Source organism: Roseibium denhamense (assembly GCF_009711415.1).
Classification (GTDB): Bacteria; Pseudomonadota; Alphaproteobacteria; order Rhizobiales; family Stappiaceae; genus Roseibium; species Roseibium denhamense.
Genome location: NZ_SMLZ01000108.1, coordinates 1892 through 59562 on the forward strand (window position 1 = coordinate 1892; position 57671 = coordinate 59562).

Here is a 57671-nt window from a genome sequence, read left to right on the forward strand (position 1 = left end):
CAGCCGCTTTACCGTCGACGAAAACGGTGTGGTGACTGTTGCGGACGGCGCGTCATTCGATGCGGAGACCGAAGGCTCCATCGCCATCACCGTCACCGGCAACCTCGACAGACGGGTCCACATCCACCGAGACCTTCACCATTGCGGTCTCCGACGTGGATGAAGCCGATGTCTCGGCTGTTTCCGACAGCGATACATCCGCCAACACCATCGCTGAAGACCGCTCCGGCACCCAGGTCGGTGTCACCGCGCTGGCAACAGACAGCGACATCACCGACAGCGTTTCCTATGCGGTCGACGATGCCCGCTTTACCGTCGATGAAAATGGTGTGGTGACTGTTGCAGACGGCGCGTCATTCGATGCGGAGACCGAAGGCTCCATCGCCATCACCGTCACCGGCAACCTCGACAGACGGGTCCACATGCACCGAGACCTTCACCATTGCGGTTAGCGATGTCGATGAAGCCGATGTCTCGGCTGTTTCCGACAGCGATACGTCCGCCAACACCATCGCCGAGGACGCGGCCACCGGCACCCAGGTCGGCATCACCGCACTCGCAACCGACAGCGATGTCACCGCCAGCGTTTCCTATGCGGTCGACGATGCCCGCTTTACCGTCGATGAAAACGGCGTGGTGACTGTGGCCGATAGCGCCTCGTTCGATGCGGAGACCGAAGCCTCCATCGACATCACCGTCACGGCTACCTCGACAGACGGCTCCACTTCTACAGAGACCTTTACTATTCAAGTCTCGGACGTGGATGAAGCCGATGTCTCCGCCGTTTCCGACAGCGATACTTCGGCCAATACCATCGCAGAAGACGCCGCTTCCGGCACCCAGGTCGGTGTCACCGCACTCGCCACCGACAGCGATGTCACCGCCAGCGTTTCCTATGCGGTCGACGATGCCCGCTTTACCGTCGATGAAAACGGCGTGGTGACTGTGGCCGATAGCGCCTCGTTCGATGCGGAGACCGAAGCCTCCATCGACATCACCGTCACGGCTACCTCGACAGACGGCTCCACTTCTACAGAGACCTTTACTATTCAAGTCTCGGACGTGGATGAAGCCGACGTCTCAGCTGTTTCCGACAGCGATACATCCGCCAACACCATCGCTGAAGACCTCTGCCGGAACTCAGGTCGGTATCACCGCGCTCGCAACCGACAGCGATGTGAACGACAGCGTCTCCTATGCGGTTGATGATGCCCGCTTTACCGTCGATGAAAACGGCGTGGTGACTGTGGCCGATAGCGCCTCGTTCGATGCGGAGACCGAAGCCTCCATCGACATCACCGTCACGGCTACCTCGACAGACGGCTCCACTTCTTCCGAGACCTTCACCATTGCGGTCTCCGACGTGGATGAAGCCGATGTCTCGGCTGTTTCCGACAGCGATACATCCGCCAACACCATCGCTGAAGACCTCGGCCGGAACACAAGTCGGTGTCACCGCGCTGGCAACCGACAGCGACATCACCGACAGCGTTTCCTATGCCGTTGACGATGCCCGCTTCACCGTCGATGAGAACGGTGTGGTCACCGTTGCCGATGGGGCATATTTTGACGCGGAAACCGAAGGCTCCATCGAAATCACCGTCACAGCGACCTCGACAGACGGATCCACGTCTACAGAAACCTTCACCATTGCGGTTAGCGACGTAGATGAAGCCGACGTCTCAGCTGTTTCCGACAGCGATACATCCGCCAACACCATCGCTGAGGACGCGGCCACCGGCACCCAGGTCGGTGTCACTGCACTGGCAACCGACAGCGATGTGACCGACAGCGTCTCTTACGCAGTCGATGACAGCCGCTTTACCGTCGATGAGAACGGTGTGGTCACCGTGGCCGACGGCGTAAGCTTTGACTACGAAAGCGAGCCGAGCATATCCTTGACAATCACAGCCACTTCGACAGACGGGTCGACTGCCACTGAGACCTTCACGCTGGATGTCGCGGATGTGGCGGAGCATATCCAACTCGCTGAAGGTGGCGTTACATTCGTCGATAGCGGTGTTGCGGAACATTCCATTACCGGCGGCTCGGGGAATGATCACATAACCGCCCACCAGGACGGCGGCGTGCTTGATGGCGGGGACGGAACGGATACCCTTGTCGGCGGCGCCGGTGACGACATTCTTGACGGCGGCGCTGGCGTCGACAACGACACGTTGATCGGCGGCGAAGGCAGTGACACCTATCTGCTGCGTGGTGACGGCCGTGCCGACGCGATCTCCGATACCGGCTCGACCGGAAGTGACACCATTGTCTTGAGCTCTGGCACCGGTACTGAATTCGAACTTGAAAATACCTTCAATGCGCAAACGCAAGGTATCGAGGTCATCGACGGAAGCAATGTTTCCGGGGAAACTTTGCGGGCCCAAACGGCCAACTCTGAACTTGACTGGGACTTCACCGGGATCACTTTGAACGGTGTCGATCAACTGGAAGGCCGGGACGGCAATGATTCCATCACCGGATCGTCCGGTAATGACACCATCATTGGCGGCGCCGGGAACGACACCTTGTCCGGAGCCGAGGGCATCGACACGTTGCGCGGCGGCGAAGGTGATGATGTTCTTTACGCAGGATCCGGCGGAGAAACCACGAGCGGCGCAACGGGAACCGTTGGATCAACCTACAATCTGATCCATCTGACCACCACTGCGGATATCGATACCGATGAGTCCAATGGAAGCAGTGAAAACGCCTCCACACTTCTTGGAAGTTATGGTGGTTCAAACGCACCGCTTCACAAGGAAATTGTCTCTGCAACCGCGAATGACGCGGACGGAAGCAATGTCTTGGCCGACAATGATTTCAACGGGACAGCTGAAACCTTCACGATAGGCAGCGGGACCTATGCTCTGGATTCGCTTCAGGTATATGATGCAACCGTTACCTTCACCGACGGCACTACCGGAACGTTTTCTGCGGTGGTGATCCAGCTTGAAAACGGCGAAGTCTACCTCGCTCCCGAATATGCCTCCAATGCGGACGCTGTCTTGCTGACAAGCAAACCAATCCAGGGCATCAGCCTCGATAGTGTGTCCATCGACAACGCGAGCATGTATGCCAATCGCCTGGACACGGACTATCTCACCACCACCGGGGATACTCTCGAAGGCGGCAGCGGCAACGACACCCTTCACGGCGGATCTGATGACGACACCCTGGAAGGTGGGGCTAACAATGATTGGATCGATGGCGCTGCAGGAACGGATACGGCCATCTACTCCGGAAACTATGCCGATTACGACATAACGGAAAACGACGACGGAAGCTTCACAATCACCGATCTGCGCGACGGGTCGCCAGACGGGATCGACACGGTCCTGAATGTCGAAAACTTCCGGTTCGCCGACGGCGATGTGGCATCAACCAACCTGGTTGAAGGCGGCGTAACCTCTGTCACCGACACGAATGCGGCGGCCAACACGATCAACGAAACGGATGGCGCCGGGACCCAGGTCGGCGTCACCGCTTTCGCCGATGACCCGAACGGAGACGCCGTCACCTACACCTTGAGCGACGACCGGTTTGAGATCGACGCCGATGGTGTCGTGACGATTGCCGATCATGCCTTTTTCGACAGTCAAGTCGAAAGCGAGATCGGCGTGACTGTGACTGCAACAAGCGCGGATGGCTCGACGGCGGACGAAACTTTCTCAATCTCTGTCACCGGCAACTACGACAGTCAGTTTACCGGCGGCACTGATAGCGGAACCTTCAGCGGAACGGACCAGTCCTACTATGTGGACGGCGTTGGCGGCAGCGACAATATTTCGACCGGTGACTACAACGACCGGATCGAAGGCGGCAGTCAAGACGACGGCAGCGACAACATCTCCGGCGGAGGCGGCCGCGATCTTCTCTTTGGTGAAGGCGGTGCTGACAACATCTCGGGCGGTGCTGGCGATGATGTCATCATTGGCGGCACCGGCAACGACAATCTCACCGGCGGCGATGGTCGGACCTGTTCATGTACGGCCTGGGGGATGGCAGCGACAACATCTCTGGCGGTGCCGGCGTGGCCTGGACCGATGTCATTGATCTTGGCGGTGGCCCAGGGATAACAGCTGCTGGCGAATACGGGACTGACTGGACCGTGACAATCAGTGAGGGCTCCATCGAGAACTACGATGCCGACAGCAAGACGCTCGAATTGTCCGACGATGCGCACGGCTCGATCGAGTTCACCGACGGGACGAAGATCGACTTTTCCGATATCGAGGAAATCAGGTGGTAGCTGACGGAACCCGGCAGCGGTAACTGATCAAAAGCCCGCCGGAAACGGCGGGCTTTTTGCTGTAACTGCGCTGCGACTTATCAAGTCAGCGTTCGCTGAGCGGGTCGCCGATTGCGCGGGTAACCGGTTTCAACATGTACTGAAGCACCGACTTCGAGCCGGTCACGATTTTTGCATCGACCACCATTCCGGGCGAAATCGTCTCGGCCCGCGCTCCCTCTCCAATCTGATTGGAACTGAGCGGAATAACCGCCTTGAAGTAGTAGTTGCCGTATTCATCACGGAAACTGGACGCCGAGATCACGGACACCTCGCCCTCCAATGTCCCTTGAATGTTGGGATCGAAGGTGGTTATCGCGATCTCTGCCTTGTCCCCCACCTCAACATGGCCGATGTCGCGCGGCAGGATACGAACCTCCGCAACGAGATCGCTGTTGCTCGGAACAACTTCGGCAACGATGTCGCCCGGAGCCAAAACGCCGCCCGGTCCCTTCAATGCCAGAGCCTTGATGTGACCCGCCACAGGCGCTCTCACAAACAGCCGGTCAAAGCGATCCTGCTGCTTTTCAGCCTCAAAAGCGAGTTCATTCCGTTCCTGGATGACCCGGTTCCGCTCTTCTGCGAGCTCTTCCTGCGCCTTGGCAATCGAGCGTTCCAGACCCGCCTTGGCCTCGGCAAGTTGAGCGTCGGTCCGGCCCCGAAAACCGTTTAACTCGCTCAGTTGGCTTTGCGCATCTTGCAGGGAGGACTTGGAGTCCAGAAAGCGGCGTTTCGACGTGTAGCCCTGGTCATAGAGCGATTCTTGAATTGCGAATTTTTCGCGCTCAATCTCGACCCGGGTTTCCTGAAGGCCGATGCGTTCGATCACACTTTGGAGTTCAGCTTCTTTTTCTGCAATGCGCGCCTTTAGCGCCTGCTGCTCCTGTTCGAAGCCGCGCTGTTGAGCTTCGAGAGCTGCCTGCTGTGCTTCGGAAAAATCAGCCGCGTTCAGCCGGAGACCTTCAGAAACAATATCAGCCTCTGGCGAGGCCAGCCGCTGCTCTTCCCTTGCCAGAAACTGCAGCCGGGTCTGAACCCTCTCCAAATCGCTCGAAGCCGCAGTTTCGCGAAGCCGGACAATCGGTGCGCCTTCTTCGACTAGCTGCCCTTCCTCGACAAGAACTTCGGCAACAATGCCCCCTTCGAGGTGGCCAACCGATTGCACCTTGCCTGCAGGGACGATTTCCCCCACCGCCTTTGCGACTTCCCGGACCTGTCCGATTGCCGCCCAGGCAAGGAATGCGGCCGCACCGACCGACAGGATTTGAAGCAGCCGTTTATAGGCGATTGGCGGCGGCCCTTCCTCAAGCTCCAAAGGGAGCTCAAGTGACTGATTTTCAAAAGTGTACTGACGATTGAACATGTTTGCCCGTTACGCGCGGCGATCCTTTGATCCAGACCTTGCCTGATTAAAGTAAATGCGGACTGAACAGCCTTGCAGAATACCGGTCAAATCCGTTCAAATGGCCGCTGAATATGTCTTTGACCGGATTGCCTGACTGTGCCTTAATGTCACACAGATAAAGAAAATTGCATCCAGTTCGTGATGCTTGGGAGGAATGATGGCGGACATCGACCCGGTTCTGACGGCGGTTCGCAAGGGCGTCTTGACGGTCACACTCAACCGGCCGGAAAAACTCAACGCGTTCACTGAAGGCCTCCATCTTGCCCTGCGCTCCGCGTTCGAAGCAGCTACAACAGAAGATGAGATCCGGGCAGTCTTGTTGACAGGGGCCGGCCGCGCCTTTTCAGCCGGACAGGATCTGTCCGAACGGGATATGCGGAACGGCGGCCATGCGCCGGATCTGGGCCATACGCTTGAAACCCTTTACAATCCCTTGGTGCGGCAAATCCGGGACCTTCCCAAACCGGTCGTCTGCGCCGTGAACGGGGTCGCGGCCGGGGCTGGTGCCAATATTGCGATCGCCTGCGACATTGTTCTGGCGGGCCAATCAGCCCGCTTCATCCAGGTTTTTTCCAAAATCGGTCTCGTCCCCGATTCCGGCGGAACGTGGCTATTGCCGAGACTGATTGGGGAAGCGCGGGCAAAGGCCCTTACCATGACGGGTATGCCGCTCCCGGCCGAAACCGCTGCGGACTGGGGGATGATCTGGAAATGTGTTCCTGATGACACCCTCCTAGCCGAGGCGACAGACCTGGCCGAAAGCCTCGCTTCTGGCCCAACCTATGGACTTTCTTTGACGAAAGGCCTGATCCAAGATGCGGCCGACCAGACACTCGACGCCCAACTCGATGCCGAGCGGGATCTCCAGCGCCGTGCCGGGCAAAGCCGGGATTATAAGGAAGGCGTTTCGGCGTTTCTTGAAAAACGCCCGCCAGAATTCACCGGTACATGAGGTCCTCATCATGGCGCGTTATGCAAAAGAGATTGCTCAAGCCTGCGCAGACCGGATGTGGTCTCAGGATACCGCCTCGCAAAATCTTGGCATGAAACTGACCCAAACCGGCCCCGGCACAGCGGTAATCGAGATGACCGTTACCCAGATCATGACGAATGGACACGGCATCTGTCATGGCGGTTATATCTTCACCCTGGCCGACAGCGCGTTCGCCTTTGCCTGCAACAGCTACAATCAGATTACGGTCGCGCAACACTGCGAGGTCACATTCCTAAAGCCCGCGCATATGGGCGACCACCTGACAGCATCCGCAATTGAACGCTCAAAGAGCGGGCGATCCGGTCTTTACGATGTTTCCATCGCCAATCAGAACGGCGATACCATCGCGGAATTCCGCGGATTATCGAGAACGACAAAAGGCACCATTTTGCCGGAATGATACGGCCGGTCTGCCGATTGGAGAGAGAACGAGATGCAGGACCTGACACCGAAACCCGGCGACCTGGACCCCATTGAAACAGGCAGCCGTGATGAACTGCAGGCCCTTCAGCTTTCCCGTCTGAAACACTCTCTCAAACACGCTTATGACAATGTCGCGTTTTTCCGCAACAACTGCGAGAAAAAGAACGTCCACCCGGACGATCTGATCAGCCTCGCCGATCTTTCGAAATTTCCCTTCACCACAAAGCAGGATCTGCGGGACCACTACCCTTTCGGCCTCTTTGCGGTTCCCAGAGACAAGATCGTCCGCATTCATGCCTCCTCGGGAACGACCGGAAAACCGACTGTGGTCGGATACACGAAATCCGATATCGAAATGTGGGCTGATCTTGTCGCACGCTCCATCCGCGCGGCAGGTGGGCGGTCCGGCGACATCGTTCATATCTCCTATGGATATGGCTTGTTTACCGGCGGCCTCGGCGCCCATTACGGCGCAGAGAAAATGGGCTGCACAGTGGTTCCGGTATCTGGCGGCATGACAGAGCGTCAGGTCATGCTGATTGAGGACTTCAAACCCCGAATCATCATGGTGACCCCGTCCTATCTGCTGTCGATCCTTGACGAGTTCCGCCGCCAGGGCCGCGACCCGCGCGAGACGTCTCTTGTGTCAGGCATATTTGGCGCAGAGCCCTGGACCAACGCCATGCGGGAAGAGATCGAGCAGGCGTTCGATATGCATGCTGTTGATATTTATGGTCTTTCAGAAATCCTCGGCCCGGGCGTTGCCAATGAATGCGTCGAAACCAAGGACGGGCTGCACATCTGGGAAGATCATTTTTATCCGGAAATCATCGATCCGGAGACGGGCGACGTTCTTGCCGATGGGGAACTTGGCGAGCTCGTGTTCACGACGCTGACCAAGGAAGGCCTGCCGATGGTGCGCTACCGGACACGGGATCTGACACGCTTGTTGCCCGGAACAGCACGGACCATGCGGCGCATGGAAAAAGTAACCGGCCGGTCCGACGACATGATAATCCTGCGCGGTGTCAATGTGTTTCCAACCCAGATCGAAGAGCAGATCCTCAAGTGCAAAGGGCTGTCGCCGCACTTTCAGATCGAACTCACAAAATCGGACAGGATGGACGAGATGACCGTCCACGTTGAAGCCTCGCCGTCAGCGGCTAGCAGTGACCAGCGTTCAGCATCCGCAGCCGAACTTGGCCATCATATCAAGAGCATCGTTGGTGTGTCCGCCCGGATCGATGTTACGGCTCCAGGCAACGTGGAGCGTTCCGCAGGCAAAGCCAAACGGGTCGTCGACAACCGCTGACACCGGCTGTGAGAATACAAAACTAGAACCGCACACCGCGATCTACTGCAAATCGCATTCGATCGGATTCGTCTTTCGCTTCCTGAAATTGATGATTTCAACGCAAAAAACGAAACACTGTGCATTCGAATGACAGCAACACGCCTTAAACGGCCGCAGAAGAACCGGCCGGCCACTCCTTGGCAACAAGCGTGAGAACATCATATTGCGCAACCGGATCCCCATTCTGGTTGCTGACAAGGCAATCCCAGCAGACTTCTCCATAGTCGGCGGTAATCCGCGGTGAAATCTCCTTTGCGGTCAACGCGACCTGCAGCGTGTCACCGGCGTTGACCGGTGTCAGGAAACGAAGATTGTCGACACCGTAGTTGGCAAGGACCGGTCCCTCATCCGGGTCAACAAACAGTCCTGCCGCAAACGAGACGATCAGATACCCATGAGCAACGCGGCCGCCAAAAAACGGGTTCCGGCTTGCGGCATCCGCGTCCATGTGGGCGTAAAAAGTGTCACCGGTGAATGTGGCGAAATGCTCGATATCTTCGAGCGTGACAGTTCTTGACCCTGTCTTCCACCGGTCTCCTATCTTCAGATCGGCCAAGGATTTCCGGAATGGGTGTTTGGTGTCTTCCAGACCGGGCGCCCCGTCGACCCACCGGTCTGTGACTGCACCCAGCAAGTGCGGCGTCCCTTGTACGGCTGTGCGCTGCATATAGTGTTTTACGGATCTGAGGCCGCCAAGCTCTTCTCCTCCGCCCGCCCGGCCCGGCCCGCCATGCACCAGCATGGGGAGCGGTGATCCGTGGCCGGTAGAGGTCTTGGCGCTGGCGCGGTTGCCAATCATGATGCGGCCGTGGAAGGGCGCCATTCCAAGGACGGCTTCTTCGGCGACATTCGGATCGTTCGTGAAAACCGAGGCCACCAATGATCCTTTGCCGCGATGGGTCAGGTCGATTGCCGCGCCGATGTCATCATAGGGCATGAGCGTGGCCACCGGGCCAAAGGCTTCGACCGAATGCACGGCCTCGGACGCAGCCGGCTTATCGCAATAAAGAAGTGTCGGCTGCAGAAACGCGCCAGCACTCGCCTGACCGTCCAAACCATCCGCCTCCCCGCCTCCGGCGACAATTTCGGCGCCCGAGGTGAGCTCGGCGATACGCTCCAGCACTTCCGCCTTCTGCGCGCCCGACGCAAGAGCCCCCATCGTAACGGCCTCGTCGCGCGGATCTCCGACGACTGTTTTTTTAAGACGCAAGGCCAGCGCTTCCTGAACCGGTCCAACAAGACCGCGCGGCACGATGATCCGGCGGACAGCAGTGCATTTTTGACCGGCCTTGACCGTTATTTCCCGTCCGACTTCCTTGACAAACAGATCGAATTCCGGCGTGTCAGGCGTTGCGTCCGGCCCGAGGACCGCCGCATTCAGGCTGTCTGCCTCCATCGTAAAGCGGATGGAATTTTCGACGATGACGGGATGCCGCCGCAGCATCTGCCCCGTGGCCGCCGATCCGGTAAAGGTCACGGCATCTTGCCCGGTCAAATGGTCCATCAAGTCGCCGGCGGAGCCGCACAGGAGCTGCAATGCCCCCTCCGGAACAAGCCCGCTTGCCTGGATATGGCGAACCACCAGTTCAGTCAGGTAGGCCGTCTGGCTGGCTGGTTTGACGAGACAGGGCATTCCCGCGATCAACGCAGGTGCGATCTTCTCAAGCATCCCCCAGACGGGAAAATTGAACGCATTGATATGAACGGCAATCCCGGTCAAAGCGGTGAGCACGTGTTGCGCGGAGAAGGTCTTGTCCCGCGACAAGGGCTCAACAGGACCTTCCACAAAAACACGCGTATTCGGCATTTCCCGGCGGGCTTTTGAGGAATAGGCAAAAAGGGTCCCGATCCCCCCCTCAATGTCGATCCAGCTGTCCTTGCGTGTTGCACCGGTCTTGAAGCTTTCCGGATAAAAGACTTCCTTCTTCTCCATCAGGTGCTGCGCGAGCGACTTCAGCATCAAGGCGCGCTCGTGGTAGGTCATCTTCCTGAGCGCGGCACCGCCAGTTGCGCGCCCGTAGGCAAGAGCTTCACCGAGATCGATCCCAGATGCATCGATGACGGCGACCGGGTCTCCGTTGGATGGGTCCGCCAGGAGCTTGCCCTCTGCCTTGCCAGGCTGCCAGCGTCCGGCGAGATAGCTTTCAAGAACGCGGGCGTTTTGCGAAACGACTGTCATGGAGATGTCTCTGTTCGGGTTGGAAGCGGCTGGAAAAAGGCAGTTCAAGCGTCATAGGTGACAGTCAGCTTGCCACTGACCGCACGGGATTGGCATGTCAGCACATAGCCGTCCCGGAGTTCGTCATCTTCAAGAGCATGATTGGCCGCCATGTCCACTTCGCCGTCCAGCACTCGCCCCCGGCATGTGGAGCAAACGCCTGCGCAGCAGGAATAAGGCGCATCAATGTCGTGGCGATGGGCTGCCTCAAGAACTGTTTCACCGGGCAACATCCGCAGCTGGCGCGTTGTTCCATCAAGGGTGAGGAGGAGTTCGGCTCCATCTGCGGCAGCAGCGGCGTCCGCAGCAACCGGTTTGACCGGAAGCCTGCCCGGCTGGTCACTCTTGAACAGTTCTTGAGTGATGTGGTCCGGTGGAACGCCATGGTCTGCAAGGGCCGCGCGGACCGTTTCCATCATTCCATGCGGACCGCACAGATAGGCCTGGGAAATCTCAGAGGGGTCGATCAGGGTGCGCAACAACTCATCCACCTTCTCGCGGTCCACGCGGCCGCTCAACAGGTCGCTGTCGAGCGCATCCCTTTTCAGGATGTGAATCAAGTGCAAGCGCCCAAGGTACTTGTTCTTGAGGTCCTCCAGTTCCTCCCGGAACATGATCGAGGAGACTTCCCGGTTGGCATATACCAGTGTGAAGCGTGACTGCGGCTCGCGCGCGAGGACCGTTTTCAGGATGGACAGGACCGGCGTAATGCCCGATCCGCCGGCAAAGCCGACATGATGCCGCTCGCTGGCTTCATCAATCGGCTTGTAGAAACTCCCGGCCGGCGGCATGGCCTCGAGCGTTTGGCCAACCGCGAGCTCATCATTCGCCCAGCAGGAAAAAGCGCCGCCTTCCACCTTCTTGATCCCAACCTGAAGCCGCTGGTCCTCGGTACCGCTGCAGATGGAATAGCACCGCCGGACTTCCTGCCCTGCGAAATCCTTGCGGAATGTCAGGTACTGGCCCTGGGTAAACCGGAACAAATCTTCCTGTCCGGCCTGCGGCTGAAGCGTAACCACAACTGAATCGCGCGTTTCATGGGCGATGTTGGTCACGGTCAGACTGTGAAAGCGGGGCATACTTTCCTCCGGCAGGCGCTCAATGGCATTTGAAATAGTCGAAGGGCTCAAGACAGGCCTTGCAGCGATACGCCGCCTTGCAGGGCGTGGACCCGAACTGGCTGATTCGTTCGGTGTTCGAGGACCCACATCTTGGGCAGTCGACCGGAACGGCGCGCGGCGCAAGCAGCCTGTTCGCACGTTTCGCGTTTGCGGTATCGGCGCCGTTTTCTTCCGCAGGCGGCGCGATCCCGTATTGGCGAAGCTTTTCGCGCCCTTCGGCGCTGAGCCAATCCGTGGTCCAGGCAGGTGACAGCTTTTGTTCAAGCCGCAGTTTGGAAATCCCCTCAGAGCGCAGTTTGGTCTCAATATCCAGATTGATGACAGATGTGGCCGGGCAGCCGCTATAGGTCTGCGTCACCGTTACGACGAGGGTGTCCTGATCCCAACGCACATCGCGGATAACCCCGAGATCCGGCAGCGAAAGAACCGGTATTTCGGGATCCGGCACCTCCGAAAGCCAACGCCAGACAGTCTCGACCGGGATCTGCATGTTACCAGGCCGCCCCCGGATATGCCCGTTGGAGGAACTGCATGTCCGCCAGCAGATGACCCAAATGCTCGCTATGACGGCCCGTCGTCCCGCCGGTGCGCGCAAATCCGGTTTTCGGAACGATGAGCGTTGCCGCGTCAAGCACGCTGCCGACCATTTCTGACCAGTCTTCTTTCAACGTCTCGGGAAGAACGGCAAGACCGGCCTCCGCCATGGCCCTATCCGTTTCATCGGTTTCGAAAAACTCTGAGGTGTAAGGCCATAGGCTCTCCAGCGCGGCTTGCATGCGCTGATGGCTCTCCTGTGTCCCGTCGCCAAGACGGACAACAAGGTCGGCAGAACGCTCCGCGTGATACCGCACTTCCTTCAGGGTCTTTTCGGAGATTTCGCAGATCCGCTCGTCCCGGGAGCTCAGAAGCTTCTCCAGGAGAAGAACCTGATGGGCATCGTACAGGAAATGCCGCATCAGGGTTTTGCCAAAGTCTCCATTGGGCTGTTCGGCCAAAAGCAAGTTCCTGAAGTCCCACGCATCCCGCAAAAAAGCGAGATCGTCCTCGCCGCGTCCCCTGCCCTCGACCGCGCCGGCATAGGACAGCCAAAGCCGCGCCTGGCCGATCAAGTCGAGCGCGATATTTGCAAGCGCGATATCTTCTTCCAGCACCGGGGCGTGCCCGCACCATTCGGACATCCGGTGCCCCATGATCAAAGCGCTGTCGCCGCGCCGGAGCAGCCACTCAAATAAATAATCGCGCGCGATAGGATCGTTCTGCATCACATCTTCCCGACTTCATCCGGTATCTTGAAGAAGCTCGGATGCCGGTAGACCTTGTCCACGGACGGCTCGAAAAGGCTGTCCTTGTCTCCCGGATCGGACGCCGATATCTGGGCCGACGGGACAACCCAGATGGAGACGCCCTCCTTGCGCCGTGTGTACACATCACGAGCGTTTTTGAGCGCCATTTCCGCATCCGGTGCATGCAGACTGCCGACGTGCCTGTGGTTCAATCCGTGCTGACCACGGATGAACACTTCCCAAAGCGGCCACTCCTTGCTCATGAAATCTATCTCCCTCAGCGCCCGGCAAATTGATGGGCGGTAGTGGTTGGATGGCTAGGCAGTTCAATCGCCGGACTGCCTATTCCGCAGCGACCTTGGCCACCGACCGCTTGTCAGCATGAGCCATCAAGCCCTCCCGCACCCAGGCACCGTCCTCCCAGGCCTTCACACGGGCCCCGAGCCGTTCCTCGTTGCAGGGCCCGTTGCCTTTGAGAACCTCAAAGAATTCATTCCAGTCGGGCTCGGAGAAATCGTAGCCGCCTTTGTCCTCGTTCCATTTCAGGTCCGGATCCGGAACTGTAAGCCCCAGATACTCGGCCTGCGGAACGGTCTGATCGACGAACTTCTGGCGCAGCTCATCATTGGTATTGATCTTTATCTTCCACGCCATGGACTGGGCCGAATGGACAGAGTCTTTGTCGGAGGGCCCGAACATCATCAAGGACGGGTACCAGAAGCGGTCAAGCGCATCCTGCGCCATCCGCTTTTGGGCTTCAGAGCCGCCCGCCATCTTCATCATGATGTCGAATCCCTGGCGCTGGTGGAAACTCTCTTCCTTGCAGATCCGGATCATCGCGCGGGAATAGGGTCCATAGGAGGTGCGCTGCAGTGGCACCTGGTTCATGATGGCCGCGCCATCGACCAGCCAGCCGACCGCTCCGATATCGGCCCATGTCAGGGTCGGATAATTGAAAATCGAGGAGTACTTCATCTTGCCGGCATGAAGCAGTTCGATGAGTTCATCCCGGCTCACACCAAGCGTTTCTGCCGCGCAATAAAGATAAAGGCCGTGCCCTGCTTCGTCCTGAACCTTGGCGAGCAGAATGGCCTTGCGCTCCAAAGTTGGTGCGCGCGTGATCCAATTGCCTTCGGGCAGCTGGCCAACAATCTCTGAGTGAGCATGCTGTCCGATCTGGCGGATCAGGGTCTTCCGATACCCCTCGGGCATCCAATCCGTCGGCTCGATCTTTTCGCCGCGGTCTATGCGCTCCTGAAACGCGCGCTCTTCTGCGGACATTTCGCTGAGATCGCGCACTTTGGCCGCATCTGTCTTGATCATCTGAGCATACATGACGCCTCCTCCCGTCATGTTGATTTCAGGCATCTTACCGCACAATACATCACAGATAAAGGAATTTTGATGGTTGTGGTGTGATCCTTTTAAACAGAAGGTACGCGCTTGCCTGTGCAAAGGCATGACCGGCCAAGCGTTATGTGATCGAAAGTGTCTTTAGACGATTGCGGACCGCATTGGTTGCTTCGGGCAAAAGCCCATTCAGGCCAGTCAGTTGCCTGCCAATATAGGCATCGGCTGCAGGCGACAGGGCCCGGTAGGTCGCGGCGAAAACACCCCGCGCCTCAGCCCCGCCCCATCCCTTTGGCAAAGCCGAGGAAGGCAGCCTTGGATCGCGGAGCCGGATAGCTCTATAGGCATGAACGAGCGCTAGCCTCGCGATAAGAGCCTGTTCGCCGGCCAATGCACCGATATTTTCACCCAGACCAGAAAAACTCGCGGTAAATGCCAGATAATCGCGGTGCAGCCCACTCAGGTCAAAGGCGGCCCTAAGGGTATCCAATCCGGTTTCGCCGCCATGCTCCTCCAGCCTTGACCGGAAAACCAGCCCCGGCAACGGTCCGTAGCCGCGGTCAGCGCCAACAAAAACAGTCCCGTTAAGCTGGGCAAATCCAAGCCGCTGGAGCAGAGTTTGATCGGGTTTCTCAACGCAATGCACCAGCAGCCAGTCACAGTCCGGATCGGGCGCACCGAAAAAGAGGTCGGCTGCCGCATGAAACTCTTTGCGCGCTGACGGAGTAAGCGCATAAAAACTCCGCCGACCCGCCTTTTCACCGCTCAACTGACCGGTGGACACCAAGCGGGACACGGCCGTGCGAACCAGGGATTCGTTGATTTCAAATGCGCTGCAAAGGCGGATCAGATCCCCCATCCATAAAACGCCGCCGCGCGGTTCAACGATATCGCCATAGATCGTCACGATGAGCTGGGCTGCGCGGGGCGGCCAGGGAGAAAGGGTGTTCTGGAGCTGGAATCGCGTTGTTTCGAGCATAAAAGCACTGATCCATAAGCATTTTTTCAAAAGATATCGGGGCCGGACGGGAATGCCAAGCCGGGCGCGCGATTCCCTTGGCCGCAGCCTTGCGCGCGAAAACCGTAAACGTTATACAATAACGACGTTACACAGTTACAATTGCGGATACCCCGAATGCCTCAAAAGCTCTCTCCGATTGCTCCAGCCATCAAGACACGCCTTCTCGGCGCGGCCTCAACCGTCCTGATCACGATGGCACCTTTCGCCGCAACCGCCGCTGAGGCGCCGAATGTCGTGACCACCATCAAGCCGCTGCATTCGATTGCCGCCGCTGTCATGCAAGGGGTCGGAGAACCGGCTGTCCTCATCGACGGAGCCGCATCCCCGCATGGTTTCGCCTTGAAACCATCGCAGGCGGCAGATCTTCAGAACGCAGATGCAGTCTTCTGGATTGGCCCTTCCATTGAATCGTCCCTTGGCAAGGCAATCGACTCGACAGCATCGGACGCAGCTGTTCTTGAAATGATGGATGTCGACGGCATTGAGCATCTTGCCATCCGTGAAGGCGCGAGCTTCGACGCCCACGATCATGGCGACCACGATGATCATGGACATGACGAGCACGCCGGGCACGGCCACGACGATCATAAGGATGAGCATACGGCCCATGGGCATGATGATCACGGACATGACGACCATGGGCATGATGATCATGCCGGGCACGACCATGACCATGACCATGACCACGAAGAGCACGCCTCTGCAGAAAAAGCAGGGCATGATCACGGCCATGATCACGAGAATGAACACGCTCACGACGACCATGAGCACGAGCATGAAGAAGCAAGCCATGACGATCATGGCCACGGTCACGACCATGCCCATGAAGGTGGCAAGGACGGTCATATCTGGCTGAATCCGGACAACGGAATTGCAATCGCTGGCGCCATGGCCGAAACGCTGGCACGGCTGGACCCGGATCACGCGGATATCTACCGCAAGAATGCAGCTGCATTCGCCGAGCGCATTGAGGCTCTCGAAACAAATATCAAAACCGAACTATCCGGTGTGGCTGATGCAAAGTTCATCGTGTTCCACGACGCTTACCATCACTTCGAACATCACTTTGGAATTGAGGCAAGCGGTGCGATCAGCCTGACACCGGAAGCGCTGACCAGTGCTGGCCGGATGGCTGAAATCCAAGGCCGTATCCGCGATGAAAACATCACCTGCGTTTTCCAGGAACCGCAATTCGATAACAAACTCGTTGATGTGGCCCTGGAAGGCAGTTCGGCAAAAGCCGGCACACTCGATCCGCTGGGTGCAACGCTCGAAAACGGGCCGGACCTATACCCGCAGCTCCTGAGCAATATCGCGACCGCGCTGAAGGAGTGCCTCGCCTCAAGCTAGGCAAATTGCGAGCCTCGGTTTTGGGTAATTTTGGGCGGTCAACCAGATCCGGTTTACCGCCCAATGATCTTATTTCAGGCGCAAAACGCGGCATGTTCGAAAATAAAAAAGCCGCCGGTTGGTTCCAGCGGCTTTTTGTTTGTTCGGACAGCAACTTCAGGAAAATCGCCGCAGGCCTCTTATACCAAAGACAATTGGTTGAACGCGATACGCTTTAGGACGCCCGCGCCTTTTCCCGCGCGGTCTTTGTTTTTTCCAAAGCCGTCAGCAGATAGCGATCTCGGTCATAAATGTCGTTGAAGTAAGCGATTTCGCCATTCTCTTCCGGCCAGGCCGTGAAATAGGAGACATAGACCGGCAGATCACCCGCAACCCGCTCCTGTTCGTTCTGGCCTTGCGCAATCCGCCCGGCGACATAACCCTTGGACTTACCCAGGACGGCGGCTGCCATTGCCTTTGGATCGTGCAAGCGGATGCAGCCATGGCTGAAGGCCCGCATGTCCTTGTTGAACAGGTTTTTCGCCGGTGTGTCGTGCATATAGATATGGTGCCGGTTCGGGAACAGGATCTTTACCTCTCCCAGAGCATTCGAGCGTCCCGGATATTGACGCACATTGATTGACTGCTGCTTGGACGCCACCGCATACCAATCGACCGATGCGGAGGAGACCTGACGTCCACCCGGCGTAGTCACCTCATAGCCCGCCTGATCCAAGTAGCTTGGGTTTTGCGCCAGTTTCGGCAGCATCTCATTGACAATGATCGAGTAAGGTACACCCCAGTATGGGTTGTATTCCACGATCTCGATATTGTCGTAGAAGAAGTTGGTCTGGTTGGATTTCTTGCCGACCACGACCCTCATGGAGAGCGGGGCCTCCCCTTCAGCCGAATAGGTGGCGGTAAAGGCCGGCTGATTGATAAAGACCTTGCGCTGGCCTAGATCCTCGGGCAGCCAGCGGCTGCGTTCCATGGCAAGCTCGACCTTGGCGATCTTGGCCGCATTGGTTTCACCCACCATCGCCCTGATCGTGTTCTTGCCGACAATACCGTCCGGGGTCAGCTTGGCTTCCTTCTGGAACGCCTTCACAAGAGACACGAGCTCCGGCGTGTAAAGCTCGGCCCCGTCATAGGCTTCAAGAACCGCAGCATGATCGGCCTTGAGCGCCTCGGACCCGTTCTTGGCAATCGCGGCAACGATGTTTTTCAGCTCCGGGCTGGATTTTCCAGCTTTCAGGAAAGTCCCCGGCGCGATCACGATCTGATCGGCTTCCTCGTCTTCCGCCTTGAGCCGGGCAAGCTCCGCGGTCAGGGCCTTGAAATGGTCGTTTTGAGGATGGAACCCTGCAAGCTTGGTCTTGATCAGCACAGTGCCCGCAAGGGTTTCCAGAGCGGCAACCAGATCGACATCATGGCGTGGCAGGTCGTGGTACTGGGAGATCCCGTTCGGATCGATCCGGCCGCGCTCTGCGTCAAGAACGTAGGTCAGAGCCGCAGCGCTGAGATCCATTTCAAACCGGATTGCCGCTGCCTGCACCTCTTCAGGGCTCAAACCGTCAAAAACGGGTACGGTTACGGCATAGTCGGCAGGATCCAGGCCATACTTTGACGCGTTGCCGAGCTCAGAGATCAGCGCCTGCGCTCTCGATGTCGGGCGGCTGTCTTCAACCCAGATGAAATCGGGATGTTCGCGATAATACGCAATCAGCGCTTCCCCAATCTCCGGGAGCGCCATCAGTTTCATGTCTTTGAGAGCAGGCCGCGCCTTGTCGAACGCGGTCAGCACGGCGCTCGCTTCGCCAGCCGGAGTGGCGTCACTTGCCGCTGTTGCATCGCCATCTGCGTCCGCTGGCAGGTCGCTAGACAATTCTGCGGTTTTCTTTTCCGACAAAGGCGCGAGCGAAACCGCTTTCCAGGCATCAGCTTTATAGGTCAGATACCGGGGTGCTGAGACCCTGACCGACTTGATCTTTTGCTGGCGGTATTCCTGCCGTTCGCGCTCTTGCTGCCGGCGGTGCGCTTCGGGATTGAAAATACGCTGGAACAGGCCCTGGGCCGAAGCCTCCGGAATGCTCACAGCGGACAGGCCGGTTGCGAGCACCGAAGCCATGAGGCCCGCCTTCAAACTTCCGAAGACGACTTTTTTCGCGCGCCACCTGATACCGGACTTGGTGTTTTGGCCTGCCTCTGACCGTGATTCTTTCTCAATCGCTCGCATTGTTCCAACTCACAATATTAAATCTGGTCAAACCTGATTTGGCGTGCGCCCAAGAACGCCATCTCTTGCCGGTTCTAAGTCTGATGCCCGAGCGGTTTCCAGGTTCTTTAAAAGGCCCGCAAACACGCGCTTGTTCGTGCCAAGCATAACCCGAACTGATATACCACAGGTATGCTCAGCCGGTTAAGGGGCAGACTTTCAACTGCTGACAGCAATCAAATCACTGTGACAGTTATGCCGCTGCCCTGTTTTCCGCCGGCCCGCAAATGTGCGGAACATCAAAACGGGATTTCGTCATCCATGGGGCCGCTGCCCCCGCCCCCGGACGGTCCGCCAAAACCGCCACCGCTGGAGCCGCCGCCATAGCCGCTGCCGCCCCCAAACGAACCGCCGGATCCGCCGAAACTGCCGCCAGATGGCTCATTGCCGTAGTCCGGCAGTGCGCCGCCCTGCCCGCCGCCTTCGCCGCGGCCGTCCAGCATTGTCAGGCTGGAATTAAAGCCCTGAAGCACAACTTCCGTCGAATATCGGTCCTGGCCAGACTGATCCTGCCACTTACGGGTTTGCAACTGGCCTTCGATGTAAACTTTCGACCCTTTGCGCAGATAGTTTTCCGCCACCTTGCAAAGACCTTCATTGAAGATCACCACCCGGTGCCACTCCGTCTTTTCCCGGCGTTCACCGGAATTCCGGTCCCGCCAGGTTTCGGACGTCGCGATCCGCAGATTGGCGATGGGCCGTCCGTCCTGCGTCCGCCGGATTTCCGGATCGGCGCCAAGATTGCCGACAAGAATGACTTTATTGACGCTGCCCGCCATGACTGAACTCCTATTGTGCTGAGCAGAAACAAGGCCGGTCGCCGCACATGACGTGCCGCGCCAAGGCAGCTGCCCTCAAACTCATCGCCGTTAAAACCAGAACCCTAGCGGGCCGCCAACCGCCTTGCCCAATTTTTCAAACGCTGCGTCTCCTTTTCCACAGCCCAAAGCCCTTCCAGGCCTGCCTGCCCCCGCTCGCACCGCCAAAAATACAACCTTCCTACACGCGCACGGTGTATACCCCGGCTCAATTCCCCCGGTTTGTTCTCATTTCCAAAACACTACCTGTCAGCTATAATAACGATATAAAACAGTGACTTATCTTGTTTTTCCACATTTTGCACTGACACACACTGATTTTTTGTACTTGTTATGTTCTAATTTCTTGTCCACTTTGTAAACTCGGAAATCTAGTTCTGCCCGGCCAGTTCTTTGTCCGAGAGCTAGCGGGCTCACTGGAAGCGTCCGCGGAAACTGCTATATCGGATCAAAACACCACCCCATGCCGTGCGGATGACCACCGCAGCCAAATCAGGCAAGGCACGACAAAATCATACTGCACGCACGCGCTGCGCTTTCGCGTGTGAACCGGGATATTGATGATGACGACACCGAAGTTGCCGCATTCGGACGAAAGCTGGAAAAACGACCCGACGAAGGTCATCAGCATACGCGGCGCACGGGAGCATAACCTGAAAGGCGTCGATCTGGACCTGCCCCGGGACAAGTTGATTGTCATGACCGGCCTGTCCGGGTCGGGCAAGTCGTCCCTTGCCTTCGACACAATCTATGCCGAAGGCCAGCGCCGGTATGTGGAAAGCCTGAGCGCCTATGCGCGCCAATTTCTGGAGATGATGCAAAAACCGGATGTCGACCAGATCGACGGTCTGTCACCTGCTATCTCCATCGAGCAGAAGACCACTTCCCGCAATCCGCGCTCGACCGTTGGCACGGTCACCGAAATCTACGACTACATGCGGCTTCTTTTTGCGCGTGTGGGCGTGCCGTACTCGCCCGCCACCGGGCTGCCGATTGAAAGCCAAACGGTCAGCCAGATGGTGGACCGCATCATGGATCTGGAGGAAGGCGCCAGACTGTACTTGTTGGCGCCCATGGTGCGCGGGCGCAAGGGCGAATACCGCAAGGAACTGGCCGAGCTCATGAAAAAGGGCTTTCAGCGGGTAAAGATCGACGGCACGTTCCACGAGATCTCGGAAGCCCCTGTGCTGGACAAGAAGATCAAGCACGACATCGATGTGGTCGTGGACCGGATTGTCGTGCGCGATGATATCGCAGGACGGCTTGCCGATTCCCTGGAGACAGCGCTGAAGCTCGCCGACGGTATTGCCATTGCAGAATTCGCTGACAAGACCGAGGAAAACGGCGATCCGAAACGGATCATCTTTTCGGAAAAATTCGCCTGCCCGGTTTCCGGTTTCACAATTCCGGAAATTGAGCCCCGTCTGTTTTCGTTCAACAATCCGTTTGGCGCTTGTCCGTCCTGCGACGGCCTTGGCACCACACTCGCCTTTGAGGAAGATCTTGTCGTTCCCGACCATTCCTTGTCCTTGCGGGAGGGTGCGGTCCTGCCCTGGGCCAAGACCGGATCAACCTCGCCTTATTATGCGCAGACCTTGGAAGCTCTGTGCCGGCATTACGACGGCTCCATGGCGACTCCTTGGAAAGACTTGTCCAAGGATCTTCAAGAAGCGATTTTGCACGGCACCGGAAAAACGAAGATTGAATTCGTCTATGACGATGGCGTGCGCAGCTATCGCACCGACAAGACCTTTGAAGGGGTGATCGGCAATATCGAGCGCCGCTGGCGCGAAACCGAATCGACCTGGGTCAGGGAAGAACTCGCCCGCTTTCAGTCGGACCATGCCTGTCCGGCTTGCCAGGGGTTCCGGCTGAAACCGGAGGCACTGGCCGTCAAGATTGCCGGCCGACATATCGGGCAGGTCACAGAATGCTCTATCCGGGAGGCCAGTGAGTGGTTCGAGACGCTGCCGGAAAAACTGAATGACAAGCAGTCTGAAATTGCGGGCCGGATTCTGAAAGAGATCCGCGAACGGCTCAAGTTCCTGAATGACGTGGGCCTTGACTATCTAACATTGTCGCGGAACTCAGGCACCCTGTCTGGCGGCGAAAGCCAGCGTATTCGTCTCGCCTCCCAGATCGGATCGGGGCTGACAGGCGTTCTTTATGTACTGGACGAGCCTTCCATAGGGCTTCACCAGCGCGACAATGCCCGCCTGCTTGAAACGCTCAAGCACCTGCGGGACCTCGGCAATACGGTCATTGTCGTTGAACATGACGAGGACGCGGTCCTGACCGCCGATTACGTCATCGACGTGGGTCCGGGAGCCGGTGTTCATGGCGGGCAGGTAATCGCGAAGGGAACACCGGGCGAAGTTATGGCCAACCCGGCGTCTCTCACCGGGCAATACCTGTCGGGTGCCATGATGATCCCGCAGCCTGAGGAACGGCGCAAGATCAACAAGAAGCGCCAGATCTCTGTTAAGGGAGCCAGGGGCAACAATCTCAAGGATGTCGACGTCAACGTACCGCTCAGCACATTCACCTGTGTCACCGGAGTATCCGGCGGGGGCAAATCGACCTTCCTGATCGATACGCTCTACAAGTCGGCGGCACGGCGCTTGAACGGCGCACGGGACAACCCTGCCCCCCATGACCGGATCGAGGGCCTTGAAGTTCTCGACAAGGTCATCGACATCGACCAGTCCCCGATTGGCCGGACCCCGCGCTCCAATCCGGCGACCTACACCGGTGCGTTCACGCCGATCCGCGAATGGTTTGCCGGGATGCCGGAGGCGAAAGCTCGTGGTTATCAACCAGGCCGCTTCTCCTTCAACGTCAAGGGCGGGCGCTGTGAAGCCTGTCAGGGCGACGGCGTTATCAAGATTGAAATGCACTTCCTCCCGGACGTCTATGTCACCTGCGATGTGTGCAAGGGTAAGCGCTACAATCGGGAAACGCTCGAGGTCGAGTTCAAAGGCAAGTCCATTGCGGATGTGCTCGACATGACCGTTGAGGAAGCAGCCAGCTTCTTTTCAGCCGTCCCGGCCGTGCGCGACAAGATGGAGACACTTGCCCGTGTCGGGCTCGGCTACATCAAGGTCGGCCAGCAGGCGACAACGCTGTCGGGCGGTGAAGCACAGCGCGTGAAACTGGCCAAGGAGCTGTCAAAACGGTCAACCGGCCGCACACTTTATATCCTGGACGAACCAACGACCGGCCTGCATTTCCATGATGTTGCAAAGCTTCTTGAGGTCCTTCACGAACTGGTCGATCAAGGGAACACCGTTCTGGTGATCGAACATAATCTTGAGGTCATCAAGACGGCAGACTGGATCATCGATCTCGGACCGGAAGGCGGAGATGGCGGCGGACGGATTGTTGCGACCGGCCGGCCAGAGGATGTCGCCACGGTCGATGAAAGCTACACAGGCCAGTTCCTGAAGGAACTGTTGAGCCGCCGCCCACAGCGCGCGCCCGACGCCGCGGAGTGAGCCCAGTCCGTTTTTTCGAAAACGATGGCGACGCACTTGAAACAAGGTGCGCCGCACATATCTCTAAGCCACTGGCATCGCACGCGATCTGATTCGCGATACGTATAATTTTCTCAGAACATGTTGCGTTGCACAAAATGCATGCCTGACATGCAAAGTTGGGCCTTCATATAATTCGATGGCTGAATTATATACATAATCAACGAAGAGACGCATGAGCGTCCCGGAATTGGAAAGAAAAAGAAGATGTTTGACACTGTGCGCCAAAAGTACAGCAACTGGGTTCAATACCGCCGTACGGTTGATGAGCTCTCCCGCATGTCCAGCCGCGAGCTGCAGGATTTGGGAATTACACGCGGTGACATCAAGTTCGCCGCACGCCGGTCTGCCGGCTGAGAAATTTGAAATCGCGTCCCGAGGCATCCTCCTCCCAGCCAACGGACGTGTGACACGCAGGACACCCTCCTCCCAGTCCTGCCACGTCGAAACGTCGCCCGCCAGTACCTCCTCCCACTGGCGGGCGTTCGTTTGTCTGGGGTTTTTCTCATTCAGATAAACAATCTGATTGCCGTTGTCGGACATGTCCGAAACCGTCCTTTTTTAGACGGAGGGACCAAGTAGTTCGCGCGCATTCATGGATTGCGCAAGTATGCAGAGCGCCTCATAATTTCATCCAACGGTGTCCCAGCAAAACACCCTAGCCGACAAAGCCTTCAGCTTGCGCGCCTGTGCCATGGCGGAGTTGATGTTCATGTTGAAAAACCAATTTCGAGATGGAAAAGCTTGAACCGGAAGGCCCCAACGGGCAAAGCGTGTGTAGGCAGGGTAATGCAACCGCACTCTTTTTTCCTTAGCTTTAGTAGTATATGTTTTATTTGCAATTTTTCATTGAACTTTTACAAGGCCAGTGCATTGGCAGTTTTCTCACGACCTCACCGGCAGTACTAAGCTGCAGAAAATCCAAGAATGCTACATATGCGAGCAGAGATGCATTTTAGGAGCATGGGTTCTACAACCTTGTTCAGGCAAGAATGACCCGGAGATCAGGTATGTTCAAACAAGGTCTTAAATTCGCTCTGTATGGCATAATTGCGATTATGACCGTTTCGGCGACACCGGTTCGTGCAGACGAAGAGCCGTTTTATTTCTGCGCGGGTGCCTTTGTCGAGGAAATGCAGGCCAATGCAGTCATCGTACTGCGTGCGGATATGGCAAAAGTCGATCCGAAAGCAAAAAGATACCTAAATTGTCAATTGCCAGACGTCGATGAGACGACGCTCCTTAGGCTTATTACATCCGGAAAAAATAAGGAGCTGGAATCTTCTGGATTGCAGTATTTCACAGAATTGTCGATCAGCGGCCAGTTGCTTCCGGTCAAAGTAATCAAGATTTCGACGTTCGCTTATGAAAGAGGAAAGATCAGTCAGAATTACCAACGTGCAGAACGTCTGTGCGGTCTTGTTGACTTTCAATCCTCCGGGCTGGTGATCAGAAAAAGCAGCGACAATCCAGGCTGCAATTCAAAAAATCAGAAGATATTTGGGACCAGACAAAACGGTGAATACGTCGAGATTTTTTGTCAACCAGGCCACGATGACTGCCTGTTGATTGTCGAATTCGGTGGATGGGAGTTTTCTCTCAAGGCTGAGAAACAGTCAATACTGGAAAACTGGCGCGCATTTTCCGGTGCCCTCAAAAACGAGATCTCTAACAGAGTTGTTCTGAACTTTACGCCAGATGGCTGCGTTGGAGAGGCGTGTGCTTTGTTAGACCGACTCATTAAGCATAAGTTGAATTACTATAGATATCTGTTTTTTATCAGACTGATGAAAGTAGATTGGGAGAATAGTTTGAATTCAGAGATAACCACAGGAATGAAGATCTAAATAAATCCCAATAAAAATTGAGATTTTCGACCTGATTGTCGCAGCGACAGCGGTTAGCACGACTTTGGCCGATTTATCTGTGCTTTAACTGTTGAGCATTCCCCAAGAGAGTATTCGGTGTTTCACAGCAACCCGGCTTTACAAGGTGTCTGACATGGACGGGCATTGGCCGGGAGCTCTTGAACGTTGGCTAGCGCAGTCATTGGACGGCACAGACCAAGGCAATCTGAAGCAAGATTGGATCGAAGTTACGCAGCGCCAGATCAAACTGAGGTGGCTGAATGGCTCTATCCGAGTAGCCTCCGGAGAACCCGGTCCGGTTCAGCCCGGCCTGAAGCTGCACCACGATTCGCTGCTCGGCCCATGGCGCAAAAGGTCATACCTTCTACGCCCGAAAAGCACTCCCGGCCCGATCAACACCCACGTCGTCGACCCGCCCGTTTCCTCTCAAGCCATGCGTTTTTGGGACACAAGACCAATTTAAACTGATTTAAAACGTGTTAACCAGCCATTTACCTGCATTTTTTGCATAGCTGCCGCGCATTTTGCCCCCTACCTCGCACTGCACAAAAACCCTATCTTCCGGCGTGTAAGAGATGAACGGGCCAGACGCCGATCCGCGGTGCCATGGCCATTAGATAGCGAAAGGCCTCAACCATGATCGACACAGTAGTTCGCAAGTTCAACAACTGGAAACGCTTCCGTCAGACCTATGACGAGCTGTCCAACCTCAGCAACCGTGAACTGAACGACCTGGGCATCGCCCGCGCAGACATTGCACGCTACGCACGCATGTCCGCCAAGTAATAAGTTTCGCGATCGATTGCGTCCTCCTCCCAGCAATCGATGGCGCCTTCCGCAGTTTTTGCGGAAATCCCAAAAAGCACCTGCCGGATCCTCCTCCCTCCGGCAGGTGCTTTTTTTTGGGCTTTCGAAACCTTGGAACTTCTTCACTTCAGGCCGGTAATCAGGCCTGCAAATGCGGTTTGGTTGAAGAGGGTTGTCCCGGTGAAGCCCACCTTTTTATCGTCCTCTATTATTCGCGACTGTTTGAAGAATTCATAGAAACGGGTATTCGCGAACTTCAACAGACCATAATAATCGCGCGCATACTTCACCGGTATCTTCTTGACCGATGTTCCGTCCGGGTTGGCAAACCCGTGGAAAATGAGCCGCCCTTCAGGCGCAATCCACCGCTCATCGGCTGCAAGAAACAGGAATGTGCAGCCGGACATGCATGACGCCTCCGGTCCAACATGGGCGGCGAACCGGGTGCCTTGCGTCTGCGCCCGCTTCATGATGTCGACAATATGAAAACTAACATCGGCGAGCCCCCCATGCGGGAGGTCCAGATGGAGATGCACCGGGCTGTCCCGGTCACCCGTAAACGCCAGATCAAGAAGCGCTTCGACCAGGTTGCGGTTAAATACGCTGGCACTTTCAGGACCAATCTTGCCGGAGATCATCAGATGGTTGGTATCACGCTCAACAGTAAAGGCTGATGTCGGCTGGCTGGTTGTCATGAAACCGCCGAAGACCAACAGGCCACACAAGACCAGGCGAAGCACCCTGGCCGTATCCTTGCCCTGGCTTCGAGCCTTGTTGCCAACGCCTGTCTTGGCGCTGCCGCCTGTTGCCATATCAAACATGAACTATCTCTCCTCGGATCCGGGACGCCTTTCGTCATAAAAGTGTCACGTTGAAACGAGGACCGAGCAAGTCAAAAAAGCGCAATAGTTGCGCCTTTTTTGTATCTCCCTAGAACCATTCGATATTTATTCGGCACAGAACCGATCAGTAAGCCGGATAAATAAATATTTGCCAGCACACACAAGATCAAAACCTGAAAATACCTGAGTCCCCGACGTCAATTGTTGTCTGCCCCCGTCCCTCTTTGACAGCGATGGCGGTTGCGGAAACCATGCTTTTTGGATACTCAGGCTTTCACGATACCTGCCTCGTATCCGGCTTGGACGGACCGGGCGGACGGCACCATTTTCAAGGATACGCAATGCAACCTGTTCATGTGATCGGCGGCGGGCTCGCGGGCTCGGAAGCGGCCTGGCAAATCGCGCAAGCCGGATTTGGCGTGGTCTTGCATGAAATGCGGCCCGTTCGCAAAACCGATGCCCACCAGACCGAAGGGCTGGCAGAACTCGTCTGTTCGAATTCTTTCCGGTCCGATGATTCTGAACAAAACGCTGTTGGACTGATCCACCACGAGCTACGCCAGCTGGGATCCCTGGTCATGGCCTGCGCCGATGTAAACCAGGTTCCAGCCGGAAGCGCGTTGGCCGTTGACCGGGACGGCTTTTCCTACGCCGTCACCGAGGCTTTGGCCGACCATCCACGCATAACCATCGAGCGCGAGGAAATCGCCGGCCTGCCGCCGTCAGACTGGCAGAAGGTCATTATTGCGACCGGGCCACTTACCTCCCCCGCCCTTTCCGAGGCCGTTTTGGCGAAAAGCGGTGAGGATGCGCTCGCCTTCTTTGATGCCATCGCGCCGATTGTACACTTCGACAGTGTCGATCTCGATAAGGCCTGGTTTCAATCCCGGTATGACAAGGTTGGCCCCGGCGGGACAGGCAAGGACTATCTGAATTGCCCTCTCAACAAAGATCAGTACGAGGCCTTTATCGATGCGCTGCTGGCCGGGGACACGGCGGATTTCAAGGAGTGGGAAGCCAATACTCCTTATTTTGACGGCTGTCTGCCGATCGAAGTGATGGCCTCGCGCGGCCGGGAAACACTGCGCCACGGTCCGATGAAACCAATGGGGCTGACCAATGCGCATCAGCCCGATGTAAAAGCTTATGCGGTCGTACAGCTGCGCCAGGACAACGCGCTTGGCACCCTTTACAACATGGTTGGTTTCCAGACGAAGCTGAAATACGGGGCGCAGGCTGACATCTTCCGGATGATCCCGGGCCTTGAAAATGCGCAGTTCGCGCGACTTGGCGGTCTGCACCGGAACACGTTCTTGAATTCGCCTAAACTTCTTGACGGGTCCTTGCGGCTGAAGGCCGATCCACGGCTGCGCTTCGCCGGCCAGATCACCGGCTGTGAGGGATATGTGGAATCGGCCAGTGTCGGCTGTCTGGCCGGTCTCTTCACGGTGATGGAACTTCAGGGCCGCGAAATTGCGCCGCCGCCCGAGACCACTGCGATGGGTGCGCTCCTCGGCCACATAACGGGCGGCCATATCAGCCGTGATGAAGGCGCTGGCAAGCCAGGCTCTTTTCAGCCAATGAATGTGAATTTCGGGCTGTTCCCGCCGGTGGATGCCCCCACAAAGGACGAAACCGGAAAACGGATCAAAGGCAAGGACAAATCGAGAGCCAAGAAACTTGCCATGACAAACCGGGCCAAGGCGGATTTCATCGATTGGCAGTCTAAAATCGGGCAGGTTCCTGCAGCCGCTGAATGATAGTTAGAAGGAGCTGCAATGCATTATTATCACGATAAAGAGAATGCGGCCGCCTATGCGGAAATGTGCGTTGGCTATGACGCCGCCGTCCAACTTGGTGTCCTCTTTAACGTATTGCCTGATGGAGCCGAAGTCCTGGAGCTGGGGTCCGGGCCTGGCAACGATATGCACCTTCTGGCTTCGCACTATCAGGTTACGGGATCGGACTATTCTCCGGCATTTGTTGACATGCTTACAGCCCGCTTTCCTGACCGGACTGTCATGTCTCTCGACGCTGTGACGATAGCAGCCGACGGACCATTTGATGCCATCTATTCAAATAAGGTCCTCCACCACCTCAGTGATGAACAACTGGCAGCCTCCTTTAGCCGTCAGGCCGACTTGCTTCCATCCGGTGGATTGGTGTTTCACCTTGTCTGGTGCCGTTTGGAAGCTCCAGAGGACGATACTGAACTCATTTTTAAGGCACGAGATGAGGCGGCATTGAAACAGGCGATGGGAAGTGCATTCGAAATACTGGAAACCCACTCTTTCGGCGAGTTTGATGAGGGCGATTCCCTAGCTATATTGGCGAAGAAAAACTGAGCACCGCACGGATAAGTGGCTTAAGGCAGTGCGTTTCGCAGTTCGGCTGCAACACTACGGCTGAGACCACAATAGCGGGCCCCAGGCTCACCTACCTGCAACCCAGATCAGGGCCTTTTGTTCGGTTTTCTGCACAAACCGGTCCTTGCCGGCCAGATAACTGTCCCAGTCCCCGCCATCAAGACTGGAAAGCTTGCGCTTAAGCGCGCCATACTCGGCGGCGGCCTCGGGGTGCGCAATCAGGTAATCCCGGAAGGCCAGATGACGGATCACATCCGCACTTCCCTGCCGGAATACATGCAGATGGTGGGTCCGGACGCGCCCGGCATTGAACTTCCGGTAATACCGGCGTCCCGGGATGCCATATTCGCCCATGGGCTCATAGCCAAGGGCACGCATGGCGTCTACCGCATGGTCACAGGCAGACAGAGACTTTACCTCACCCATCAAGTCGATGATCGGTTTGGCAACCAAGCCCGGCACCGCTGTGCTGCCGATATGATGAAGAGCCACGAGTGTTTCTTGAAGCACTTGGTCAATCTTTGAGGCTTCATCCTGAAAGCGAACCGGCCACTCGGCAGAATAGTCCTGAAGTACCACCGTCATGTCTTGAGCCCTCAAAGCCGCTCCAATGGCCGCCTCGATGCCCGCCACAAGATCCATTGTCGCTTCAATTGGGAGATTTCGGCAATGTTTTTAAGCGGATCAAACCCATCCGCCTCAAGCTTGCCCAGGAAAGCCGGGACCAATGCCAGAGGCAGGAATGCAGCCTTGCAGTGGACCGGCACATCACCGGCCGCCGCCTTCACCCTCTTCAGGTGATGGCGCACATGCCCGCGCATTTCTGAAAGCGCGGCCGAAAGCTGCGGGGACGCCTCCCCCCTGAAGACGGTATCGGGTACCACGCCATGCCGGTCGAGCACATCCTTGGGCAAATACATCTGCTGGCGCGCGGCATGCCAGGGAAGTGCCCGCATGAGGCCGGTCATTGCATAAGCCACACCGGCATGTCCGGCGGCCGTGGCTGTGGCCGGATCCTTGCCACCGTTAAGCACATAACAGGACAGCTGGATGAGGCCCGACACGGTTTCGCCGGCATATCCTTCCAGATCGTTCAGGCCTGGCATGGGATCGTTATAAAGATCAAAAGTCCTGGCCTCGGCCATTGCGCTCAGCAATTGGACTGGCAGATCATAGGTCTTGATCGTTTGCAGAAGCGCGCTTGCGACCGGGTTGGCGGCCGCGGTTCCGTGTTCCGTCCCCTCAAGAAGGTCCCGCCACCATTGAAGGCGGACTTCTCCCGGCAGGGGCTCGGAGACCAGATCTCGAATACGGGAGATCTCCGAATTGAAGGCGTAAAGCGCCATCAATCCGGCACGGTGCTGCGGCGGCGCGAGCAAGGCGCTTAAGTAGCGATCCTTGTCGTATTGGCGCACAAGCTCCGCGGCGTGATCAAAATCAGTGCTCATAAGCGCTCATATGGTCCGGCCGGACGATTAGTCGACAGCCAATAGAGCGGCAGCGACCGCCCTGTCTTCCGAAAGCAGAACATTATAGGTCCGCACAGCCGCCCCGGTCGACATGGGGTCCGCCAAAATACCGGCCTCCCGGAACATGTCTTTCAAGTGCGCAGGCAGCGGGCACAAGTCCAGGCCCGTCCCAACCAGCAACACCTCGATATCCGGCTGTTCGGCCAAGACCTGCTCAAACGCCTCTTCGCTGAAAGCCGAAGCATCGGAAACATTCCAGCCGTAAATGCCGCTCGGGACGCACAGGATCGAGCCCTTGTGCGACATCTGCGCGAAACGGAACCCGCCATTGCCATAAGCGTCCAGCGGGGCCCGTCCGGGAAAATGGGCGTTGCGGATTTCCATTGCGATGCGGCCCTAGTGCGGTGGAATTGAAATTCGTCTCATCATTGAGGCAACTCCCGGAACGAATTTCAATTCCGGAAACCACGCGAGATCAGCGGGCGTTAAATCGGATCCGATCTAACACCCAAAGCTGGTCGGTTGTGAAATGGCCGAGCATCTTTGGGCGTTTCTGATAAAACGCCCGATGCCCTAAGCCGTAGCTTCGGCTTTTGCGTCCTTCTCGTCATCATCCTTCGAGGACATGCTGTCGCCCCGCAGGTTGAGAAGGATCAGGAACGGCGCTGCCAGGAAGATCGACGAGTAGGTTCCGATGATGATGCCGAAAATCATCGCCAACGTGAACGACTGGATGACCTCTCCGCCGAATACGTAGAGTGCAATCAACGCAAGCAAGGTTGTCACAGATGTCATCGTGGTCCGGGACAGCGTTTCATTGATCGACTGATCGAGAATGTCGGTCAGGGGCCGCTTCTTGTATTTTCGAAGGTTCTCCCGGATCCGGTCGTAAACAACGACGGTATCGTTGAGCGAATAGCCGATAATCGTCAGAACCGCTGCGATTGACGACAGCGAAAAGTCCAACTGGAGGAGGACGAATAGGCCAACCGTGACGATCACATCATTGGCCGTTGTCAGGATCGCCCCAACCGCAAAGTGCCACTCGAACCGGAACCAGATGTAGAATAGGATCGCCATCAGCGATGCCGCAACCGCTATGGCACCGGCCATTGCCAGCTCACCGGACACGCGTGGTCCAACGACCTCCACACGGCGGAAGTCGACATTGTCATCCTCAAAGACCGTCCGGACCCTGGTGACAACGGATTGTTGTGCCTGTTCGCCGCCCGGCTGTTCTTCAATGCGGATCAGGATGTCGTCCGGCGCACCGAATTCCTGCACCTGAACATCTCCGAAATTGAGCGCGGACAGTTCAGACCGGATGGCCCCGATATCTGCAGGACCATCGGTCTTGATCTCAATGATCGTTCCGCCCTTGAAGTCGATGCCGTAGTTAAGGCCAACGGTGAAAAAGCCCGCAAGCGATGCGATGACAAGGACAACGGACAAGGGAAAGCTGACTTTCCGCAGCCACATGAATTTGTAATGCGTGTTGTCCGGAACAAGTTTAAGCAACATTTTCTTTCTCCCGGATCAGATCGGCAACTCGGTCGGCCGGCGCGTACGCACCCACAAGGCGACCAGAAGGCGGCTGAAGGTGAATGCCGAAAAGACCGTGGTGAAGATCCCGATGGCAAGCGTTACCGCAAAGCCACGCACCGGACCCGATCCCAGCTGGAACAGGATGACGGCAGCGATCAACGTGGTTATGTTGGCGTCAAGGATGGTCCCAAGCGCACGTTTATAGCCGGCATCAATTGCCGTAATGGCGGACCGCCCTGCTCTCGCCTCTTCCCGGATACGTTCGAAAATCAGCACGTTGGCGTCCACCGCCATACCGATTGTCAGCACGATCCCGGCGATACCCGGCAAGGTCAGTGTTGCCTGCAGGGTCGTCAGAGCACCGAATATCAGAAAGATATTGGTCATAAGGGCCATGTCGGCGATGACACCGAACCTGCCATAGGCGAGGATCATGAAGACGATCACCAGCACGCCTGCAATCAGTGACGCTTTTTCACCTGCTTCAATCGAATCGGCACCGAGGCCCGGTCCGATGGAGCGTTCCTCGATCACCGTCAGCTGGGCAGGCAAGGCACCGGCCCGCAGGAGAACGGCCAGATCGTTCGCGCCTTCAACGGTGAAGTTTCCGGAAATCTGGCCAGACCCGCCGGTAATGGGTTCACGGATGACCGGCGCCGAGATGACTTCCTCATCCAGAACAATCGCAAAAGGACGTCCAACGTTTTGCTGTGTAACCGTTGCGAACTTCCGGGCACCGGATGTGTTGAAGCGGAAGTTGACCACCGGCTCATTGTTGCGCTGATCGAAACTTACCTGCGCATCGACAAGATCTTCACCGGATAGAAGCGGTGCCTCCTCAAGAAGATACGGGAATGGCGGATCGTCGACAGACAGCAGCACGACGGTGCCGGGGCTCTGGCGCGCTTCCAAGACTTGCGGGCCCGAATCGTCAACCATATGGAAGGTCAGCTGTGCTGTCTGGCCAACGAGATCCTTGAGCCGCTCCGGATCGCTCTCGCCGGGCGCCTCGACAAGAATTCGGTCAGTTCCCTGGCGCTGAATGTTCGGCTCGGTGGTCCCGATCTCATCGACGCGCCGGCGGATCACTTCGATGGACTGCTGGACGATATTGGCCATCCGGTCTTCAAGACCGCGGTCCGTATAGGTGAAACGGACAAGACCGTCATCTGTGACCGTAATCTCGAATTCGTCGATCGGCTGACCGCCGAACAAATTCGAGGCCAGCGGATTTACCAATGGCTGAAGCCGTTCTTCAGCTTCGGCGAGCCGGGTGAGATCGCGGATCCTCACCTGGGCGGATTGCCCCTGAACGCCGAGCCCTGTGTAGCCGATGCGCGGGTCTTCGCGGAGCGTTGCCCGGATCTCACCCACCAGCGCCTTCATGCGCTTTTCAATGTAATCGGTCTTGTCGACTTCATACAAAAGATAGGCACCGCCCTGCAGATCAAGGCCGAGAACCATCTGGTTTTTCGGGAGAAAATCCGGCCAGCTTTCCAGCGTCTTGGCGGAGAAGAAATTCGGCAGCGTGGTCACAATGCCGGCAGCAACCACAAGCACGATCAGCGCGATTTTCCAGCGAGCGAAGTACAGCATGATCTAGCCTTAAAAAAGCGGCCAGGCCGATTAAGATCGGCCCGGCAATTCAAGCAACACGGCTTGGGTTTTAAGCGTTCTCTTTTGCAGGCTCGGTCTTGGAGCGGACTTCCTGCACCATGGACCGCACGAGGCGTACCTTGACGCCTTCAGACAATTCGACCTGCAGCTCGCTGTCATCAACAACTTTCGAGACTTTACCGATCAGACCGCCTGTGGTGACAACCGTATCCCCGCGGCGCAAATTGGCAACCATGTTCTGATGCTGTTTCATGCGCTGGCGCTGCGGCCGGATGATCAGGAAGTACATGATCGCGAAAATCGCCACAAACGGCAACAGGGACATCAAGAAATCAGGACCGGCAGCACCGGCAGTCTGAGCGTAAGCAGGGGTGACGAACATTCAAGTCTCCTAAGGGGGCGTTGTATTTATGCCGGACAAATCCGATACCCGGCAGAAACGCTCTCATTCTGGTGGCGCGGACTATAACGGCGGCACGCCTCATTTCAAGCTTTGCGAAGACGTTTCCTTCGTACCGCATAGGGAAATCTTGCCGTTTTCCCAAGACGAACGCCGTGATACCTCTCACTCAGCAAAAGTGTGGCCCTCACATGGGCCTTTTTTACAAGGGTTACAAGACAAAATGAGCGCTTCCGGCGACCTTGCCGCACTCAACCAAAAGCTCGATACATTATTGGAACTTATCGCAAGAGCCGTGCCGCCCTCGCCCGCCCCATTCGACTGGCGCGCGGCAGACGCTTTTGTGTGGTCGCCGGAGCCCGGAGAGCTGCTCCCGGTCGCCAAGGTCAACCGGGTCGACATTTCTCTTTTATGCGCCGTCTCAAGAGTCCGTGACCAGCTTCTGGAGAACACACAGCGGTTTGCGGGCGGGCTGCCGGCGAACAACGCCCTTTTGTGGGGGGCACGCGGCATGGGCAAGTCGTCTCTCGTCAAGGCTGTTCATGCATCGGTCAACGCCGGGTCCGGGCACTGCCCCCTGAAACTGATCGAGATACATCGGGAAGACATTGAAACGTTGCCAAAGCTCATGGCGGGCATCCGCACGTCTGGCTTCAGATGCATCGTCTTTTGCGACGATCTGAGTTTCGACAATGACGACACGTCCTACAAATCGCTGAAAGCGGTGCTGGAAGGCGGCATTGAGGGCCGCCCGGACAATGTAATCTTTTACGCCACTTCCAACCGGCGCCATCTTCTGCCACGGGACATGATTGAAAACGAACGCTCCACGGCGATCAATCCTGCTGAAGCCGTTGAAGAAAAGGTCTCCCTGTCGGACCGGTTCGGCCTATGGCTTGGATTTCACAAGTGCAGTCAGGACGACTATCTGGAGATGGTTCTCGGATACGCCGCCCATTACGCGCTCGAGCTGCCGGAAGACGAGATGCGCGCTAAGGCGCTTGAGTGGTCGACAACACGTGGCAGCCGGTCAGGCCGCGTTGCATTCCAGTTCATTCAGGATCTGGCCGGACGGCTCGGCAAGACGCTGCCATGAAAAAAGGCCCGGAACCAGCCGGGCCTTTCAAAAACCAAATCAGCGCTTGGGAAGGTACTTCAGCGGATCAACCGGTTTGTTGCCCTTGCGGATTTCAAAATGCACTTGCGGCTGGTTGACCGAACCTGTCGCCCCTGCCAAGGCCAGCGTATCCCCGCGCCGCACCGTATCGCCGCGTTTCACGTTGAGCTGACTATTGTGGGCATAGGCGGAGACATAGCCTTCATCGTGCCGGACCAGAACCAGGTTGCCGTACCCTTTGAGCTCGTTTCCGGAGTAAATCACAGTCCCGTCATCGGCGGCCTTCACCGGGGTTCCTTCCGGAACGGCCAGATTGACACCTTCATTCTTGCCGCCGCCCGGCTTGGCGCCGAAATCGGAAATAATGCGTCCGCGCACCGGCCACCTGAATTTGGCTGTTGTCACGGGCTCATCAGGCTGCACACTGGCAACCACTTGCGGCACGTCCTGAGGCTTCGTGGCAGCCGGCGCCTGTGGGGCCGGCAGTGCACTGCTTTGGACCGTTCCGGACGGCGCTGCGGCAACCGGTTGCGGGGACGCTGGTGCCGGAGCGGCCGGATTTGATATCGACGCCGTCACAAGTTCGGAACTTCCCGCAGGCTTGCGTTTCGGCAAGGTGCTGACCCGAAGCACTTCAACCGCATTCGCCTCGGCCTGACGCTGACTGATGTCAGCGAAACTTGGCTGGCTGAAAGGTTTGCGCGCAGGGCGCGGTGCACTTCCATTTGCAGCTGGAACAGACGCCGTTGTCACGGGCGCAGCTGATGTCACACGCGGAAGCTTCACACGGCCGGTTTCGCCTTCCGTTGTGCTCGTGTTGCCGTTGGACGCAGCGTAAACATATGTCGGCACAATAATTGTCTGACCAGGTTTGACCTTGTCCGGGTCTTCGATCCCATTGACGGCAACCAAAGCCTGGATCGGCACACCGTAGCGGCGCGCCATTTTGCGCAAGCTATCGCCCTGGCGCATTTGAACCCGTGTTCCACCGGTTGCGGTCCAGCCTCTCCAGTTTGACCCCTGGCGCGGCGCGGCAGATGCGGCCGATGCCACTTCCGGCGCCGGCATTGTCTGAATGGGCGCAGAGCTTGTCACGGCGGGGGCCGCCGGAACTGGTGCCGGCAGCGGCGCGGATTGGACCGGAGGCCGCCTTGAGTTGATGGAGCCCGTCGACACCGGCGCGCCCGCGGACTGCGGAAGCCCTGCCGCCGTTCCACCAGGGCCATTCACAATGTCCTGATAAGACGGTTGCTGCGCGGTACCGCCAAGGATCTGGCGTTGATTATTGGTATTGGCGGTATAGACCTCGGAAGGCCCGAAACGCTCAACTGAACCGGAACACCCGGCCAGGAACGCGGCCACCAAAGAGACAGCTGCTACCTTACTGAAGAGTTCCCCGCGGAGGGTACGCATCCGCTGTGTCATCGCCTTAACTCGAACCGTTTACTATGGCTGTTATGGTTAAGAGTAGACGCCAGTAAGGTTTATAAAGGCTAAAGACGGCCTGCCTATTGCGTAGAAAAGCCAAATCTTCCCGTCATTTCGGGAATAATGCCCAGGGATTTCCGGAAATGACATGGTAAATTCCGGCAGGCTTTCGCCCGTTGTTTGCTGCACGACCAGACGTGAGAAACAGCCGGGCTTTAAAGATTCTTGGCCAGTTCCGGCCGCAGCATTACAGTCCGGACCACCGTCAGGTTTTCAGCAGATCCAACGCCGTCCAGTTTCTGAAAGCGGATCAGGGTTTGCGGCTGGGCCGCTTTTCCGACGGGAGCGACGAGAAAGCCATCGGGCTTGAGTTGTTCGACCCAGGCATCGGGGATCGATTCGACTGAGGCAGTCGCAATGATGCGATCGAATGGCCCCTTCGTCTTCAGACCCTTCAGCCCATCGGCATGATGGGCTTTCACATTGGACAGCTTCAACGCCGCGAATCTGCGTTCCGCAAGATCTACAAGGGTCGCATACCGGTCCAGCGTCTCGACCCGATTCGCGATGTTGGCCAGAATGGCAGCCTGATATCCAGAGCCGCACCCGATTTCCAGAACCGCATGACCGGGCTCCACCTTCAAGGCTTGCACCGCAAAAGCCACCATGGATGGCGACAGCACGGTCTGTCCGCACTCAATTGGAAGGGCGGCATCTTCATAGGCCAACCGATGGTACCTGGCTGCAAGAAACAACCGGCGCGGTACCCGCTCTATCGCAGCCAGAACATCCCGCGCGCCAACACCGCGGCGCCGCAAGGCCAAAACCAGCGATGCGCGCGCTTCAGCTTCATCCTGAAGCGCTGCTTCTTCAACACAAAGCTGAGTGCCGGAAACCAGACCGGCCATGGCCAGAACCCCTCGCGGTTACTCAAGCGCTCCAGCCAAGTCAGAAACAAGGTCGTGAGCCGTCAGATCAATGCGTAACGGTGAAACCGACACATATCCATCCGCGATTGCGTGGAGATCAGAATTATCAAGAACAGATTTGCCGCGATCTTTGAAGCGCAGCCAATAATACGGGACCCCTCGCCCGTCCATGCGTTCTTCAATCGAAAGACCGCTCTGTTCATAGTGCCCTTGAACAGTCACTCTGACGCCCCGCACTTCATCTGCCGGAAGCGCCGGAAAGTTCACATTCAGCAGCGTGTAGGGCGGCAGATCAAAACCAATCAGTTTCCTGAACAGGTCCGGCGCATGCGCCTCGGCGGTCCGGTAATCCGGTTCTGAACCGGCAGCCCAGCTGTAGGACTGCGAGACGGCGATGGATCGTATTCCGAGAATCGCTCCTTCCATAGCACCGGCAACCGTGCCCGAGTAGGTCACGTCTTCGGCAATGTTCTGCCCCCGGTTAATACCGGACAAAACAAGGTCCGGCTTTTCGGGCAAAACCTTGCGCACTCCCATGATCACACAGTCGGTCGGAGTTCCCTTCAGCGCCAAGTGGCGGTCATCGATCTGGCGGAGCCGCAGCGGATCACTCAAGGTCAGGGAGTGCGCAACCCCGCTCTGATCCGTCTCAGGGGCAATCACCCACACATCGTCGGAGAGCGATCTTGCAATCCGTTCCAGCGCGTCAAGGCCGGGTGACTGGATGCCGTCGTCATTTGTGATCAAAATACGCATGGAGACCTTTTGGAACGATGCTGGAAGTAACCGAGGGCAAATTGCCCTCAGCCAATCTTGTCGATCCCACCCATATAGGGCTTCAAAACATCAGGGACCGTAATCGTGCCATCCCCGTTCTGATAATTTTCCAGAACGGCGATCAAGCCGCGGCCGACTGCAATGCCCGACCCGTTCAGAGTATGGACATGCAAGGGATGCTTTGCATCTGCGGGCCGGAACCGGGCATTCATGCGGCGGGCCTGAAAATCGCCACAGACCGAGCAGGACGAGATTTCCCGGTACGTATCCTGTCCCGGCAGCCAGACCTCAATGTCATAGGTCTTGCGGGCACCAAATCCCATGTCACCGGTGCAAAGTGTCATCACCCGGTAATGCAGGCCGAGTTTCTTGAGAATGTTCTCGGCGCAATCCAGCATCCGCTCCAGTTCGGCAAGAGACTCTCCCGGTTTTGTAATGGAGACGAGTTCGCATTTTTCGAACTGATGCTGGCGCAGCATGCCCCGCGTGTCTCGGCCCGCCGAGCCGGCCTCCGACCGGAAACAGTAAGTCAGCGCCGTAACGCGCATCGGCAACGCATCTTCCGGCAAGATCTCGCCTGCTACCAGATTGGTCAGCGGAACTTCCGCAGTCGGCACCAGGTAATGGCTGGTTTCCGTCTTGAAGAGATCCTCTTCGAATTTCGGCAGCTGTCCGGTGCCATACAGCGGATCGCTGTTCACAAGAAGCGGCGGGGACACCTCGGTATAGCCGTGTTCCTGGGTATGAACATCGATCATGAATTGGCCCAGAGCCCGTTCAAGGCGGGCAATCTGCCCTTTCAGGACCACGAAGCGGGAGCCCGACAGCTTGGCCGCGGTGGCAAAATCCATCCCGCCGAGTGCTTCACCCAGTTCAAAATGCTCTTTTGGCGCTTCATTGAAGGTGAAGACCGGCTTGACCCCATGGGTGCGCAGCAAGGCATTATCCGACTCATCTGCCCCCTCCGGCACGTCGTCTTGCGGAAGGTTGGGAATGACAGCCATGGCAGCTTCAAGGTCGGCGTTGAGCTTGCGCTCCTCGTCTTCGCCGGACTGAATGAACGCCTTGATCTGGGCAACTTCGTCAATCAGATCCTGCGCGCGCGCATTGTCGCCGGCACCTTTTGCCTTGCCGATTTCCTTCGAGGCGGAGTTGCGGCGCTCCTGGGCTTCCTGAAGCTTCGTAATGTGGGAGCGGCGGGAATCGTCCAGGGCGATCAGTTTGGCAGCGGACGGCTCATAGCCCCGCTTTGCCAGTGCTGCGTCAAACGCCTCAGCGTTTTCCCGGATCCATTTGATATCGAACATCTTCGCTTCCCGAACGGCGGTCATTGAACAAATCGTCCATCCGCCGGACCGGAAAACAAAGGAAGGCGTATCAGGCGGCTGCGTCTTCCGCTTCGCGCTCAGCCTCCCGTTCAGCGCGTTTGCGCTCTACCAGTCTGACGGACAGAATGGAGACTTCGTAGAGAAGCAGCGTGGGCAGCGCAAGACCGATCTGCGAGATAGGATCGGGTGGTGTCAAAATTGCAGCAGCTGCGAACGCACCAACAATTGCATATTTACGTTTCGACTTCAGACCGTCCGATGTCACCATCCCCGCTCTTCCAAGCAGTGTGAGCACCACCGGCAGCTGGAAGACCAGCCCGAATGCAAAAATCAGGATCATGATCAGGCCGAGATATTCACTCACCTTGGCAAGGTGCTGAATGGCAACTTGCCCGGCAGCGGCGGTCTGCTCCTGCGACAGGAAGAAGCCCATCGCCATTGGCATGATCAGAAAGTAAACCAGGCACGCCCCAATCAGAAAAAGGATCGGCGTGGCTGCCAGAAAAGGGAGAAAAGCACCGCGCTCATGCTTGTAGAGACCTGGCGCGACAAACATGTAGATCTGGCTTGCGACCACCGGAAAGGCCAGAAACAAGGCTCCGAAAAGGGCAAGCTTCAGCTGCGTGAAGAACCACTCCTGCGGCGCCGTGAAGATCATCTGAACGGCGTCAGGGTCTGGCGCGGCGCGAAGGTATGGAACGGTCAGAATGTTGTAAATGTCGGTCGCAAAATAGAAGCAGACCACGAACATCACGAGAATCGCGGCAATCGACCATATCAGCCGTTGGCGCAATTCGATCAAGTGTTCGATCAGGGGCGCTTTTGAAGCGTCGATATCTTCCTGGCTCATGCCTTGGCTTCTTCCGTGGCCGGTTTTTTGTCTGCGTCAGTCACGGTCTGGGCAGCGGCCTTGGGCGCTTGAACCGCTGGCGCTTCGATTTCGTCCGCCGGAGTGTCCGCGTCCTTATCGGCTGCAGTGTTTCCATTGGCCGGAGAAGGCGTTTTCTTTTCGAAATCTTCCTCGATCGATTTCTTCAAATCGCCAAGGGGATTGAAATTCGCAGCCGATTCGACCTGCTTCTTCATGTCCGCAATGTCAGCCTGCTGCTCCGCTTCACGCAGAGCCTCATTGAAGGTCGACTGGAACTCCCGCGACATGCGGCGCAGGTTTCCGAGCGTCTTGCCCAAATTGCGCAGCATCCGGGGCAATTCCTTCGGCCCTACAACGATAATCGCAATACATGCGATCACCAGGATCTCTGTCCAACCGATATCGAACATGAAAACTACCGTCCCTTCAAGGAGACGCGATGCAGATGAGTGCTTGAGCCCTCAGATCAGCTCGCTTTGGACTGATCTTCAGATTTTGCAGTCGATGCCGTGTCAGCAGACTGGTGATCGATTGTCTTTGGCGTTTCGGCCGTATCGTCCTCAGCCATGCCCTTTTTGAAGCTCTTGATGCCCTTGGCAACATCACCCATCAGCTCGGAGATCTTGCCCCGTCCGAATAGAAGGACCACGACCACTGCAATGATCAAGATCTGCCAGATACTAATGCCCATACGCCAAACTCCCGGTAAGCGGCTTTTTTATAGCCTTCTGAGGCCCTTGTACAAAAAGGGCTTGAACCCTGCAACATGAACACCGCATACAATCGGTTTTCTTATACGGATTGATGAATTCGGGTTCTCTCTGCCTAAACTTGGGTGTCCGCGCGCGGAAAGACAAGCACGTCTTTCGGATCAGCACTTACAGACACATCCATTCCGCTTTCCCAGCCGCTGCCTGCCCGCACCCGTGCTTCGATCGGATAATCAAGCCCATCGACAACGATTGTGAGCAGATCCACCTCGCCAACGAATCGTTTTGTCCGCACTCGGCCCGACACGCCGCACAGCCCAGCCTTGTTCAAGATGATGCCCTGGGGACGGATACAGACATCGACCTTGCCCGCAGAGACACAGTTCGACGCCGGCAGAATGCCAAGCGGTGTTTCCACACCCTGAGACGTGGAGAGACCCTCCAGCTGGTTCAATTCGGAGAAGAACCGGGCGGCAAAAACATCAGCCGGATCGTTGTAGAGATCAGCGGCTGTGCCATGCTGCACCAAGCGTCCGGCCCGCATGAGAGCAATCTTGTCGCCCATGCGCATCGCCTCTTCCGGATCATGGGTGACGATGATGCACGTAGCGCGCGTCTCCCGTATGACGCCATGTGTCTGCTCCCGCACATCATCGCGCAGCCGCTTGTCGAGGCCCGAAAACGGCTCATCCATCAGGAGGATACCCGGACGCGGAACCAGGGCCCGGGCCAGTGCCACGCGTTGCTGCTCACCGCCGGACAGCGCATGCGGGAAGTCCCTGGCATAGTCGGCAAGGCCCACACGGCGCAGGGCGGCCAGCGCCGCGTCCTGGGCTTCACGCTTCGCCATATTGTTCAGGCCGAACATGACATTGGACAGGATGCTCATATGCGGGAACAGCGCATAGTCCTGGAACATCAATCCGACACCGCGTTTTTCCGGCGGTACGAAAACATCTGGTCCCGCCACCGCCCGCCCGTTTATCAAAACGCTGCCCCTGGATTGACGCTCCACCCCGGCGGCAATCCGCATCAAGGTTGTCTTGCCGCAGCCGGAGTGGCCAAGAAGGCAGAGGATTTCACCCGGGGCTATCGAAAGACTCAGATCCCGGACAGATTCGACGCCGTCATAGTCATGGGAGACCCGCTCGAACACCAAACCTGCAGCTATCGTTGCACCGGCGGTTCCAGGCGCGCCCCACCGGGCAGGCGTCCCGTGTCCATTTATACTTTTGCCAGGCTTTGACATCAGGCCTTTAAGGTCTTTCCGGTTCTTCGTCGAATAAGGACCCTTCATCCAGCGGGTCTTCATCGTCTGTCAGCGATGCGTCGTCATTCGGCGTTGGAACCATAAACGATGCGGGGACCGCACTATCAAGCAATCCGGCCCCTTTCAACTCCTCAAGTCCCGGAAGGTCCTTCACGTTTTCAAGACCAAAGTGGATCAGAAACTGATCCGTCGTTCCGTAGGTGACGGGACGGCCGGGCGTCCGCCTGCGGCCCCGCATGCGGATCCAGGCCGTTTCAAGCAGGACATCAAGGGTCCCTTTTGATGTCGAGACACCCCGGATTTCTTCAATCTCCGCACGTGTGACCGGCTGGTGATAGGCAATGATCGCCAGGGTTTCCAGCGCGGCCCGGGAGAGCTTTTTTTGCTCCTCCACATTCTTGTGCATCAGGTAGGCCAAGTCTTCGGCGGTCCGGAAGCACCAGCGTCCGGCCACCTTGACCAGATTCACGCCCCGCGAGGCATATTGACGCTGCAGTGTTTCCAAAAGCCCGAGGACGTCACTGCCCCCGGGCAGGCGCAAGGTTAACTCCTCCAGGGACAGCGGCTCACTTGAGGCAAATAGAATCGCCTCGACCTCACGCAGACCCGCCGGATCGCCGATGGGCAGCTGTCCTCCTGGATCGTCCTGCTTTGTTTCGAGTTCAAGCTCACCGCTCATCATCCGTCTCCTGCTTGATCGAGCGGATGTAGACGGGCGAAAACGCCTCGCCCTGGCGGATTTCCACCTGACCTTCGCGAACCATTTCAAGGCTTGCGGAGAAGGTGCTGGCAACGACCGTGGCCCAATCCTTGTTGTCGTAGAGATAGTCACGCAGATAAGTGTTCAAGGGAGCCCATTCACTCACCTGCCCGACCAGCCTTGTCAGCAGCTCCCGTGCCTCCTGCAGCGACCAGACGGTGCGCTTCAAAACGCGGACTGAGGTCACCGAATTCCGCTGGCGCTGTGTGGCATAGGCCGACAAGAGATCATAAATCGACGCTTCCCAGATGCTTTTGTGCTGGACCGACATGGTTTCCGGCGCGCCGCGATGAAACACCTCCCGCCCCTCGCGGCTATAGGCCATCAAGCGGCCCGCCGCCTCACGCATGGCCTCGAGCCGCCGGAGCCGGAACGCAAGCGCTGCCGCCAGTTCTTCACCGGTCGGCTCGTCCTCATCCTTTTGTTCCGGCAACAACAATTTGGATTTCAAGAAGGCCAGCCAGGCCGCCATAACCAGATAATCGGCCGCGAGCTCAAGACGCATGCGGCGCGCCTCGGCAACAAACTCAAGATATTGCTCAACCAGTTCCAGGATCGAGATTTTGGTCAGATCGACTTTCTGGGTTCTGGCGAGGCCAAGAAGAAGATCGAGCGGCCCTTCAAATCCATCCACATCAACGACCAGCTGCGGATCCGACAGAGTGCGCGTGTCCTCAGTCTCCGACTGGACGGATGTTAGGAGGTCGAAAGACCCGTCAGGAGCTGGTGTGGTGCTGTCAGGTGCCGCCATTGATCCCCCGGTTAAGCGACCGCCAAACCGGTCAGGGACGCAAATTCATCCCGTGCTGCGTCCAGATCAAACGCCGGGTCGGATGGTTGAAGTTGCGCCAAAGCGGCCTCGCACCGCCGGGCCGCGTCTCCTTGAAGGTTTGGAACTGCCATAGCGACCTTCTCCATCTCGCCCATGTCTCCATTGCAGTGCAAAATAATATCGCACCCGGCTTCGATTGTCGCGGCTGCCCGCTCTGAAAAGTCGCCCTGAAGGGCATTCATGGACAGATCATCGCTCATAAGGCAGCCGTCAAAGCCGATTTCCTCGCGAATGATGTCTTCAATGACCGCCCGGCTTTGTGTGCAGGGGCGTTCAGAATCAATCGCCTCGTAGACGATATGCGCCGTCATCCCGAGAGTTGCACCGGAAAAGGCCTTGAACGGCAGAAAGTCGGCCATGCGCAGCTCTTCAAGCGTTGCCGTGACACGGGGCAGCTCCAAATGGCTGTCAACGCGCGCGCGCCCATGGCCTGGAATGTGCTTGATGACCGGCAGCACCCCGCCTTCCAACACTCCGGCAATCATTTCCCGCGCCAGCTTAATGATAACTTGCGGATCGCCAGACAATGCGCGGTCGCCGATTGCATCCACCGTATCCGGGAACCGGACATCCAGGCACGGCAGGCAGTCAATGGTAATGCCGACAGCTTCGAGGTCCGAGGCAATCAAGTGTCCACCGAGCCGCGCGGCCCGCAGCGCCCTAGCCTCATTGCGCTCAAAAAGATCCCCGTAAAGCTGGCCTGCCGGATATTTTGGCCAATGCGGCGGCTTCAAGCGCTGAACACGCCCCCCCTCCTGGTCCACCAGCACAGGAGCATTCTCACGCCCGACCGCATTGCGGAAATCCGCCGTAAGCGCCTTGACCTGAGCAGGTGTTTGGATGTTGCGGGCAAACAGGATCAATCCCCAAGGATCCTCACGCTCAAAAAACGAGCGTTCTTCCTGGGACAACGACAGCCCGGCACAGCCGGAAATGAATGCTTTGGTCATGACTTCCGATTACCGGCAGCGCAAACGCCCGTCAAGAAACCGCCCTGCCCGCACTTGCACTGGCGCACGCATCCTGCAATCTAACACCGCTTGTACCTCTTCAGATGGAGCCCGCGATGCGCGCACGCCTTGATATTCCGGTCGGTAATCTGCACCGGATTTCCCATAGATCTGAGATCCTTGGCCGGAACAGGCTCGGCGACACGGCAACGCGGGAGATTATTGTTTACACACCGAACGGCCACGATGGCCACGGCTTGCCGCTTTTGGTGGATATAGTCGGCTTTACCGCCGGGGGCCCGGCCCATGTGAACTGGAAGAACTTCGGCGAGAATGTTCCAGAACGCCTCGACCGCCTGATTCATGATGGGCACATGCCGCCGGTCGCCGTCGCCTTCCCTGATTGTTTCACACGCCTGGGCGGCAATCAGTATATCGATAGCGATGCAATGGGCCCCTGGGCCACATGGCTGACGACCGAGATGCTAGAGGATATCGAAGGGCGCTTTGGTTGCGGCGGCTTTGGAAAACGCGGCCTCTTCGGCAAATCCTCCGGCGGGTACGGCTCGATAATCCACGCCATGCAGCATGCTGACGTTTGGTCCGCGGCCGCGTGCCATTCCGGCGATATGGCTTTTGACCTCTGTTATCTCCCGGAAATGCCTAGCGCATTGCGGGCCATCACGAAAGCGGACTCAATCGAAGCGTTCGTCACCGGATTTGAGAGCGGCCCGAAATATCCGGGCGGGTCATTGCACGACATGATGACCCTTGCCATGGCGGCCACTTACGATCCGGATCCGGATCCGGAGAGCTTTTGCGGTATCCGCCTGCCCGTCGACCCGCACACGTGTGAAATCATCGAAGAGCGGTGGGGCGCCTGGCTGGAATGGGACCCGGTTGAAATTGTCGAACGCCATATCGACGCTCTCAAATCCCTGAAAGGCCTCTGGATCGATTGCGGCGACGTGGACCAGTACAATCTGGTGTATGGCGCCCGCCGCCTGAACGCAAAGCTCTCAGCAGCCGGCGTCGATCATGTTTATGAGGAATACCCGGACAACCATTCCTCGATCGACTACCGGATGGACAAGAGCCTCCCCTTCCTGGCAAACGCACTGAGTTGATCATCTGCATATGGCACTGGAAAAGCGGTAAGAAACCCGCCGCATTCCCCGGTTCATGTGAGCCGGACTGCATCAGGGACGGAGAACCGGAACCGGTTAATCGGGCACTGCTGATCGGTTTCCGGAGAGGATAAACCTGTTCGGGGGTTCGTAACTAAACGCTTGATCTCTTGAAGAAAAAGGCCGGAACTATCCGGCCTTTTACAGTTCAAACAGCGCCGCTACTGCCGGCGGACGAAACAATCACCACCTGCCCCTTGCAGGCTTTCGCAGAGCGAAATCGCTTCCTCTCGGGATCCGGTTGGAATACGGGCCCGGTAGAAAATCCCCCTGTCACCCAGATCAGCAGAAACGATCACCGCATTGCGATTGCCCAGGATCGTCGGGAACCTGCGCTGAAGCCCGGAATAGGCATCACTGGCGGCCGCAGCCGAACGCTGCGAGGTCACCTGAACAATATAGGTTCCAGCTGCGATCGACCCGGATGCCGGTGTGGCCGAAGGTGCGGCCGGAGCCGGCGCAGCAGCTGCTGCAGGTTGTGCCAAGTTCAAGGGCCCGTCATTGCCCGCGGACGGCTGCACGGCAACCGGCGCAGGCGCCTGCGCCACCTGGACCGGCGCATCCGGTTTCTTGCGCGGCGATACCGTGACTAGGTCTGCCGGCGGCGGAGTCGGCGTTTCGTCCGTTGTCGCCGCCTGCGGCTCTTCCACAGACGGGGTTTGGACGGCAGGTTCAGGTGTAGTCGGCTGGGCGACTGCCGGAGTGCCGGGAACCTGTGCCGGTGTGCCCACAACCGGGGAAGTGGTGATCACGCGGGTTCCGTCCGCGGCCGCAGCCGGAGCCGCAGGGGCCGGTACCGTTGGCGTTTGCACGGCTGGCGGCGCAGAAGGTTCAGGCGTGGCCGCGGCGCCGTCAGAAATTATGGTTCCGTCCGGACGCACGACGAGGGTCCTGACCTGACGCGGCGCACCCGGCGCAAGGTCCGCGCCTCCGACGGTGCTGTCAGGAGCCGGCGGCAGTTCTGCAGGCTGGGGTGTGTCCGTTGGAACAAGGCGCTCAGGAGCATTCTCCGTTGTTCCGTCCACCCGGTCATAAATGAGCTTTGCGGACTGGTTGCCACCGGTTTCTTCTGTCTGCTCGGGGAACACCTTCAAAGGTTCCTGCAAACCAAGGATGACCGGAGGCGGTCCGTCCGGAATGGCAACGCCATCATTATCGATCAGAAAGAAGCTGCCAGCTCCGACAAGTGCCACGCCCAGAACACCGGCGGTGACAAATAGCCCCCTGCGGGACTTCTCACGAACATTAGGAACGGCGGTCTGCTCAGCCCTTGAATGCGGCGGCAACACACCCGCACCTGTCAGGCTCGGGTCGCTTTCCTGCATGGCACGCGCCACGGCATCCAGATCATATCCTTCCGGCGGCGGCGGTGTTTCATCTTCATCTGCGATATTCGGCACGCTGCTGGCGGCGGCGGGCCAAGCCATATCGTCAATTGACGCACCCGCTGTCTGGGCGGGCTTGGGCGCGCTGTTTTCCTCCGGCTTGGCCTCGCGGCTGGCGGGGTCAGGGAAATCAAGATCGGCAAACAGGGCGTCAATACCGGCCGCGGACGTATCGGTTTCGGCTTCCGGACCGGTTTTCGAATCGGTTTCAGCAGCCGGATTTAGCGCCGCGAACAAATCATCTTCATTGATCGCCGGGCGCGCAGGCCCGGCCACGCCACTTTCTTGCGCGCCATCATTTACCGGAGGCACGGCTTCAAACGCCGCGCTGCCATATCCATCAGACGTGAACCCGGCAGCCTCCGCCGGCGTGATTGTCTTGTTCAGCGCGCTCGAGCCGTAATCGAAACCGGCTGGTCCGGTCTGATAGCCCTCATAGGAAGCGCGGTTGGCAACCGAACTTTCGGCGCTGGCTTGGATCGCGGTTTCTGCATGATCTTGTGCCGGTTCAAACGCGGCTGAAGGGGTCTGTGCAGGTGCCGCTTCATAGTCATCTGCCGCTGTTGACCGGCCAGGCGTGTCGACCGACTGACGCAAGGCGCCGATCAGCTCATCTTCGAGCCCGGCCGTCAAACTGCTTTCCAGGTCCGGGCCCCTCGGCTCACTGGTTGCCGGTGCAGCCTGTGCCGCCGCTGTTGCAACGTTCTGAAACACCGGATCGACCCGGGGAGCGGCCGGTTGTTCCGGCTCAGCCGGTGTTGTCTGATACGGCCTGTTCATCGCGCTCTGCGCGGTTGTTTCAATCGTGTCCAAATTCGGCACGTCCGGCCAGATTGAGCCCACCTGCCCGCCTGTAGGTGCACTATCCTGACCTTGATGCGCCACAGGCTGATAGTCGTCTTGCGGCTGAAAATCTGAGGGGGTGCTTTGAATAGGCTGGACGTCTGGTTGAACAGGCGCCTGCGGCTCTACAGGTTCTTTGTTTGCCTGATCGTCAAAACGCGGTTCAACAGGCCGCGTGAAAGCGGGTTCAACCCGCCCTCTTTCGGGCTCCGATGACGATCCTGCAAACGCGTCCAATTCTGCAAAGTAGTCGGTACTGCCAACACGGCCGCTGCTCACACCTGCCCCCGGGGTCTTGTTTTTATGAACGATCCGGGCGAGTTCCACGAGGGGATCGTCTGCACCGGGACGTCTGTCACCGTCCCCCGCAGGCGGAGCGTTCTTGTCATTGCGCCGTGTGTCATACTCGTCTGACATGAGCGTTTCGATAACCAGTTCAGTTACGCCACCAACTACCAAGCCTGCGGCTCAAGTGGCAATGACGCGAATTAACGCATTTCCTCAGGAGCTTTTACGCCAAGAATCGAAAGACCTGAACTCAACACCAGAGATACTGCACGAACCAAAGCAAGACGCGCTAGGGTTAATTTCTCGTTACTGGCGTCAATAAAGCGTAATTGCGGCATTTCCTTGCCTCTATTCCAGTGCCCATGAAGTGAACTTGCCAATTCATGGAGGTAGAAAGCGATTCTATGCGGCTCATGTGTGTCAGCAGCTGCTTCAACAACTTTTGGCCATTCCGCCATCTTCGCAATCAGATCAAGTTCGCCAGAATCAGCCAGCAGAGCCAAATCGGCATTCCCAAGGACGGCGTCCTGAAGATCCATGCCGGACAATTCCTCTGACGCCTGGCGCAGCACCGAGCAGCACCGCGCGTGTCCGTACTGAACGTAAAACACGGGATTGTCCTTCGACTGTTCGGTCACCTTCTTGAAGTCGAAATCCAAAGGCGCATCGTTCTTCCGGAACAACATCATGAACCGGACCGGATCCGGCCCCACTTCGTCGACCACTTCGCGGAGCGTGATAAAGTCGCCGGACCGCTTCGACATCTTCACCGGCTCACCGTCCCGCATCAGCTTGACCAGCTGGCAGAAGCGAACGATCACATCCGTCTTGCCGTCCGAAACGGCTTTGCCGACGGCTTGCAAACGTTTCGCATAGCCGCCGTGGTCTGCGCCGAGAACATAAATCGTCTCATCAAAACCACGGTCAAACTTGTCCTGGAAATAGGCGACATCGGCCGCGAAATAGGTATAGGACCCGTCCGACTTCTTCAGTGCCCGGTCGGTGTCGTCGCCAAAATCACTTGCCCGGAACAGGGTCTGTTCACGGTCTTCCCAGTCCTCGGGCACCTGTCCCTTGGGTGGCGGCAGCGTTCCCTCGTAAACAAGCCCTTTTGCCCGAAGGCCATCGAGCATCCTGTCGATCTTGGAAGTGCCGCCGTCGCCGCGCTCATGAAGGGTCTTTTCAGAGAAAAAGACTTCATGGCTCACACCGAGCGCAGCAAGATCAGCGCGGATCAGCTCCAGCATTGCGGACATGGCGCGATCCCGGACGACCGGCAGCCACTTAGCCTCGTCCTTGTCTTTCAACGAACCGCCAAACTCATCTTTCAAAGCAGTTCCCACGGGAACAAGATAATCGCCGGGATAAAGCCCCGAAGGGATTTCCCCAATATCTTCGCCCAAGGCCTCGCGGTATCGCAGGAATGCACTTCTTGCGAGCGTTTCGATCTGCGAACCGGCGTCGTTTATGTAGTATTCCTTGGTGACCGCATTGCCCGCGAAAGCGAGCAAGTTCGCCAGCGCGTCACCAACCACCGCACCGCGAATGTGGCCTACATGCATCGGGCCGGTCGGGTTGGCCGATACGTACTCAACGTTGACCTTCGGCTGCTTGTCGTCCGTCGAGCCGCCAAAGCCGGTGCCCGCCTGCAAAATAGCGCCAAGGATCCGGTGCCAGACCGAAGGGGCGACCCGCAAGTTGATGAAGCCGGGACCGGCGACCGACGTCTCGATCACTTCCGGATCTTTGCCCAATTCCTGAACGAGCTGGTCGGCCAGATCACGCGGCTTCATGCCAAGCGGCTTGGCCAGCACCATGGCAGCGTTGGTCGCCAGATCACCGTGCGCAGTATCACGCGGGGCTTCCACCACGATGCGGGAGACATTAGGCGCATTGCCATCTTTGTCTTTTAAATCAAGCATGTTGATGGCGTTTTTAACGCGCAGAGTGAAGTCTGCGTAAATGTTCATTGCACACACGTCCGGTCGGTTCATCAAAACACAAAGCGCCCGCGCGCAACAACGGATGCTTCCATTGGCGCTACAGGGCGATCAAGTTGGCTCAGCGCCTACCGCAATTCGGGTGTGTCGTCAAACAATCTGCGATGTTCTTCAATTGCATATCGATCGGTCATACCGGCAATATAGTCACAGACGCGCCGCGCAAGTTCGTCGTCTCCCAATTCTTCAAGACCGATGCTCCAGGGTTTTGGCATAAGTCCGGGGTCGGCCAGGAAACCGCGGAAAAGATCCCGGACCACACCGGCAACCAGTTTTCTGACCGCCAACACGTCTTCATGCCGGTAGACGCGGGCAAACAAAAACCGTTTGACCTCTTTTTCGGCAGCTGTCAGCTCCGGTGAGAAGCCGACGATGCAGCGTCCCGCCATACGGATGTCCTGCGCGGATTGCGGGGCCAGTTCAGCCAGGTTCATGAAACCGTGCCGGATTACATCTTCCACCATGCGCGTGATCGAGCGGCGCACGATTTCATGGATCTTGCGGCTTTCTTCAAGGTGGGGATAGGCCCGGTCCACATCCGCCAGAATATCGGCAAGAAAGGGGACTTCGCGCATATCGTCTATGGCAAACAGGCCGGCGCGCAATCCATCATCGAGATCATGGGCGTCATAGGCAATATCATCTGCAATCGCCGCCGCCTGAGCCTCGGCGCCCGGCCATGTCCCTAGCAACAGGTCCTGGCGTTCGGCATAGCTGCGGATCGCGAACGGCAACTGACCGCCGGCAAACTTTCCGAGCGGCGCGCCCGTACCGTCCACCAACGGCCCATTGTGTTTGACGAGACCTTCCAGCGTTTCCCAGGCAAGGTTCAATCCGTCAAACTCGGCATACCGCTGTTCAAGATGCGTTACGACACGCAAGGATTGAGCATTATGGTCAAAGCCCCCGAAAGGTGCCATGCAATCATGCATGACGTCCTCCCCCTCATGACCGAACGGCGTGTGACCGAGGTCGTGAGACAAGGCAAGGCATTCCGCAAGGTCCTCATCGAGTTTGAGCGCGCGGGCCAGTGACCGGGCGATTTGGGAAACTTCAATCGTATGCGTCAAACGGGTGCGGTAGTGATCACCTTCATGATAGACGAACACCTGTGTCTTGTGCTTGAGCCGCCGGAAGGCAGACGAATGGATGATCCGGTCTCTGTCCCGCTGAAACGGCGTCCGCGTCGGGCTCTCGGGTTCCTTGAACAAGCGCCCCCGGCTCCTGAGAGGATTTTCAGCGTAGTTTGCGCGGGATTGAGCGCCAAACCCCAGTTCCGGCTTGATATCGTTCCAAGCGTCAGTCACGAATTGCCCCAATCAGCTTTGTCGCGGCGCAGCCTGGGTCACTCATTGACGCGGGCGTCCGCAAAACTTACTTATCTTGTAATGCCAGTCACAAACCGCCTTTGCATGGCAGAGGCGAAGCGAGTCAGTAAAAAATGACCGAAACACTTGAAAATCAAGTAACAGTCAGTGATCGCGCTGCCAAGCGCATCGCAAAGATATTGTCCAAGGAAGCGGACGGAAGCATGCTGCGCATCAGTGTTGAGGGCGGTGGCTGTTCCGGACTGCAGTACAAGTACGATGTTGTCGATACCCGTGAAAGCGATGATTTCGTCATTGAACGGGCAGGCGCCGTTGTTCTGATCGATTCGGTCTCGCTGCAATACATGAGCGGATCCGAGGTCGATTTCGTTGATGACCTGATCGGCCAGGCCTTTCAGATCAATAACCCGCATGCTGTTGCAGGCTGCGGCTGCGGAACGAGTTTTACAATCTAGTGCATGTGCAGTAGCAAACCGCACTGACGGGGTGGGCCCCGTCCCGCCAGATCAGTGAACCGACGGAACCTCATCCATGAAAATCGCCACCTGGAACATAAACGGCGTGAAAGCGCGCTTGAATACCGTTCTGGAGTGGCTTCAAAAGTCCTCCCCGGACATTGCCTGTTTTCAGGAAATAAAATCTCAGGATGAGGGGTTTCCCCGTCAAGCTTTCGAAGATCTCGGCTACAATGTGGAGACCCACGGCCAGAAGGGCTTTAACGGGGTCGCCCTTCTTTCCAAGAGCCCCCTTGAAGATGTTCAACGCGGGCTCCCAGGTGACGAGACCGACGAACAGGCCCGCTACATTGAGGCAACTGTGTCGACGGAAACCGGTGCAATCCGGTTTGGCTGCCTGTACCTTCCAAACGGCAACCCGCTTGGCACCGAAAAATTTCCCTACAAGCTCGGCTGGATGGACAGGCTCCACATCCATACGCAAAAGCGGCTGGCAGAGGAGACGCCGTTCCTCCTTCTCGGTGACTACAATGTCATCCCAGACCCCGTGGATGCCAAAAACCCGGAGAACTGGACGGACGACGCCTTGTTTCAGCCCGAAAGCCGTCAGCGTTTCCGCAGCTTGACACACCTCGGCTTTACCGAGGCGGTCCGGTCGTGCACAGAAGCGGAACAGACCTACACGTTCTGGGACTACCAAGCGGGCGCTTGGCAAAAAAATAACGGCATCCGGATCGACCACATCCTGATGTCACCGCAAGCCACGGACAGACTAAATGGATGCGGCATCGACAAGCATGTGCGTGGCTGGGAAAAACCCTCTGACCACGTCCCGGTCTGGGTCCAGCTGGCCGCATAAGAGTAGCCAATCCAAGTTAGGAAGGCCCGGACCGCCCGGACGCCACGTTGCGGGCTAGGCTTGTGAAGCATTCGTGCGGCGGCGGCACCCGCCGCGTCTGTCTTGTGCGCAATCCAGTGATCCACAACGCCCGGACGCAGCGTAAATACCCATTGCAGACAGATCCTGCCATGCTAATCTGGTGATCAATGGGATAACGACTTGGCGTTCTTCGTCCGCTCTGCCGTTATGCGGACCTTCTTCTTCTGACAGCCATTGCCTGTCGGGCCGGATTAGTCTGGCCTATGCGGTTGCTCTCGGCCTCCTTACAGCGGTCACGCTCGCACCAACGGCGTCCCTCGCCCAAGCGGCAACAGGACCGAACGTTCCCTGTACCTGCCGTTACCAGGGTGAAGACTACGGGATCGGAGAATCCATCTGCGTCAGCAGGAGCAGCGGGACACAATTGCTGACCTGTTCCATGGTTCTCAACAACACCTCCTGGAAAATGAGCAACACGCCTTGCCCGGTCACCTTCCTGGACACGCCTGATACGCAGTCCGGCAAAGTGGACACGGCGTCCAATATCGAACGGGCGCTCAAGAGCTTGCCACCCGCAGTCCAGGCTTTGTTTTAGGCAGAATGAAAATTGAGACTGGGCAGCCGCCGCCTTGAACCCAAGGCTGTTCCTGCCAGCGGCGTCTATTGCGTTGGCACCTGCTGGGCAGTCTGCAAGTCCGGTCGATGGGTTTTCAACCAGGTGTCAGCCATGATCCGGGCCTGCTGGCGGATCGGCTCGGAAGACACAGCGAAATACTGTTCATGCAAACCATTGATCCAGGCTGCGTCAGTTCCTGCGGCCTGCTCGCGGGCGATGGTCAGCCACATGAGGCCGCTCGCCCGGTTGCTGTCGGATTTGCCCAGCGAAAACAGGGTTTCCCCCAAACGGGCCTGAGCTTCCACATGGCCCTTATCCGCCGCGAGGTTGTACCAACGGACCGCCATTTTGTGGTCATTCGCCTGGCTCAACTGGCCAAGCGTGTACTGCGCTTCAGCGTCACCGAAAACCATGGCCGCAATCCGGAAGCTGTTATGCGCCTTGGCAATGTCACGCTCGACAGCCCCCTCGATCCCGTGAAGATAATAGTTGCCGAGCGCCACAAAGGCACTGCGGACAAATGAGGCTTGCGGCCCTTCAGGCGCTTCGTGGCCGTGCTGACGGATAATCTGGCTGTAGTACTGAAATGCTTTCAGGTCGTCCTCGGCCACACCGTCGCCGTGCGCATACATCTCGCCCAGCTTCCAGGCGGCACCGGGCTGCCCCTGCTCAGCGGCATATTGGAGAGAACTGAGGGCGGCGGATTTATCGCCGGAGTAATAATGGCGCAAACCGGTCTGCAGCGCCTCCCAAGGGCCAATCGGGGCAGGCGAAATCTGTTCAGACGGAGCCGATTGACCATCAAACGCAAGCGCGGGGGCCGCGTTCAAAGACACGGCAAATGCGCCGAGCGCGATTGCAGCGTATCTGAGGTTAGGATGGCTCATTTTTTGTTCTGCTTCCCAGTCATTCTATTATTTGCCGGACAACGCCCAGCCTACCGACGGGCGACATCCCGGTTATTATGGTGCCAGCGCTCAGCGCTTTTGCTTTTCCCAATTTCCCGATCCTGAACCGATCACCGGCTCTGCGGATCTTCCCGAATATGGACACCCATTTCGTCCGAAGTTGGGCCGGAATAAGCTCATTCCGGCACCTTTGGGCGGAACCTTTGCCCCAATTGGCCTGGACGGCAGGCTCCAATTCAGCGGCCTAATGGGTGTATGGCAAACATGGCCGAACATGGGCAGCAATCCCCTTCTGATGCCTCGCCGGTGAGTTTGCCTGCAGGTGTTGCCAATTAGGCACAAATTGCCGCTCACCCATCCATGAGTTCAACACAGTCAGGTTGACGATCGGTTTCCACGGTCCGCGCGGTCTATCTGTTGAAAACCAGTGCAAATTCCCGATTTACGCGGTTGTTCTACATTTGTCCTTCAAACGCATACCCGTTTCGGTGTATTGCTTCGGGCTGAACATAATTCTACCGATCAATGCGTCAGGCGATTTGGAATGAGTGCAAAAAACGATCTCTTTGCTGGCAATGCGGCCGTTTCCGCTTCTATCCCGGAGACAGCCCCTGCTCCGAAGCCGCAGAGGACACCTACTCCAGCGCCTGAGACCAACGAGTACTCCGCAGCCGATATTGAAGTGCTGGAGGGCCTCGAGCCCGTCCGCCGCCGCCCTGGAATGTATATCGGCGGCACCGATGAAAAAGCATTGCATCATCTTTTTGCGGAAGTCATCGACAACTCGATGGACGAGGCGGTCGCGGGCCATGCGACTTGGATTGACGTTACCCTGGGCGCGGATGGCTATTTGACGATTGTCGATAACGGCCGCGGCATACCGGTGGATCCACATCCGAAATTTAAGGACAAGTCCGCACTCGAAGTCATCATGACGACACTCCATGCAGGCGGTAAGTTCGACAGCAAGGTGTATGAAACGTCGGGCGGCCTGCATGGTGTCGGTGTCTCGGTCGTGAATGCCTTGTCGGAAGAACTGGTCGTCGAGGTCGCAAGGGCGCGCAAGCTTTACCGGCAGACTTTCCGGCGCGGTCAGCCTCAGGGCGGCCTTGAAAATGTCGGCGACACACAAAACCGCCGCGGGACATCGGTACGGTTCAAGCCCGATCAGGAGATCTTCGGGAAAGGCGCGAAGTTTCAGCCTGCCCGCCTGCTCAAGATGGCACGCTCAAAAGCGTATCTGTTCGGCGGCGTCGAAATACGCTGGCATTGTGCTCAAGAGCTTTTGAGCGAGAAGGACGAAACACCGGCGGATGCAGTCTTCCACTTCCCCGGCGGTTTGAAGGACTTTCTCGGCGAAAAACTTGCCAAGGAGCGCCGCGTTGTCGAAGACGTGTTCGCAGGCAGGACAGACAAGACCGGCAAGCACGGGTCTGTTGAATGGGCTGTCAGCTGGTTCGCCGGCGATGGCTTCGTCAATTCCTACTGTAATACGGTTCCAACGCCCGAAGGCGGCACGCATGAGGCAGGCTTCCGCTATGCCCTCCTGCGCGGCCTGAAAGCCTATGGCGAACTGACCAGCAACAAAAAGGCCGCCCTCATCACGGGCGATGATGTCATGACATCCGCTGGCGGCATGCTGTCGGTTTTCATCCGCGAACCCGAGTTTGTCGGCCAGACCAAAGACAAACTCGCAACCAACGAAGCCACGCGCATCACTGAAAATGCGGTCCGTGACGCATTCGACCACTGGCTGACGGCCTCTCCGAACCAGGCCAACAAGCTTCTGGAATGGGTCATTGACCGGGCCGAAGAACGTTTGCGCCGGCGGCAAGAGAAAGACGTTGCCCGCAAGACAGCGGTCCGGAAACTGCGTTTGCCCGGCAAACTTGCCGATTGTTCGGCCAATCAGGCGGATAACACCGAGCTGTTCATCGTGGAGGGCGACTCGGCGGGCGGGTCGGCCAAACAGGCGCGGAACCGGTCCAATCAGGCTGTCCTTCCCTTGCGCGGCAAGATTTTGAACGTTGCCAATGCCGGCCGGGACAAGCTGGCATCCAATCAGCAGCTCGCAGATCTTATCCAGGCGCTTGGCTGCGGAACGCGGTCAAGCTACCGGGATGAAGACCTGCGGTATGACCGGGTCATCATCATGACCGACGCGGATGTGGACGGCGCTCACATCGCCTCGCTGCTCATTACGTTCTTCTACCGGGAAATGCCGGAAATGATCCGGCAAGGCCATTTGTATCTGGCCGTTCCGCCGCTCTACCGCCTCAGCCAAGGCGGAAAAACAGTCTATGCACGCGATGATGCCCACAAGGACGAGCTGCTAGGCACCGTGTTCAAGGGCAAGTCGAAAGTGGAGATTGGCCGGTTCAAAGGCCTTGGTGAGATGTTGCCGGCACAGCTGAAAGAAACAACGATGGACCCTGCAAAACGGTCCCTCCTTCAGGTGTCGGTCGAGGAAGACGCGA

53 protein-coding genes (1 of these 53 cut by a window edge) are annotated in these 57671 nt (G+C 57.5%); 20 read left to right on the top strand and 33 right to left on the bottom strand.

What is annotated here, in order from left to right; genetic code table 11:
• The first annotated feature begins 155 nt into the window (after positions 1-155).
• Complete coding sequence (locus E1180_RS11440) at positions 156-452, top strand: hypothetical protein (protein WP_208997091.1); 297 nt, start codon at positions 156-158, stop codon at positions 450-452.
• On the top strand, positions 361-1206 hold the full coding sequence (locus tag E1180_RS11445; RefSeq protein ID WP_155191321.1) for a cadherin repeat domain-containing protein: 846 nt from the start codon (positions 361-363) through the stop codon (positions 1204-1206). Before E1180_RS11440 ends, E1180_RS11445 begins: the two co-directional genes overlap by 92 nt.
• Here the strand turns inward: E1180_RS11445 and E1180_RS22470 are convergent.
• Positions 1195-1350, bottom strand: a complete 156-nt coding sequence (locus tag E1180_RS22470) for a hypothetical protein (RefSeq protein WP_244314043.1) — start codon at positions 1348-1350, stop codon at positions 1195-1197. The genes E1180_RS11445 and E1180_RS22470 overlap by 12 nt on opposite strands.
• 26 nt (positions 1351-1376) lie before the next feature.
• On the opposite strand from E1180_RS22470, the gene E1180_RS22640 reads away from it, so the two are divergent.
• On the top strand, positions 1377-4082 hold the full coding sequence (locus tag E1180_RS22640; protein WP_280115244.1) for a hypothetical protein: 2706 nt from the start codon (positions 1377-1379) through the stop codon (positions 4080-4082).
• Positions 4037-4255 carry a hypothetical protein gene (locus E1180_RS11455; RefSeq protein ID WP_155191323.1) on the top strand — a complete coding sequence of 73 codons (219 nt, stop codon included), beginning with the start codon at positions 4037-4039 and terminating at the stop codon, positions 4253-4255. Before E1180_RS22640 ends, E1180_RS11455 begins: the two co-directional genes overlap by 46 nt.
• Before the next feature lie 85 nt (positions 4256-4340).
• On the opposite strand, the gene E1180_RS11460 is transcribed toward E1180_RS11455, so the two are convergent.
• Entirely contained in the window at positions 4341-5657 is a 1317-nt protein-coding gene (locus E1180_RS11460; protein ID WP_155191324.1) for an HlyD family type I secretion periplasmic adaptor subunit, read from the bottom strand.
• 199 nt (positions 5658-5856) lie between these two features.
• Between E1180_RS11460 and paaG the strand changes: the two genes are divergently transcribed.
• Genes paaG through paaK form a run of 3 tightly spaced genes read left to right on the top strand, consistent with a single transcriptional unit; the run spans position 5857 to position 8428 of the window.
• Positions 5857-6651: a 2-(1,2-epoxy-1,2-dihydrophenyl)acetyl-CoA isomerase PaaG gene (gene paaG / locus E1180_RS11465; RefSeq protein WP_155191325.1), complete on the top strand. Its 795-nt coding sequence runs from the start codon at positions 5857-5859 to the stop codon at positions 6649-6651.
• Positions 6652-6661: 10 nt separating this feature from the next.
• Positions 6662-7093 carry a hydroxyphenylacetyl-CoA thioesterase PaaI gene (gene paaI / locus E1180_RS11470; RefSeq protein WP_155191326.1) on the top strand — a complete coding sequence of 144 codons (432 nt, stop codon included), beginning with the start codon at positions 6662-6664 and terminating at the stop codon, positions 7091-7093.
• 33 nt (positions 7094-7126) lie between these two features.
• The gene (gene paaK / locus E1180_RS11475; protein WP_155191327.1) at positions 7127-8428 is read left to right on the top strand and encodes a phenylacetate--CoA ligase PaaK; all 1302 of its coding nucleotides are present in this window, start codon (positions 7127-7129) and stop codon (positions 8426-8428) included.
• A 145-nt stretch (positions 8429-8573) separates the two neighbouring features.
• Here paaK and paaZ read toward each other — a convergent pair whose 3' ends face one another.
• The 7 genes from paaZ to E1180_RS11510 all read right to left on the bottom strand — a co-directional run bounded on the left by paaZ (position 8574) and on the right by E1180_RS11510 (position 15421).
• Positions 8574-10649, bottom strand: a complete 2076-nt coding sequence (gene paaZ / locus E1180_RS11480; protein ID WP_155191328.1) for a phenylacetic acid degradation bifunctional protein PaaZ — start codon at positions 10647-10649, stop codon at positions 8574-8576.
• A 44-nt stretch (positions 10650-10693) separates the two neighbouring features.
• A complete protein-coding gene (locus tag E1180_RS11485) occupies positions 10694-11767 on the bottom strand; it encodes a ferredoxin--NADP reductase (RefSeq protein WP_155191329.1) in 1074 nt (357 codons plus the stop codon).
• 19 nt (positions 11768-11786) lie between these two features.
• Positions 11787-12299, bottom strand: a complete 513-nt coding sequence (gene paaD, locus E1180_RS11490) for a 1,2-phenylacetyl-CoA epoxidase subunit PaaD (protein ID WP_155191330.1) — start codon at positions 12297-12299, stop codon at positions 11787-11789.
• Position 12300: 1 nt separating this feature from the next.
• Positions 12301-13071, bottom strand: coding sequence for a 1,2-phenylacetyl-CoA epoxidase subunit PaaC (paaC, locus tag E1180_RS11495; protein ID WP_155191331.1), 771 nt, complete (start codon positions 13069-13071; stop codon positions 12301-12303).
• The gene (gene paaB, locus E1180_RS11500) at positions 13071-13355 is read right to left on the bottom strand and encodes a 1,2-phenylacetyl-CoA epoxidase subunit PaaB (RefSeq protein ID WP_155191332.1); all 285 of its coding nucleotides are present in this window, start codon (positions 13353-13355) and stop codon (positions 13071-13073) included. Before paaB ends, paaC begins: the two co-directional genes overlap by 1 nt.
• A gap of 79 nt (positions 13356-13434) precedes the next feature.
• Entirely contained in the window at positions 13435-14427 is a 993-nt protein-coding gene (gene paaA / locus E1180_RS11505; protein ID WP_155191333.1) for a 1,2-phenylacetyl-CoA epoxidase subunit PaaA, read from the bottom strand.
• Positions 14428-14566: 139 nt separating this feature from the next.
• Positions 14567-15421, bottom strand: a complete 855-nt coding sequence (locus E1180_RS11510) for a PaaX family transcriptional regulator (protein ID WP_155191334.1) — start codon at positions 15419-15421, stop codon at positions 14567-14569.
• Positions 15422-15577: 156 nt separating this feature from the next.
• Between E1180_RS11510 and E1180_RS11515 the strand changes: the two genes are divergently transcribed.
• Complete coding sequence (locus tag E1180_RS11515) at positions 15578-16813, top strand: zinc ABC transporter substrate-binding protein (RefSeq protein WP_155191335.1); 1236 nt, start codon at positions 15578-15580, stop codon at positions 16811-16813.
• A 214-nt stretch (positions 16814-17027) separates the two neighbouring features.
• Here the strand turns inward: E1180_RS11515 and E1180_RS11520 are convergent, their stop codons facing one another.
• Together E1180_RS11520 and E1180_RS11525 are read right to left on the bottom strand one after the other, a co-directional pair.
• Positions 17028-18920, bottom strand: coding sequence for a L,D-transpeptidase family protein (locus E1180_RS11520; RefSeq protein WP_208997092.1), 1893 nt, complete (start codon positions 18918-18920; stop codon positions 17028-17030).
• Between the two features lie 386 nt (positions 18921-19306).
• Positions 19307-19846, bottom strand: a complete 540-nt coding sequence (locus E1180_RS11525; RefSeq protein ID WP_155191337.1) for a single-stranded DNA-binding protein — start codon at positions 19844-19846, stop codon at positions 19307-19309.
• A gap of 602 nt (positions 19847-20448) precedes the next feature.
• Here E1180_RS11525 and uvrA point away from each other — a divergent pair.
• The 4 genes from uvrA to E1180_RS11545 all read left to right on the top strand — a co-directional run bounded on the left by uvrA (position 20449) and on the right by E1180_RS11545 (position 26072).
• Complete coding sequence (gene uvrA, locus E1180_RS11530) at positions 20449-23379, top strand: excinuclease ABC subunit UvrA (RefSeq protein ID WP_155191488.1); 2931 nt, start codon at positions 20449-20451, stop codon at positions 23377-23379.
• A 246-nt stretch (positions 23380-23625) separates the two neighbouring features.
• Positions 23626-23775 (top strand): DUF1127 domain-containing protein, encoded by a 150-nt coding sequence (locus tag E1180_RS11535; protein ID WP_155191338.1) that lies wholly within the window; start codon positions 23626-23628, stop codon positions 23773-23775.
• Positions 23776-24428: 653 nt separating this feature from the next.
• Positions 24429-25265 (top strand): hypothetical protein, encoded by an 837-nt coding sequence (locus E1180_RS11540; RefSeq protein ID WP_155191339.1) that lies wholly within the window; start codon positions 24429-24431, stop codon positions 25263-25265.
• Between the two features lie 657 nt (positions 25266-25922).
• Positions 25923-26072 carry a DUF1127 domain-containing protein gene (locus tag E1180_RS11545; RefSeq protein ID WP_155191340.1) on the top strand — a complete coding sequence of 50 codons (150 nt, stop codon included), beginning with the start codon at positions 25923-25925 and terminating at the stop codon, positions 26070-26072.
• Positions 26073-26215: 143 nt separating this feature from the next.
• Here the strand turns inward: E1180_RS11545 and E1180_RS11550 are convergent, their stop codons facing one another.
• Complete coding sequence (locus E1180_RS11550; RefSeq protein ID WP_155191341.1) at positions 26216-26914, bottom strand: Clp protease/crotonase-like domain-containing protein; 699 nt, start codon at positions 26912-26914, stop codon at positions 26216-26218.
• A 362-nt stretch (positions 26915-27276) separates the two neighbouring features.
• Between E1180_RS11550 and trmFO the strand changes: the two genes are divergently transcribed.
• Positions 27277-28695: a methylenetetrahydrofolate--tRNA-(uracil(54)-C(5))-methyltransferase (FADH(2)-oxidizing) TrmFO gene (gene trmFO / locus E1180_RS11555; protein ID WP_155191342.1), complete on the top strand. Its 1419-nt coding sequence runs from the start codon at positions 27277-27279 to the stop codon at positions 28693-28695.
• Positions 28696-28713: 18 nt separating this feature from the next.
• Positions 28714-29280, top strand: coding sequence for a class I SAM-dependent methyltransferase (locus tag E1180_RS11560; protein ID WP_155191343.1), 567 nt, complete (start codon positions 28714-28716; stop codon positions 29278-29280).
• Positions 29281-29367: 87 nt separating this feature from the next.
• Here E1180_RS11560 and E1180_RS11565 read toward each other — a convergent pair whose 3' ends face one another.
• The 6 genes from E1180_RS11565 to yajC all read right to left on the bottom strand — a co-directional run bounded on the left by E1180_RS11565 (position 29368) and on the right by yajC (position 34314).
• Positions 29368-29943, bottom strand: coding sequence for a GrpB family protein (locus E1180_RS11565; RefSeq protein WP_244314044.1), 576 nt, complete (start codon positions 29941-29943; stop codon positions 29368-29370).
• Complete coding sequence (locus E1180_RS11570; RefSeq protein WP_155191344.1) at positions 29898-30749, bottom strand: phytoene/squalene synthase family protein; 852 nt, start codon at positions 30747-30749, stop codon at positions 29898-29900. The genes E1180_RS11565 and E1180_RS11570 overlap by 46 nt, the downstream gene beginning before the upstream one ends.
• A gap of 27 nt (positions 30750-30776) precedes the next feature.
• Positions 30777-31154 carry an Mth938-like domain-containing protein gene (locus E1180_RS11575; protein WP_155191345.1) on the bottom strand — a complete coding sequence of 126 codons (378 nt, stop codon included), beginning with the start codon at positions 31152-31154 and terminating at the stop codon, positions 30777-30779.
• A gap of 189 nt (positions 31155-31343) precedes the next feature.
• Positions 31344-32291 carry a protein translocase subunit SecF gene (gene secF, locus E1180_RS22485; RefSeq protein ID WP_155191346.1) on the bottom strand — a complete coding sequence of 316 codons (948 nt, stop codon included), beginning with the start codon at positions 32289-32291 and terminating at the stop codon, positions 31344-31346.
• Between the two features lie 15 nt (positions 32292-32306).
• A complete protein-coding gene (secD, locus tag E1180_RS22490; RefSeq protein ID WP_155191347.1) occupies positions 32307-33911 on the bottom strand; it encodes a protein translocase subunit SecD in 1605 nt (534 codons plus the stop codon).
• A 70-nt stretch (positions 33912-33981) separates the two neighbouring features.
• Positions 33982-34314: a preprotein translocase subunit YajC gene (gene yajC, locus E1180_RS11590; RefSeq protein WP_155191348.1), complete on the bottom strand. Its 333-nt coding sequence runs from the start codon at positions 34312-34314 to the stop codon at positions 33982-33984.
• A gap of 241 nt (positions 34315-34555) precedes the next feature.
• Here yajC and E1180_RS11595 point away from each other — a divergent pair, with 241 nt between their 5' ends.
• The gene (locus tag E1180_RS11595; RefSeq protein ID WP_155191349.1) at positions 34556-35428 is read left to right on the top strand and encodes an ATP-binding protein; all 873 of its coding nucleotides are present in this window, start codon (positions 34556-34558) and stop codon (positions 35426-35428) included.
• A gap of 39 nt (positions 35429-35467) precedes the next feature.
• Here E1180_RS11595 and E1180_RS11600 read toward each other — a convergent pair whose 3' ends face one another.
• The 11 genes from E1180_RS11600 to nagZ form a co-directional block, all read right to left on the bottom strand.
• A complete protein-coding gene (locus tag E1180_RS11600; RefSeq protein ID WP_208997093.1) occupies positions 35468-36862 on the bottom strand; it encodes a M23 family metallopeptidase in 1395 nt (464 codons plus the stop codon).
• A 230-nt stretch (positions 36863-37092) separates the two neighbouring features.
• Positions 37093-37785: a protein-L-isoaspartate(D-aspartate) O-methyltransferase gene (locus tag E1180_RS11605; protein ID WP_155191351.1), complete on the bottom strand. Its 693-nt coding sequence runs from the start codon at positions 37783-37785 to the stop codon at positions 37093-37095.
• An 18-nt stretch (positions 37786-37803) separates the two neighbouring features.
• A complete protein-coding gene (gene surE, locus E1180_RS11610) occupies positions 37804-38562 on the bottom strand; it encodes a 5'/3'-nucleotidase SurE (RefSeq protein WP_155191352.1) in 759 nt (252 codons plus the stop codon).
• A 47-nt stretch (positions 38563-38609) separates the two neighbouring features.
• Positions 38610-39890, bottom strand: coding sequence for a serine--tRNA ligase (gene serS / locus E1180_RS11615; protein WP_155191353.1), 1281 nt, complete (start codon positions 39888-39890; stop codon positions 38610-38612).
• 70 nt (positions 39891-39960) lie between these two features.
• Complete coding sequence (gene tatC / locus E1180_RS11620; protein WP_155191354.1) at positions 39961-40761, bottom strand: twin-arginine translocase subunit TatC; 801 nt, start codon at positions 40759-40761, stop codon at positions 39961-39963.
• Complete coding sequence (gene tatB, locus E1180_RS11625; RefSeq protein ID WP_155191355.1) at positions 40758-41192, bottom strand: Sec-independent protein translocase protein TatB; 435 nt, start codon at positions 41190-41192, stop codon at positions 40758-40760. The genes tatC and tatB overlap by 4 nt, the downstream gene beginning before the upstream one ends.
• A 56-nt stretch (positions 41193-41248) precedes the next feature.
• Entirely contained in the window at positions 41249-41473 is a 225-nt protein-coding gene (locus E1180_RS11630) for a twin-arginine translocase TatA/TatE family subunit (protein ID WP_155191356.1), read from the bottom strand.
• Between the two features lie 134 nt (positions 41474-41607).
• Entirely contained in the window at positions 41608-42741 is a 1134-nt protein-coding gene (locus E1180_RS11635) for an ABC transporter ATP-binding protein (RefSeq protein WP_155191490.1), read from the bottom strand.
• 7 nt (positions 42742-42748) lie between these two features.
• Entirely contained in the window at positions 42749-43441 is a 693-nt protein-coding gene (gene scpB, locus E1180_RS11640) for an SMC-Scp complex subunit ScpB (RefSeq protein WP_155191491.1), read from the bottom strand.
• Complete coding sequence (locus E1180_RS11645) at positions 43431-44273, bottom strand: segregation and condensation protein A (protein WP_155191357.1); 843 nt, start codon at positions 44271-44273, stop codon at positions 43431-43433. The genes scpB and E1180_RS11645 overlap by 11 nt, the downstream gene beginning before the upstream one ends.
• 11 nt (positions 44274-44284) lie before the next feature.
• Positions 44285-45304, bottom strand: a complete 1020-nt coding sequence (gene nagZ / locus E1180_RS11650) for a beta-N-acetylhexosaminidase (protein ID WP_155191358.1) — start codon at positions 45302-45304, stop codon at positions 44285-44287.
• Positions 45305-45420: 116 nt separating this feature from the next.
• Here nagZ and E1180_RS11655 point away from each other — a divergent pair, with 116 nt between their 5' ends.
• Entirely contained in the window at positions 45421-46431 is a 1011-nt protein-coding gene (locus E1180_RS11655; protein WP_155191359.1) for an alpha/beta hydrolase, read from the top strand.
• 221 nt (positions 46432-46652) lie between these two features.
• Here the strand turns inward: E1180_RS11655 and E1180_RS11660 are convergent, their stop codons facing one another.
• The 3 genes from E1180_RS11660 to E1180_RS11670 all read right to left on the bottom strand — a co-directional run bounded on the left by E1180_RS11660 (position 46653) and on the right by E1180_RS11670 (position 52314).
• Positions 46653-49178 (bottom strand): SPOR domain-containing protein, encoded by a 2526-nt coding sequence (locus E1180_RS11660; protein WP_155191360.1) that lies wholly within the window; start codon positions 49176-49178, stop codon positions 46653-46655.
• Positions 49179-49207: 29 nt separating this feature from the next.
• Positions 49208-50977 carry an arginine--tRNA ligase gene (gene argS, locus E1180_RS11665; protein ID WP_155191361.1) on the bottom strand — a complete coding sequence of 590 codons (1770 nt, stop codon included), beginning with the start codon at positions 50975-50977 and terminating at the stop codon, positions 49208-49210.
• Positions 50978-51075: 98 nt separating this feature from the next.
• Positions 51076-52314, bottom strand: coding sequence for a deoxyguanosinetriphosphate triphosphohydrolase (locus E1180_RS11670; protein ID WP_425280913.1), 1239 nt, complete (start codon positions 52312-52314; stop codon positions 51076-51078).
• A gap of 134 nt (positions 52315-52448) precedes the next feature.
• Here E1180_RS11670 and E1180_RS11675 point away from each other — a divergent pair, with 134 nt between their 5' ends.
• The 3 genes from E1180_RS11675 (at position 52449) to E1180_RS11685 (ending at position 54265) form a co-directional block, all read left to right on the top strand.
• Positions 52449-52790 carry a HesB/IscA family protein gene (locus tag E1180_RS11675; RefSeq protein WP_155191363.1) on the top strand — a complete coding sequence of 114 codons (342 nt, stop codon included), beginning with the start codon at positions 52449-52451 and terminating at the stop codon, positions 52788-52790.
• Between the two features lie 76 nt (positions 52791-52866).
• A complete protein-coding gene (xth, locus tag E1180_RS11680) occupies positions 52867-53649 on the top strand; it encodes an exodeoxyribonuclease III (protein ID WP_155191364.1) in 783 nt (260 codons plus the stop codon).
• Between the two features lie 181 nt (positions 53650-53830).
• Positions 53831-54265 (top strand): hypothetical protein, encoded by a 435-nt coding sequence (locus E1180_RS11685; protein WP_155191365.1) that lies wholly within the window; start codon positions 53831-53833, stop codon positions 54263-54265.
• A 65-nt stretch (positions 54266-54330) separates the two neighbouring features.
• Here E1180_RS11685 and E1180_RS11690 read toward each other — a convergent pair whose 3' ends face one another.
• Positions 54331-55173 carry a tetratricopeptide repeat protein gene (locus E1180_RS11690; RefSeq protein WP_155191366.1) on the bottom strand — a complete coding sequence of 281 codons (843 nt, stop codon included), beginning with the start codon at positions 55171-55173 and terminating at the stop codon, positions 54331-54333.
• Between the two features lie 565 nt (positions 55174-55738).
• Between E1180_RS11690 and parE the strand changes: the two genes are divergently transcribed.
• On the top strand, positions 55739-57671 hold the 5' portion of the coding sequence (gene parE / locus E1180_RS11695; RefSeq protein WP_155191367.1) for a DNA topoisomerase IV subunit B. The gene runs 107 nt beyond the window's last position; the window shows 1933 of its 2040 coding nt (coding positions 1-1933); its start codon is at positions 55739-55741; the stop codon falls past the right edge of the window.

What these genes read in the sequence shown, in the direction of transcription:
- E1180_RS11605 (WP_155191351.1), bottom strand. Translation starts at nt 37,785, where the DNA reads ATGGCCGGTCTGGTTTCCGGCACTCAGCTTTGTGTTGAAGAAGCAGCG.
- argS (WP_155191361.1), bottom strand. Translation starts at nt 50,977, where the DNA reads ATGAACATTTACGCAGACTTCACTCTGCGCGTTAAAAACGCCATCAAC.
- xth (WP_155191364.1), top strand. Translation starts at nt 52,867, where the DNA reads ATGAAAATCGCCACCTGGAACATAAACGGCGTGAAAGCGCGCTTGAAT.
- nagZ (WP_155191358.1), bottom strand. Translation starts at nt 45,304, where the DNA reads ATGACCAAAGCATTCATTTCCGGCTGTGCCGGGCTGTCGTTGTCCCAG.
- E1180_RS11600 (WP_208997093.1), bottom strand. Translation starts at nt 36,862, where the DNA reads ATGCGTACCCTCCGCGGGGAACTCTTCAGTAAGGTAGCAGCTGTCTCT.
- E1180_RS11675 (WP_155191363.1), top strand. Translation starts at nt 52,449, where the DNA reads ATGACCGAAACACTTGAAAATCAAGTAACAGTCAGTGATCGCGCTGCC.
- paaZ (WP_155191328.1), bottom strand. Translation starts at nt 10,649, where the DNA reads ATGACAGTCGTTTCGCAAAACGCCCGCGTTCTTGAAAGCTATCTCGCC.
- E1180_RS11460 (WP_155191324.1), bottom strand. Translation starts at nt 5,657, where the DNA reads ATGTTCAATCGTCAGTACACTTTTGAAAATCAGTCACTTGAGCTCCCT.
- E1180_RS11525 (WP_155191337.1), bottom strand. Translation starts at nt 19,846, where the DNA reads ATGGCGGGCAGCGTCAATAAAGTCATTCTTGTCGGCAATCTTGGCGCC.
- E1180_RS11560 (WP_155191343.1), top strand. Translation starts at nt 28,714, where the DNA reads ATGCATTATTATCACGATAAAGAGAATGCGGCCGCCTATGCGGAAATG.
- E1180_RS11445 (WP_155191321.1), top strand. Translation starts at nt 361, where the DNA reads ATGCGGAGACCGAAGGCTCCATCGCCATCACCGTCACCGGCAACCTCG.
- paaD (WP_155191330.1), bottom strand. Translation starts at nt 12,299, where the DNA reads ATGCAGATCCCGGTCGAGACTGTCTGGCGTTGGCTTTCGGAGGTGCCG.
- paaG (WP_155191325.1), top strand. Translation starts at nt 5,857, where the DNA reads ATGGCGGACATCGACCCGGTTCTGACGGCGGTTCGCAAGGGCGTCTTG.
- tatB (WP_155191355.1), bottom strand. Translation starts at nt 41,192, where the DNA reads ATGTTCGATATCGGTTGGACAGAGATCCTGGTGATCGCATGTATTGCG.
- E1180_RS11515 (WP_155191335.1), top strand. Translation starts at nt 15,578, where the DNA reads ATGCCTCAAAAGCTCTCTCCGATTGCTCCAGCCATCAAGACACGCCTT.
- scpB (WP_155191491.1), bottom strand. Translation starts at nt 43,441, where the DNA reads ATGAGCGGTGAGCTTGAACTCGAAACAAAGCAGGACGATCCAGGAGGA.
- yajC (WP_155191348.1), bottom strand. Translation starts at nt 34,314, where the DNA reads ATGTTCGTCACCCCTGCTTACGCTCAGACTGCCGGTGCTGCCGGTCCT.
- E1180_RS11510 (WP_155191334.1), bottom strand. Translation starts at nt 15,421, where the DNA reads ATGCTCGAAACAACGCGATTCCAGCTCCAGAACACCCTTTCTCCCTGG.
- paaA (WP_155191333.1), bottom strand. Translation starts at nt 14,427, where the DNA reads ATGTATGCTCAGATGATCAAGACAGATGCGGCCAAAGTGCGCGATCTC.
- E1180_RS11645 (WP_155191357.1), bottom strand. Translation starts at nt 44,273, where the DNA reads ATGGCGGCACCTGACAGCACCACACCAGCTCCTGACGGGTCTTTCGAC.
- uvrA (WP_155191488.1), top strand. Translation starts at nt 20,449, where the DNA reads ATGACGACACCGAAGTTGCCGCATTCGGACGAAAGCTGGAAAAACGAC.
- E1180_RS11485 (WP_155191329.1), bottom strand. Translation starts at nt 11,767, where the DNA reads ATGCCCCGCTTTCACAGTCTGACCGTGACCAACATCGCCCATGAAACG.
- serS (WP_155191353.1), bottom strand. Translation starts at nt 39,890, where the DNA reads ATGTTCGATATCAAATGGATCCGGGAAAACGCTGAGGCGTTTGACGCA.
- secD (WP_155191347.1), bottom strand. Translation starts at nt 33,911, where the DNA reads ATGCTGTACTTCGCTCGCTGGAAAATCGCGCTGATCGTGCTTGTGGTT.
- E1180_RS11565 (WP_244314044.1), bottom strand. Translation starts at nt 29,943, where the DNA reads ATGGATCTTGTGGCGGGCATCGAGGCGGCCATTGGAGCGGCTTTGAGG.
- secF (WP_155191346.1), bottom strand. Translation starts at nt 32,291, where the DNA reads ATGTTGCTTAAACTTGTTCCGGACAACACGCATTACAAATTCATGTGG.
- E1180_RS11545 (WP_155191340.1), top strand. Translation starts at nt 25,923, where the DNA reads ATGATCGACACAGTAGTTCGCAAGTTCAACAACTGGAAACGCTTCCGT.
- E1180_RS11575 (WP_155191345.1), bottom strand. Translation starts at nt 31,154, where the DNA reads ATGGAAATCCGCAACGCCCATTTTCCCGGACGGGCCCCGCTGGACGCT.
- E1180_RS22470 (WP_244314043.1), bottom strand. Translation starts at nt 1,350, where the DNA reads ATGGTGAAGGTCTCGGAAGAAGTGGAGCCGTCTGTCGAGGTAGCCGTG.
- E1180_RS11540 (WP_155191339.1), top strand. Translation starts at nt 24,429, where the DNA reads ATGTTCAAACAAGGTCTTAAATTCGCTCTGTATGGCATAATTGCGATT.
- E1180_RS11550 (WP_155191341.1), bottom strand. Translation starts at nt 26,914, where the DNA reads ATGTTTGATATGGCAACAGGCGGCAGCGCCAAGACAGGCGTTGGCAAC.
- paaC (WP_155191331.1), bottom strand. Translation starts at nt 13,071, where the DNA reads ATGCAGAACGATCCTATCGCGCGCGATTATTTATTTGAGTGGCTGCTC.
- E1180_RS11520 (WP_208997092.1), bottom strand. Translation starts at nt 18,920, where the DNA reads ATGGCTTCGGTGCTCGCAACCGGCCTGTCCGCTGTGAGCATTCCGGAG.
- trmFO (WP_155191342.1), top strand. Translation starts at nt 27,277, where the DNA reads ATGCAACCTGTTCATGTGATCGGCGGCGGGCTCGCGGGCTCGGAAGCG.
- tatC (WP_155191354.1), bottom strand. Translation starts at nt 40,761, where the DNA reads ATGAGCCAGGAAGATATCGACGCTTCAAAAGCGCCCCTGATCGAACAC.
- surE (WP_155191352.1), bottom strand. Translation starts at nt 38,562, where the DNA reads ATGCGTATTTTGATCACAAATGACGACGGCATCCAGTCACCCGGCCTT.
- E1180_RS11690 (WP_155191366.1), bottom strand. Translation starts at nt 55,173, where the DNA reads ATGAGCCATCCTAACCTCAGATACGCTGCAATCGCGCTCGGCGCATTT.
- E1180_RS11635 (WP_155191490.1), bottom strand. Translation starts at nt 42,741, where the DNA reads ATGTCAAAGCCTGGCAAAAGTATAAATGGACACGGGACGCCTGCCCGG.
- E1180_RS11595 (WP_155191349.1), top strand. Translation starts at nt 34,556, where the DNA reads ATGAGCGCTTCCGGCGACCTTGCCGCACTCAACCAAAAGCTCGATACA.
- paaK (WP_155191327.1), top strand. Translation starts at nt 7,127, where the DNA reads ATGCAGGACCTGACACCGAAACCCGGCGACCTGGACCCCATTGAAACA.
- E1180_RS11570 (WP_155191344.1), bottom strand. Translation starts at nt 30,749, where the DNA reads ATGAGCACTGATTTTGATCACGCCGCGGAGCTTGTGCGCCAATACGAC.
- E1180_RS11655 (WP_155191359.1), top strand. Translation starts at nt 45,421, where the DNA reads ATGCGCGCACGCCTTGATATTCCGGTCGGTAATCTGCACCGGATTTCC.
- E1180_RS11535 (WP_155191338.1), top strand. Translation starts at nt 23,626, where the DNA reads ATGTTTGACACTGTGCGCCAAAAGTACAGCAACTGGGTTCAATACCGC.
- E1180_RS11630 (WP_155191356.1), bottom strand. Translation starts at nt 41,473, where the DNA reads ATGGGCATTAGTATCTGGCAGATCTTGATCATTGCAGTGGTCGTGGTC.
- E1180_RS22640 (WP_280115244.1), top strand. Translation starts at nt 1,377, where the DNA reads ATGTCTCGGCTGTTTCCGACAGCGATACATCCGCCAACACCATCGCTG.
- paaB (WP_155191332.1), bottom strand. Translation starts at nt 13,355, where the DNA reads ATGAGCAAGGAGTGGCCGCTTTGGGAAGTGTTCATCCGTGGTCAGCAC.
- paaI (WP_155191326.1), top strand. Translation starts at nt 6,662, where the DNA reads ATGGCGCGTTATGCAAAAGAGATTGCTCAAGCCTGCGCAGACCGGATG.